Source organism: Streptomyces sp. NPDC001137 (assembly GCF_040298885.1).
In the GTDB taxonomy this organism is placed as follows: domain Bacteria; phylum Actinomycetota; class Actinomycetes; order Streptomycetales; family Streptomycetaceae; genus Streptomyces.
This window is the reverse complement of record NZ_JBEPBA010000029.1, coordinates 55708-112646: the sequence shown is the minus strand read 5'-3', so window position 1 is coordinate 112646 and position 56939 is coordinate 55708. Positions and strand designations below refer to the sequence as shown.

Sequence of the window (56939 nt, the reverse complement as noted above, 5' to 3'; positions counted from 1 at the left end):
GTAGACGACGGTGTGACCGACGTTCTCGGCGGTCAGGGCCGCGTGGAAGAGGCGGGCGCCGTCGGCCGGGCTCAGCCAGATGGACAGCATGCGCACGCTGGTGGGCTCGGGGAAACAGGAGCCGATGCGCACCGAGACCGTCTCCAGGCCGTGCTTGTCCCAGTAGAGCTGTGCGAGGTCCTCGCCGAAGGCCTTGGACAGGCCGTAGAACGTGTCCGGGCGGCGCGGGGTGTCGATGGGGATCAGCGCGCTCGCGTCAAGAGGTGTCTCCCCCTGGGGGCGGGGGGTGAAGCCGACGGCGTGGTTGGAGGAGGCGAAGACGATACGGCCCACACCCTCCTCGCGCGCGGCTTCGTACAGGTTGTACGTGCCCTCGATGTTCGCCGCGAGGATCTTCTCGAAGGGGGCTTCGAGGGAGATGCCGGCCAGGTGGATGATCGCGTCGACGCCCCGCACGGCCTCGCGCAGGGCCTTCCTGTCGGCGAGATCCGCGGTGACGGCGTCCGGGTCGCCGTCGATCGGGCGTACGTCGAGGAGGCGCAGCTCGTAGCCGAAGGCCGGAAGGAGGTTCCGCATCAGGGTGCCGAGCCCGCCGGCGGCGCCGGTGAGCAGAACGGTGCGGGGGGCTGGCATCCTCGCTTCTCCTTCGGTCGGCGGGCGCATGCGTGCACTTTATTCACATCCATGGACACGCTAGGGAGCCGGGCCGGACCCCGTCAAGTGCTCTGCGAAATGCGGAAATCCGCTGATGTGATGGCGGTGGGCGCGCTTGACCGGTCACAAAGAGGCGCCTTAGCGTGGTGGCGTTCAGAAATGTAGACGCAGATCATGAGCGTGGAATCGGTTTCGGAATCGGGAGTGCCCGTGACGCCAGTCCCTCTCGCCGCTCGACTCGGCATCCCCAGCGGGCCGCTGTTCTTCCCGGTCACCGCCTACGGCCCCGACGGCTCGGTCGACCTCGACGTGTACCGCGCCCATGTGCGCCGCGGGGTCGAGGGCGGGGCCGCCGCGGTCTTCGCGTGCTGCGGCACCGGCGAGTTCCATGCGCTCACGCCGGAGGAGTTCGAGGCGTGCGTGCGGGTGGCGGTGGAGGCGGCGGACGGCCGGGTGCCGGTGGTGGCCGGCGTCGGGTACGGCACCGCGCTCGCCGTCCGGTACGCGCGCGTGGCGGAGGCCGCCGGGGCGGACGGGCTGCTCGCCATGCCGCCGTACCTCGTACTCGCCGGTCAGGAGGGGCTGCTGCGGCACTACCGGGAAGTGGCCGCCGCGACCGCGCTGCCCGTGATCGTCTACCAGCGTGACAACGCCGTGTTCACCCCGGAGTCGGTCGTCGAACTGGCCCGCACGGAAGGTGTCATCGGCTTCAAGGACGGCCTCGGGGACCTCGACCTCATGCAGCGCATCGTCAGCGCCGTCCGCACCGAGATCCCCGGCGACTTCCTCTACTTCAACGGCCTGCCGACCGCCGAACAGACCCAGCTCGCCTACCGCGCCATCGGCGTCCCGCTCTACTCCTCCGCCGTGTTCTGCTTCGCCCCGGAGATCGCGCTCGCCTTCCACCGGGCGCTGGAGTCCGGTGACACCGCCACCGCGCACCGGCTCCTCGACGGCTTCTACCGGCCGTTCGTCGAACTGCGCGCACGGGGGCGCGGTTATGCCGTCGCCCTGGTCAAGGCGGGCGTACGGCTGCGCGGGCTCGATGTCGGGGAGGTCCGGCCGCCGTTGCACGAGCCCAGCGAGGAGCATGTCAAGCAGCTCGCCGAGCTGATCGAGCGTGGATATGCGCTGTTGGAAGACAACAAGTGAAGGCGGAGAGCCAGTGAAGACGGAGAGCAAGTGAAGGCGTCGACTTTCGTCTATCCCTGGGACGTCAACGGGGACCCGGAGGCCGCGGGCCGCATCGCCGCGCTCGGTGTGCAGCAGGTGACCCTCGCTTCCGCGTACCACTCCACACGGGCGCTGACGCCCCGCCACCCGCGCCACCGCATCGTGACGGCCGAGCACGCGGCTGTGCTGTATCCCACCGACGGCCGCTGGGAAGGACGCGCGCTGCGCCCGTACCCCGCCGGGGACTGGGCGCCCGGAGACGCCTACGGCGAGGCCGCCACAGCCCTCGCGGACGCCGGCCTGGAGGTGCACACCTGGGTCGTCCTCGCCCACAACTCCCGTCTGGGCGCCGAACATCCGGACACCTCCGTCGTCAACGCCTACGGCGACCGCTACCCGTGGGCCCCGTGCATCGCGCGGCCCGCCACGCGCGCGTACCTGGTCGACCTGGCCGTCGAGGCCGCCGTACGACCGGGAGCGCGCGGCACGGAGCTCGAGTCGCTCGGCTGGTACGGCCTCCAGCATCTGCACGCCCACGACAAGACCGGCGGGGTGGGTCTCGGCGACGCCGGGATGTACCTGATGGCCCTGTGCTTCTGCCCCGCCTGCCGGGCCGGCTACGGCGAACAGGGCCTGGACGCCGACGAGTTGGCGGCCTCCGTACGCGACGTTCTGGAGCCGCTGTGGCGGGGTGCGCCCGATGACGGCGGGTGGGCCGGGGTCGAGAAGCTGCTCGGCGAGACGAAGGCAGCCGCCACGCGCGCGTGGCGCGACGAAACCGCCCGAACGCTCCAGGAGACCGCGGTACGAGCGGTGCGCGCGGCGGCCCCCGACGGCTTCCAGGTCCTGCTGCACGCCGACCCCGTGACGTACCACGTCGGCGCAAACCCGGGCGTGGACCCGGCCCACATCCTGTCCGTGGCGGACGGCGTGGTCGTACCGTGCGCGGGCGGCCCGGACCTGCTGACCCCCTTCGCCGAACAGCGCCGGGAAAACACGGTCATCGCCGCCAACTTCCCCGTGATCGCGGGAATGGGCGGCAGCCCGAGAACACTCCCCACGGACGCGACCCAGGCACAGCGCCGGGGCGCAACCGAACTACGGCTGTACCACGCCGGCTTGGCGTCGAACGGGGACCTTGAGGCCGTGCGCTCGGCACTTGCCGGCCTCTGAGCGAGCCGGGTGGCACCAGGGGCCCGCCGGCTCCCTTCGTCGGGAATGGCGGCTGTCCGGCCTCGCCGGCTGCGGAGGCGGCGCATGAGGGGCGGCAGGGCCCGACCGGACTGCTGTTGTAGCGCGCTGTGTTGGCGTCGGACGACGTCGGCGCTCGCCACGCTGTGAGTGCCGGTCAGCGGTGGCCGAACTGCGCCAGGCGCCTGCCGGCCCCCCTTTTGCCGGAGTGGGCAGCCGGTCTCTCTGGCCGCGGGCGGGGCGCCGGTGGAGCACCAGCCCCCGGCTGCCTCGCGTTCGTTCGGCTGCCGAGGGCGGCGGTCGCAGTGACGGCGGGCGTGGGGTGGGTCGCCCTGTGGCTGTATCACGTCGGGTTGGTGTCGGGCGGGGGCGTGGAGGTGGTGGGCGTCGTGCTTGTCGGGGAGTGGGGGAGGCGGGTGGCTGTGGTCAGTAGGGCTGTGCCGAGGGTGAGGAGCAGGGGGCGGTAGTCGGTCAGTTCGACCAGGGCCGCCCCGGCGGCCAGGCCGAGTACGTTCGGTGCGAAGAGCAGGGTGTTGGCCGTGGCGGCCGTGCTGCCCAGCAAAGCGTTCGGTGTTTCGCGCTGTACGGCGGTCAGCGCGGCGATCAGGACGCAGGGGAGCCCTGCTCCGATCGCTGAGCCGCAGGCCAGGGCCACCGGGTCCGAGGGGATGGCTCGGGCGGCGACCGCGACGCCCGTGAGGGCGATTCCGCAGGCCGCGAACCGGTGTTCGCCCAGGCGGCGCAGGGCCGGGCCGCAGGCCAGACCGATCGCGACCGATCCGGCGCCCTGGACGGCGTACAGGACGCCGGCGTAGGCGGGGGAGTGGCCGAGGCCGTCGATGACGGCGTAGAGCAGCGCCCCGGACATCCCCGCGCAGAACATCGTGGTGCCGCCCGCCAGGACGAGCGGGCGCAGCCCGGGGTGGTTCCAGAGGTATCCGATGCCCTCCGCGGTCCGTCGCCGCCCGCCGGGCGTGGGCGGCTGCGGCTTCTCCTCGTGGACGCGCAACAGTGCGTACACGCCCGTGGCCAGCACGAACGTGACGGCGTCCAGCAGGGCGACGCCCGGCCCGCCGTACGCCGCGAACAGGGCCGCGCCGGCCAACGGGGCCACCAGCTTCATGGCCTCGGTCGCCGTCATGCGCAGCCCGTTGAAGTCGCCCAGCAGGGAGTGGTCGACCGCGGCGGCGACGAGAGCCGACTCGGCCGCGTCGTGTACGACTCCTGCGGCGCCGTACACGAAGAGGACCGTGTAGAGCAGCCACAGGCGGCTCGGGGAGTCGACGGTGAAGAGGGTGAGCAGAAGGGCGGCCAGAAGGAGGTTCGCGCCGAGGAGAAGCGGTTTGCGGCGGAACCGGTCGGCGAGCGTGCCGAGCAGGGGGCCGGCGAGCGTGGGCGCCCACATGGCGAGCAGGCACAGCGCCGCCAGTCCGTCCGAACCGGTCAGCTCCTTGGCCCACACTCCGGACGCCAGCCACAGTGCCGACGTCCCGAAGCCGGAGATCACCACCCCGGCGAGATACAGGCCCGCATTGCGGTCCCGCAGGACCCGCACCACCGCCCATGTCGATGTCGTCATGCCTGGCCATGGTGGGTCTAAGGCCCCCGGCCGGGGATCAGGCAAGTGCCTTATGGGCGGGCCCGGCCGAACCGTACGGATGGAGACCGGGCTGGGATGAGTTTCGGGGGCGCGTGGCGGCCGCGGATGCGGTGACCGGGCGTCTGCGCGGGCCGGGAGCGAGCCCGCCGCGGATCCGGTCGCCGCGCCGGCGGGTTGCCTGCGAGCGGACCTTACGCTTCCCGCATGCCCCTCACCCTCACCGTCCTCGGCACCGCCTCCCCGCACCCGCGGCCCGGCCGGCCCTGCTCCGGGTATCTCCTGCGCGGCGGGGGCGCCGAGGTATGGGTGGACGCCGGGCCCGGCACCTTCGCGGAGTTGCAGCGGCACACGAGCCCGGCCCGTCTGAGCGCCATCTGGATCTCGCATGTGCACGCCGACCACAGTGCCGATCTGCTGTCCGCGGTGTACGCACTGGCGTACGGGGGACTCACCCCGCCCGCGCCCGTCCCGGTCTACGCACCCGGCGACTGCGCCCAGCGCCTCGCCGGGTTCTTCGGACGCCGTGACGCCGGATTCCTGAGCGGCATCCTCGACTTCCGTACCTTGTGCGACGGTCACACCGCCCGCCACGGCGATCTGATCCTCGCCTCCCGTGCCGTCGTCCATGACGTCGAGGCGTACGGGCTGCGGGCCGAGTGCGAGGGGCGTGTGCTCGCGTACTCCGGGGACAGCGGGCCGTGCCCCGCGCTCACCGAACTCGCCCTCGGCGCCGACCTGTTCCTGTGCGAGGCCGACATCGACGCCCATCGCGAAGGCGAACAGGTGCACCTGACCCCCGAGGACGCCGGCGCCACGGCCCTCGCGGCCGACGCGAGCCGGCTGCTCGTCACCCACGTAGGACCCACGCTCACCAGCGAGTCGGCGACGAAACGGGCCGCCGCGGCCTTCAGTGGCCGTACCGCCGCGGCCCGCGAGGGCAAGACCACGACCGTCTGACCGGCCGGACCCCGCGACCCCCACTTCCTTTGTCAGAAGCATTGACGAGGCATGCGCCCCCTCCTACCTTCAACGCGTCGTACTTCGTATGTCATATATGAGACGCGATACGCGAGATCAGACACCCCGGATCTGATACGTGACCTCCGAGAGGCGCGCATGACCTCCGTGCCCACGCCGATCCCGTCCCGCACGCAGTACGTGCTGGACGCGATCAAGCACCGCATCCTCACCGGGCAGTTGACGCCGGGCCAGGCCCTGGTCGAGACCGAGCTCGCCGCACAGTTCGGGGTGTCCAAGACCCCGGTGCGCGAGGCGCTCAAGACCCTGGCGGGCACCGGACTCGTCGTGATGAGCCAGTACAAGGGCGTCACGGTGCGCATGGTGGACGCGGACATGGCGCGCGAGGTCTACGACGTGCGGCTGCTGCTGGAGCCCGAGGCGCTCAGGCGGGCGGTGCGCCGAGGCGCCTTGCTCGACGCCGCACGCACCGCGTTGACCAGAGCCGACGACGCCACCGACACGGCCGAACGGTCCCTCGCCAACCGGGAGTTCCACCGCGCCCTGTACCTGCCCTGCGGCAACCCGCTGCTCGGTCGCATGCTCGACGAGGTCCGCGACCAGGCGGCCCTGGTCTCCGCGGTGGCCTGGGCGGCCTCGCCCTCCTGGGAGCGGGAGGCCGGCGAGCACCGGGAGATCCTGCGGCTCGCCCTGGCGGGCGACGCCGACGGAGCGGCCCGCGCCCTGCACGCCCATATCGCGTCCTTCGTCGAGCGAGCGTTCCCCCAGGCCACCGACCAGGTCACGGAACAGGCAGCGAACCAGGAAGGCACCGCATGAGCAGCGTGACGTTCGAGACCCAACGGGCGGCCCTGGCCGATGTGGTGGCGATCCCGGTGACTCCGTTCGCCGAGGACGGCACCGTCGACCAGGACGCCCACCGGGCCCTGCTGCGCCGGCTGCTCGAAGGCGGGATCCGCATCCTCACCCCCAACGGAAACACCGGCGAGTTCTACGCGCTCTCTCCCGAAGAGCGCCGTCTCGTCACCGAGTCGACCATCGAGGAGGCCGGCGACCGAGCCGCGATCCTCGTCGGCGTCGGCCACGACGTGCCCACCGCCGTCGCCTCCGCCCGGCACGCCCGTGAGCACGGCGCCCAGATGGTGATGGTCCATCAGCCCGTCCACCCGTACGTCTCCCAGGGCGGCTGGGTCGACTACCACCGCGCCATCGCCGAGGCCGTCCCCGAGCTGGGCGTCGTCCCCTACATCCGCAACGCCCAGCTGACCGGCGCCCGCCTCGCCGAACTCGCCGACGCCTGTCCGAACGTCATCGGCGTCAAGTACGCCGTCCCGGACGCAGCCAGGTTCGCCGCCTTCGCGCGGGACGCGGGGCTCGACCGCTTCGTCTGGGTCGCCGGACTCGCCGAGCCCTACGCGCCCTCGTACTTCTCCGCGGGCGCCACCGGCTTCACCTCCGGCCTGGTGAACGTCGCCCCGTCCGTCTCGCTGAACATGATCGAAGCGTTGCGATCCGGCGACTACCCGGCCGCCATGAAGGTCTGGGAGCAGATCCGCCGCTTCGAGGAACTGCGGGCCGCGAACGGCTCCGCCGACAACGTCACCGTCGTCAAGGAGGCCCTCGCCTCCCTCGGTCTGTGCCGCCGCGACGTCCGCCCGCCGAGCAGCACCCTTTCCGAGGAAGTGCGCGCCGAGGTCGCCGCCATGGCCGCCGGATGGTCGACATGACCGACAGAATGCGTCCCGAGGAACTCAGAAGTCACCAGTGGTACGGCACCGAGGGCCGGCTGCGCACCTGGTCGCACAACGCCCGTATGCGCCAGCTCGGCTACGAGGCGGAGGAGTACCGGGGCCGCCCGGTGATCGCCGTCCTCAACACCTGGTCCGACATCAACCCCTGCCACGTCCATCTGCGCGAGCGCGCCGATGCGGTCAAGCGGGGCGTGTGGCAGGCCGGCGGCTTCCCGCTCGAGTTCCCCGTCGCCACGCTCTCGGAGACGTACCAGAAGCCCACCCCGATGCTCTACCGCAACCTGCTCGCGATGGAGACGGAGGAGCTGCTGCGGTCGTACCCGGTCGACGCGGCCGTGCTGCTCGGCGGCTGCGACAAGTCGACACCCGCACTGCTCATGGGCGCCGCCTCGGCCGACGTACCGTCGATCTTCGTACCCGCAGGGCCGATGCTGCCCGGGCACTGGCGCGGTGAGACCCTCGGTTCCGGCACCGACATGTGGAAGTACTGGGACGAGCACCGCGCGGGCAACCTGTCGGACTGCGAACTGCGGGAGCTGCAGGGCGGGTTGGCGCGTTCGCCCGGTCACTGCATGACCATGGGGACCGCGTCCACGATGACCGCGGCCGCGGAGGCCCTCGGCATGACCCTGCCGGGCGCCTCCTCGATCCCGGCCGTCGACTCCGGGCACGAGCGGATGGCGGCAGCCTCCGGCCGGCGCGCCGTGGACCTCGCCTGGACCGGGCTCAAGCCGTCCGGGATCCTCACCCGCGAGGCCTTCGAGGACGCCGTCACCACGGTGCTCGGGCTCGGCGGCTCCACCAACGCGGTCATCCATCTGATCGCGATGGCGGGCCGCTCCCAAGTGCCGCTCACCCTCGACGACTTCGACCGCATCGCACGCACCGTGCCGGTGCTGGCCAACGTCCGTCCCGGCGGGCAGACGTACCTCATGGAGGACTTCTACTTCGCCGGCGGCCTGCCCGCCTTCCTCTCGCGGATCACCGACCTCCTCCACCTGGACCGGCCGACCGTCAACGGCACCCTGGGCGGGCAGATCGAGGGCGCCGTCGTCCACGACGACGACGTCATCCGCACCCGCCAGAACCCGGTCGCCGCCGAGGGCGGAGTCGCCGTCCTGCGCGGCAACCTCTGCCCCGACGGCGCCGTCATCAAGCACATCGCCGCCGAGCCGCACCTGCTCGAGCACACCGGTCCCGCGGTCGTCTTCGACGACTACAGGACCATGCAACGCACCATCAACGAGCCGGAGTTGCACATCACTGCCGACAGCGTGCTGGTGCTGCGGGGCGCCGGACCCAAGGGCGGCCCCGGCATGCCCGAGTACGGCATGCTGCCGATCCCCGACCACCTGCTCCAGCAGGGCGTACGGGACATGGTCCGCATCTCCGACGCCCGGATGAGCGGCACGAGTTACGGCGCCTGCGTACTGCACGTCGCGCCCGAGTCGTACATCGGCGGCCCGCTCGCCCTCGTCCGCACCGGCGACCTCATCACCCTCGACGTCGAGGCACGCACCCTCCATCTCCACGTGGACGACGAGGAGCTGGCACAACGCAAGGCGGCCTGGACACCCCCGCCCACCCGCCACGAGCGCGGCTACGGCGCGCTCTACAACGAGCAGATCACGCAGGCGGACACCGGCTGCGACTTCGCGTTCCTGGCAAGGCCGGGCAAGGTCCCAGACCCTTACGCCGGCTGACCTCGTGAAGAGCCGGCAACGCGACCTCACGGCCGACGTCGGCTGGACGCCTACCCTGCACACAGAGATCGACAGCGCCGAGGCGGCCGACCGAGAGGTGGCGCGCGGCGCGGGCGCAGAGAGGATCCCATGAGCACCGTAGACATCGTCCTGGCGGGCGCGCGCGGTCACGGCCGCTGGCACCTGGACAACATCCGCCGGCTCCAGGACAAGGGGATCGTACGGCTGGCAGGGATCTGCGAGCTGACCCCGCTGACCGCCGACGAGATCCCGGACGGCCTCGGCACGCCCGAGCAGTCCGCCGACTTCGGCGCGCTCCTCGACTCCACCGGCGCGCGGATCGCCGTGATCTGCACACCGATCCCCACCCACACCGAGCTGGCGCTCACGGCCGCACGCAAGGGCGTGCACCTGCTGCTGGAGAAGCCGCCCGCGCCGTCGTACGCCGAGTTCCGGCGGATGGCGGACGGGGTCGCCGAGGCGGGCGTGGTCTGCCAGATCGGCTTCCAGTCGCTGGGCTCGCACGCCGTACCGGCGATCCTCGGGATGGTCGCCGAGGGCGCCGTCGGCGAACTCGCCGGCGTCGGCGGGGCCGGCGCCTGGGTGCGCCCCGAGGCCTACTACCGGCGGGCGCCCTGGGCGGGCAAACGGCGCCTGAACGGCGTCGATGTCATCGACGGCGTGCTCACCAACCCCCTCGCGCACGCCGTGGCCACCGCGCTCGCCGTCAACGGCACCACACGCGCCGAGGACGTCACCGGCATCGAACTCGAACTGCTGCGCGCCAACGACATCGAGTCCGACGACACCTCCTGCGTCCGCGTCACCACCGCACCGGGCCGCAAGGTCACCGTCGCCGCGACCCTGTGCGCCGAGCGGGACGACGAGCCGTATGTCGTCGTGCACGGCACCCGCGGCCGGATCACCTACTGGTACAAGCAGGACCGCATCCTGCTCCAGCGCGCCGACCACGGTCCCGAGGAGTACGAGTACGGCCGCACCGACCTGCTGGAGAACCTGGTCGACCACCTCACCGACGGCGCCGACCTCCTGGTCACCCCCGACGCGACGGGCGCCTTCATGAGGGTCGTTGAAGCGATCCGGCAGGCACCCGACCCGGCCCCGCTGCCCGCCGCGGCCTGGCACCTGATCCCCGACGAGGGCCGCAGGGTCGTGCCCGGCATCGACGGACTCGTCGCGACCGCCGCCGACACCCTCGCCCTCTACTCCGAACTCGGCGCCACCTGGGCCCCACCGAAAGAGGTGAGCACCTGATGACGACCACCGCCTCGCCCGCCCTGCGCGTCGCGGGCCCATCGGGGCGACGATGAACCGAGCGGTACCGATCCGGAACCCTCCCGTCCAGGGCGCTTGACCCGTTTTTTGCCTGTGGAAGAGGTATCGATCAGGCAACGGGTCTCGCGCCCGCGGGGGTGACGCGCGTAGAAACCTGTCATGCATAAGTCACTGCGTATCGCGGCGATCGCCGCAGTGTGTGCCCTCGCCGGCGGCGCCCTCTACGGCGCCGGTGCGGCCACGGCCGGCCAGTCCACGGCCAACTCCACCCATGAGCCGTACAACATCGGTCTCCTGGTGAAGGACATCGACACCTACTACGGCACGGCTGCCGACGCGGGCGGCGTGTACCAGGCGTCCCCGGACAGCCCGTACGCCCAGGATCTGGCGCGGATCGACTCGGCCGCCCGGAGGTACATGGACCAGGCCGCCCGCAAGGCGCACCACCGGGGCGAGAAGCCCGCGGTCGTCTTCGACATCGACGACACGCTGCTGCTCAGCCTCGACTACGAGAAGCGCTACAACTACACGTACAACCCGACCACCTGGGCCGACTACGTGAACAAGGCCGACCGACCGGGCGTGTTCGGCAGCGCCGAGCTGGTCCAGTACGCCGAGTCCAAGGGCGTCGAGGTCTTCTACAACTCGGGTCTGAGCGAGGCGCAGCGCACCGCCGCCGTCGCGAACCTGAAGAAGATCGGCGCCGATGTGAACCTCGACGCCGACCACATGTTCCTCAAGGACAAGGCGAACCCGCCGGCCTATCTGAGCGCCTGCGCCACGCCGGGCGCCTGGACCTGCACGACCGTGCAGTACAAGTCGGGCACCCGCAAGCACATCGAGGACGACCTCGGCTACGAGATCGTCGCCAACTTCGGCGACCAGTACTCGGATCTGGACGGCGGCTACGCCGACCGCACCTACAAGCTCCCGAACCCGACGTACTTCGTGTCCTGACCCGTCCCGTCCGTCCCGCTCAGCCGCACGTCCTGAGCAGCCGCTCGTACTCGGCAGGACGACGGAAACGCCCCGCCGGTCGTCACCGGCGGGGCGTTCTCGTCGCCGACGAGGGGGGGCTCTGTCGGCGGCTGCTGACCGAGGGGGGCTCAGGTCAGCAGGTCCAGGACGTTGTACTGCGAGGTGTCCGTCCTCCCCGCACTACTAGGGACGCTGAAAGTGAAGGTGTGGTTGTTTCCGCGGTACGACCCTGTGGTGAGGGAGCGCGTCGAGGGCCGTGTGGGTGCCGTGGGGAGGGTCGAAACCCAGTTGTCTCTCGGTTGCCGCAGGCGAGGAAAGGGTTGCCGCCGGTTTCAAGATTTTTTACGAGCCGCCTAGTCGCCGGTGCGCGTCGCGAAGTCGCCGCCCACCGCACGCTGCGTGCCGCCCGCCGTGGCCGTGATGGCGTAGACGTCGTCCTTCGCGTCCCGGCCGCCGCGCGCATGGTTGTACTGTCCGGCGAACACCCACTCGCCCTGGGGGACCGTAAGGCCCGCCTTGAGCGTCCAGGTGTAGACGAGGAAGCCGTTCTGCTCGCCGGCCGTGAGGTCGAAGTACTGTTCCGGCAGTGAGCGCCAGGCGCCCGTGTTGCTGACCCCGCCGGTCTGGGCGACTTTCAACTGCACGGTCAGAGCGGTGAGTTGCCGGCTCGTCCTGAGTGTGATGTTGCTCTGCGCCCAGAAGTCGTTGCTGTGCGTGTCCAGCGAGCCGTCCGACCACAGCGGCCCGTCGCTCCGGCCGGAGGCGGGCGCCCCCGCGGAGGCGGAGGGCTTCGCCGCGGGACTGCCGCTCGGCCTGTGGGACCGCGGAGGGCCACTGGGCGTCCGGCCGACCGGCGGAACGGGCGCCCGGCTCGTCGCGTCGGGCGACGGCGTGGGCGTGGGGGAGACCGAGACCGTCTGCTGCGGGGGAGTGTCGTCCTTCACCGCGGACGCCACCGCGTAACCGCCCACCGCGAGCATGCCCGCGACCGCGGCCGTCGCACCCACCACCCGGGCCCAGCCCCACACCGGCGGACGCGTCGCCCGGTGGTCGGGGCGGCTGTGCCCGCTCATGCCCCGCTCGATCCGCGCCAGGATCCTGGCCCGGTCCGGCTGGTGCGCCTCGGCCGTCTCGTGCAGCCGGGCGCGCAGCTCGTCGTGCACGTCCTGCTGCCTCATCGGACGGTTCCTCCACTTTTGCCGCCGCGCGCCATCGCCGCGTGCACCTTCTGCGGTACGCCCTGGGAGCCGAGGATCTTCTGCAGCTCGGCCATCCCCTTGGACGTCTGGGACTTAACCGTACCCACGGAAACACCCAGGGCGAGAGCGGTGTCCTTCTCCGACAGGTCGAACGCGTGCCGGAGCACCACACACGCCCGTTTCCTGAACGGCAGCCTGCGCAGCGCCTCCTGGACGTCGACAACGCCTGCTATGTCGGGATTATCGGTCTTCTCCTCGCGCTGCGACCAGAACAGCGAGATCCGCCGGCGCTCGCGCACGGCGCTGCGGATCCGGGTGCGGGCCAGATTGGCGACGACTCCGCGGGCGTAGGCGGCCGGATGGTCCGCGGCGCGCACCCGGTCCCAGCGGTGCCACAGGGTGAGCAGTGCGTCGGCGGCCAGATCGTCGGCGGCGTCCGCCTCGCCGGTCAACAGATGGGCGAGCCGGGACAGTTCGGCGTAGTGCCGCTCGAAGAAGGCGTGAAACTCCTCGGAGGCTGCATCGTCGACGACAGTGCCCACGGGTGACCTCTCTGCGTGTGGCATGTAGATGACACGTGAGGAATGTGATCATCCGGAGGAGGCCCGGACGAGATCCGGAAGCGTAGCAGTGATGAACACCCGGCTCGTACGGGGCTTCGAACAAAGTCTGGCGGGCCGACCGATTCCGTAACACGGAGAAAACCTGAAACGGGTTCATCGCGGGAACAATCCAGCCAGCATCCGCACACTGATCAATCAGGCACCTAGGAGCACCCGCCATGTCCGACACCGGGAAGACGGCCGACCGGCAAAGTGCCGCACCACCAGCGGCGAACGGAGTCGACCGGTTCTTCAGGATCTCCGAGCGGGGGTCCACCTTCGGCCGGGAGATACGCGGCGGCTTCGCCACGTTCTTCACGATGGCCTACATCCTTGTCCTGAATCCCATCATCCTCGGCAGCGCGAAGGACAAGTTCGGCCACAGCCTCGACACCGGCCAACTCGTCACCGCCACCGCCCTGGTGGCCTGTGTGATGACGATCATCATGGGCGTCGGCGGCAACCTCCCGCTCGCCATCGCCGCGGGCCTCGGCCTCAACGCCGTCGTCGCCTTCCAGCTCGCCCCGCTGATGAGCTGGTCCGACGCGATGGGGCTCGTCGTCCTGGAAGGCATCCTGATCTGCGTCCTGGTCGTGACCGGACTGCGGAAAGCGATCATGGATGCCATTCCGCAGCAGCTCAAGCAGGCGATCGGCGTGGGCATCGGCCTGTTCATCGCCTTCATCGGCTTCGTGGACGCCGGGTTCGTCAGCCGTATCCCGGACGCGGCGCAGACCACCGTGCCCGTGCAGTTGGGGGCCGTGGGCCGGCTGACCGGCTGGCCCGTCCTCGTCTTCTGTCTCGGCGTGCTGCTCACCATCGCGCTGCTCGCACGCAAGGTGAAGGGCGCGATCCTGATCAGCATCGTGACCATGACGATCGTCGCGATCGTCATCGACGCGGTGGCCGACATCAAGAGCTGGGGCCTGACCACCCCGCATGTGCCCGACAAGATCGTCTCCACCCCCGACTTCGGACTCATCGGTCACTTCAGCCTGTTCGGCGGCTTCGCGAAGGCCGGGATCCTCACCGCCGTCCTGCTGGTCTTCACCCTGATCCTGTCGGACTTCTTCGACGCCATGGGCACCATCGTCGGCATCAGCGCGGAGGCCGGACTGCTCGACGAGCAGGGGCAGGTGCCGGGGATCGGCCGCGTCCTGTTCATCGACGGCGCGGCGGCGGTGGCCGGCGGCCTGGGCTCCGCCTCCTCCAACACCGCCTACATCGAGTCGGCGGCGGGTGTGGGCGAGGGGGCGCGTACCGGCTTCGCCAACCTGATCACCGGTGGGTTGTTCGGGCTCGCGCTGTTCCTGACGCCGTTGCTGACCATCGTGCCGCTGCAGGCGGCCGCGCCTGCGCTGATCGCGGTCGGGTTCCTGATGATGACGCACGTCAAGCACATCGACTGGGACAAGTACGAGATCGCCATCCCGGCGTTTTTGACCATCGCCGCGATGCCGTTCACCTACTCGATCACCGACGGTATCGGGGCGGGCTTCCTGGCCTACGTCGTCATCAAGGCGGTGCTCGGCAAGGCGAAGGAGGTGCACTGGCTGCTGTGGGGTGTGTCGGCGCTGTTCCTGGTGTACTTCGCCATCGACCCCGTGGAGCAGATCCTGGGCGTGAAGTAGGCACGGACCGGGACTCAGTTCTTCAGTGCCGCCTCCATCACGGCCTTGGCCACGGGGGCGGCCAGCCCGTTGCCGCTGACCTCCGAGCGGGCCGCGTTCGACTGCTCGACGACCACCGCCACGGCGACCTCCTTGCCGCCCTCCTTGCCGAAGGACGTGAACCAGGCGTACGGCGTCTTGCTGTTGTTCTCGCCGTGCTGGGCCGTGCCGGTCTTGCCGCCCACGGTGGCGCCCGGTATCTGGGCGTTCGTGCCGGTGCCCTTCTCCACCACCGTCTGCATCGCCGACTGGAGTTGCCCGGCGGTCGAGGAGCTGACGATCTCCTTGGTGCTCGTGCTGTCGTCGTAGTTCTTCAGCACGTCACCGCCGCTGTCGGTGATCTGCGAGACCATGTGCGGCGAGACCAGCTTGCCGCCGTTGGCCAGGGCGGCGGACACCATCGCCATCTGGAGCGGGGTCGCGGTCACGTCGTACTGTCCGATGCCCGTCAGGGCCGTGGAGGACCGGTCCATGTCGGAGGGGTAGACACTGGTGTAGGCCCGCACCGGCACGTCCTGCTCCGTGTCGTTGAAGCCGAACTTCTCGGCCATCGCCCTCACCTTGTCCTGGCCCAGGTCGACGGCCATCTTCGCGAAGACGTTGTTGCAGGAGTACTGCAACGCCGTGCGTATCGAGGCGTTCTCACAGGGCGCGTTCGGGTTCTCGTTGGACAGGTCCCGGGTGGTACCCGGCAGGGTGTACGGGTCCGGGCTCTTCGTGTTCTCGTCCACCGACGAGTACAGCCCGTCCTCCAACGCCGCGGCCGCGACGACCAGTTTGAAGGTCGAGCCGGGCGGCAGCGGCTGGCGCAGCGCGCGGTTGGTCAGCGGCTTGTCGGAGTCCGCGTTGAGCTTCTTCCAGGCCGTACCGGCGGTGTTGGCGTCCGTCAGCGACGACGGGTCGTACGACGGCGTCGACACGACCGCCAGGATCCTGCCGGTCTTCGGATCGATCGCGACGGCCGCGCCCTTCTTGTCGCCGAGCGCGTCGTACGCGGCCTTCTGCACGTCCGGGTCGATGGTCGTGACCACGTTGCCCGGGTCGGCCCGCTTGCCGGTGACCGTGTCCATCACGGTCTTGAGGCGGTTGTCCGTCCCGTCCAGGAGGTCCCGGTAGATGCCCTCCAGCTGGGTCGGCGCATAGGCCTGCGAGGCGTAGCCCGTCACCGCCGCGTACAGCTTGCCGTCCTTGTACGTGCGCTTGTACTTGAGGTCGCTGTGCTTCGTCACCGCGGAACCGGTGATCGCATTGCCACCCACGATGATGTTCCCGAGCGGCTCCGCGTACGTCTGGATCGCGTTGCGCCGGTTGTCCTTGTCGTCCGCGAGGGCCTTGCCGTCGTAGAACTGCACCCAGGTCGCCCTGACCAGCAGAGCGATCACAAGCAGCAGTGAGAAGACGGCGGCCCGCCTGATCGTCTTGTTCATCCCACTCGGAAGACGACCAGGAGCGGGTCGATCGTTCCCATGCGTCCGTCTTTCTCATCGGACGCTCATCCACGGCGGTGTCAGGCGTCCAGTGCGAGCACGAACTCGTCGATCTCTTCGCCGCGCGCGTTGGCGAACCCGGAGGCCCGGGCGGTCACCCGGAATCCGCACTTGCCCAGGACCCGCAGGGAGCCGGTGTTGTCGGCGGCCGCACGGGCGTACAGCGGACGCTCGGGCACCTGGGTCACCAGCTCCCGCAGCGCGGCCGTGGCGATGCCCCGGCCCCAGTACGCGCGGTCGATCCAGTAGGTGACCTCGCGCTCGCCCGGCTCGCCGTACACCGCGGCGCTGCCCACCACGTCACCGTCGACCAGAACCGTGCGCAGAACGTCCCCGGAGGCCCGGATCCGTTTCCAGTGGGCGTCGAAGGCGTCCCGGTCGGCCGGGTCCTTCGGGGTGAACGCGGCCATGTGCAGGGCCTCGGGGTCGTTCATCTGCCGGAAGAAGACCGGCAGATCACTGTCGTGCACTTCACGGAGTTCGACGTCCATGACGCCGAAGCCTAGGAGTCAGAGCCTGCGGGTCGCCAGGGTCAGCCGGTCGCGCGCGTCGAACAGGGCGTCCTTGACCATCTGTTCGTGGGCCGGGGTGAGCCGCGCCACCGGCACCGAGCAGCTGATCGCGTCGCGCGCCGGAGTGCGGTAGGGAATGGCGACGCCGAAGCAGCGCAGCCCCAGCGTGTTCTCCTCGCGGTCCACGGCGAAGCCCTGCTCCCGCACCTGGTGCAGCTCCTCGATGAGCTTCTCCCGGTCGGTGATGGTGTTCTCGGTCAGCGCCGGCAGGGTCTCCGGGAGCATCTTGCGGACCTGCTCGTCCGTGTACGTGCTCAGCAGCGCCTTGCCCAGCGAGGTGGAGTGCGCGGGCAGCCTGCGCCCCACCCGCGTGAACGGACGGAGATAGTGCTGCGACTGCCGGGTGGCCAGGTACACCACGTTCGTGCCGTCCAGGCGGGCCAGGTGAATGGTCTCCGTGGTGTCGTCCGACAGCCGGTCCAGGGTCGGCCGGGCCGCGGCCACCACCTCGTCGCCGTCGATGTACGAGGTGCCGACCAGCAGTGCCCGCACCCCGATGCCGTACCGCGTGCCCGTCGCGTCCGTCTCCACCCAGCCCAGCTCCACCAGCGTGCGCAGCAGCATGTAGAGACTGGACTTGGGATACCCGACGGCCTCCTGGACCGATGCGAGGGAGTGCATTCCGGGCCGGCCGGCGAAGTATTCGAGCAGCTCGACCGTCCGCACCGCGGACTTGACCTGCGCCCCGCCGCCTGTCTCGGCTACCGACATCGCCCTTGACCCCTTCGTTCGACGGGAAATAGTCTCCGACAGCATATTCATCATCAGAGACAGCGTTCAGTATATCGAACGACCCTGGTGGATGACCCAGATACTGCGGCAATACAAGCAGGACATACCGCAAGACATACGTGGAGGGACCCGCGGTGGCAGCAGCACCAGTCTGGAGTGTCGACCCCCGTACCGGGAAGCAGCGTGAACAGGTTGCGGTGGAGGCCACAGCCCAGGAGGTGGACGCCGCCGTCCGCGCCGCGCACGCCGCGCGCGGCGCCCTCGCCGACCGCGCGGTCCGCTCGGCCTTCCTGCGCACCGCCGCCGAGCAGCTCGAGGCGGCGAAGGAAGGGCTCGTCGAGACCGCCGACGCCGAGACCGCGCTCGGCCCGGTCCGGCTCACCGGCGAACTCGCCCGCACCTGCTACCAGTTGCGGGCCTTCGCGGACATCGTCGACGAGGGCGCCTTCCTCGACGTGATCATCAACCACCCCGACGACACCGCGACCCCGCCCATCCCTGACCTGCGCCGCTACAAGGTGCCGCTGGGTGTCGTCGCCGTCTACTCGGCCTCCAACTTCCCCTTCGCCTTCTCGGTCGCCGGCGGCGACACCGCGAGCGCGCTGGCCGCGGGCTGCCCGGTCGTCGTCAAGGCGCACCCCGACCACCCGGCCCTGTCCGAGCTGGTCGCCAAGGTGCTGCGCCGGGCCGCCGCCGCGCACGGCATCCCCGACGGCGTCGTCGGCCTGGTCCACGGTTTCGAGGCCGGCGTGGAGCTGGTCAAGCACCCCCTCGTCGCGGCGGCCGGCTTCACCGGTTCCGTACGGGGTGGCCGCGCCCTCTTCGACGCGGCGGCCGCACGTCCGACGCCGATCCCCTTCCACGGCGAGCTGGGCTCCCTGAACCCGGTCGTCATCACCGAGGCCGCGGCCGCCGAGCGCGCCGAGGCCATCGGCGCGGGCCTCGCCGGGTCGATGACGCTGGGCGTCGGCCAGTTCTGCGTGAAGCCGGGCCTGGTGCTCGCACCGAGCGGCGCGGCGGGCGACCGCCTGGTCAAGTCCCTGACGGACGCGGTCAGCGACACGGACGCCGGAGTCCTGCTGGACCACCGGATGCGTGACAACTTCATCGCCGGGGTCGCCGAGCGTGCGGAGCTTCCCGAGGTCGAGTCCCCGGTGACGCCGGGCGCGGGCGGCGAGCACACGGTGAGCGCCGGGTTCCTGACGGTCTCGGCGGACAAGCTGGCCGAGGAGGGCCAGTACGACCTGCTCCTGGAGGAGTGCTTCGGGCCGGTCACCGTGGTGGCCCGCTACGAGGACGAGGCGCAGGTGCAGGGCGTGCTGTCGCGACTGCCGGGCAATCTCACGGCGACGGTTCATCTGTCGGCGGAGGAGGCGGCCGGGGAGGGCCGCGGCGCGGAGCTGCTGGCCGAGCTGACGCCGCTCGCGGGCCGGGTGCTGGTGAACGGCTGGCCGACGGGTGTCGCGGTGGCCCCCGCCCAGCACCACGGCGGCCCGTACCCGGCGACCACGTCCACGTCGACGTCGGTCGGCGGCACGGCCATCGAGCGCTGGATGCGGCCGGTGACGTACCAGACGGCACCGGAGGCGATCCTTCCGCCGGAGCTCCGGGACGACAACCCGCTGGGACTGCCCCGACGGTTCAACGGGCGCCTGGAGCGCTAGGCGCCGAGGCGGCTCACCGGGCCTGCGACAATCGCCTGATGGACGTGGAACTTCCCGAACTGCCTTTCGCTCTTCGCACCTACGGCCCCGACGGGCACTGGTTGTACGAGGACGGGATCCTCAGCGGATGGGCGGGCCCCCGGCAGGACCGGTTCGTCCCGCCCACCGGGGAGGCGCTGGAGCCCGCCTCCGACGCGCCCCGGTTGCTAGGGGCGCCCGAGGGGGACTTCCAGCTGATCGCGCGCGTCACGGTCGGGTTCGCCTCGGCCTTCGACGCGGGGGTCCTGTACGTCCATGTCGGCGAGCGGGCCTGGGCCAAGCTCTGCCTGGAGTACTCCCCGGACGTGCCCACCGTCTGCACGGTGGTCACCCGGGGACACTCCGACGACGCCAACTCCTTCACCGTGGACGGCAGTTCGGTCTGGCTCCGGGTGAGCCGCACCGGCCGCGCCTTCGCCTTCCACGCCTCCCGGGACGGCAAGCGCTGGACCTTCATCCGCCTCTTCACCCTGGGCAACGAGAAGGAGACCGGCGACGCCCTCGTCGGCTTCATGTCCCAGTCACCCATGGGAGAGGGCTGCGTGGTCACCTACGACCACATAGAGTTCCGCCCCAACTGGCCGGCGGATCTGAGAGACGGCAACTGACAAACCAGCGCCTACCGCAACCGAGACGTAGCCGCACAAGTCAGCGCGAGCGCCCCCGCACTGATCGCCAGGCTCAGCCGCATTCCCCCAGTAAACCCGTGGGCCACCAACGTCCCGAACACGGCGATCCCCAAACCCCCCGCCACCTGCCGCGCAGCGTTGAGCACACCCGCCGCGAGCCCGGCCCGCTCCGCCGGTACCGCGTCCATCATCGCGGCCGTCAGCGGCGGCACCGTCAGCGCGCACCCCAGGGCCAGCGGTACGAGCAGCGCGGCCGTCAGGACGGAAGACGTGCCGGCGTCGACGTACAGCAGGACCAGCAGTCCCACGACCGCCAGCGCCTGCCCCACCAGCATCGGCAGCCGCGGCCCGTACCGCCCCGCCAGCTTGCCCGCCACCACGTTCGTCACCGCGATCAGGCCCGTCATGGGCAGGAACGCCAGCCCGGCGTGCAGCGCGGACAGGCCCTGGACCTGCTGGAAGAAGAGGGAGAAGACGAACACCACGCTGTAGAAGGCCACACTCACCGCCGCGCCCGCCGCGACCGCCACGGCCACCGTCCGGTTGCGGAAGAGCCCGAGGGGGACGACCGGATGCGGGCTGCGCGACTCCACGCGGAGGAAGACCACGGCCGCCAGGACGGTGACCGCGAGGGCCGCCCATCCCGCCGTACCGCCCTCGATCACCGCGAACGTCAGGCCCGTGAGCGCCACCACCGCCGTGGCCTGCCCCGGCAGGTCCAGCGGTGCGGGGCGGCGTTCGGAGCGCGGGGCCCGTACGAGCAGGGCCACGATCAGCGCCCCCACCGGCAGATTCACGAAGAAGATGCCGCGCCAGTCCCACGCCGTGGTCAGCAGACCGCCCGCCACCGGACCGAGCGCCACCGCCACCGAACCGCCGGCGGCCCACGCCGCCACCGCACGCGCACGCCGCTTCGGCTCCGGATAGGCCTGCCGCACCAGCGCCAGCGAGGCCGGGAGCACGACGGCCGCCGCCCCGCCCTGCACCACGCGCGCGCCGATCAGGGACGGTAGGTTCGGCGCCAGTCCACAGGCCGCCGAGGCGAGTGTGAAGACCGCGGTACCGAGCGCGAACGCACGGCTCGCCCCGGTCCGGTCCGCGAAGGCCCCGGTGGACAGCATCAGCGCGGCGAAGGGAAGGGTGTAGGCGTCCACCACCCATTGCAGACCGGACATCCCCGCGCCGAGGGAGGAGCCGATCGCGGGCAGCGCCACGTTCACCACGGACGCGTCGAGGCAGATCAGCGCGAAGCCGAGGAGTGCGGCGGTGAGGGTGAGCCCGGGGGAGGGCCGCTTGGGCGTCAACTCCCGTTCGGCGCGGATGGGTTGTACGGCGTTGAGGATCCGGTCGGTCGACATGACTCCATGCTGGGGATCCGGGCCGTCGTACAGTAGTGGCCCGAATGCCATGCACCCGGAGGTTCTGGCCATGCCCGACCGGCTCGCCCCGCACCGCATCGCCGTGATCGCGCCCTCGCCCGTCTCGATGTTCAACCTGGCCATCCCCGAGCTGCTGTTCGGCAAGGTCGAGGTGGCCGGGCGGCCGGGCTACACCGTGGTCATCTGCGCCGCCGAGCCCGGGCCCGTACCCACCAGCGGAGGGCTCGACCTCTATGTGCGCGAGGGGCTGGAGGCCGTGCGGGAGGCGGACACGGTGGTCGTGGCCGGCACGGGCGCGCCCTACGAGCCGGACCCGCGGATCGTGGCCGCGGTCCGCGAGGCGGCCGACGCCGGCAAGCGGATCGCCTCCCTGTGCACCGGCGCCTTCCAGCTCGCCGAGGCGGGGCTGCTGGAGGGGCGCAGGGCCACGACGTACTGGGCGCACGCCGACGAACTGCGGCGGCGCTACCCGCAGGTCGACCTCCAGGGAGACGTGCTGTACGTCCAGGACGGCCCGTACGTCACGGCGTCCGGCTACGCCGCCGGCATCGACCTCTGCCTGCACGTCATCCGCACCGACTACGGCGCCGCCGTCGCCAACGAGGTCGCCCGGCTCGCCCTCGTCGCCCCCGTACGGCCGGGCGGCCAGACCCAGTTCACCCACACCCCGCTGCCGCCCGAGCGCGGCACCGTCTGCGCCGACACCCGCGGCTGGGCCATGCGCAACCTCGACAAGCCCCTCACCCTGACCGACCTGGCCCGCCACGCGGGCGTCTCGGTCCGCACCCTCACCCGCCGCTTCCACGCCGAGAGCGGCGTCAGCCCCCTGCAATGGCTGCTGCACCAGCGCATCGAGCGCGCCAAGGAGCTCCTGGAGACCACCACCCTCCCCATGGACCAGGTGGCCCGCGCCTGCGGCCTTGGCACGGCGGACTCCCTGCGGGCCCATGTGGTCAGGCGCACCGGCCTGACCCCGAGCGCCTACCGGGCACAGTTCACCCGCCTGGGAACCGAGCCCGCCGCGGCCACGTCCTCCGCTGCATGATCAGAGCGAACCGGACCGTCGACTCCCTGGTGATCAGAACCGCGCTGCCGGCCGAGGCCGCGACCGTCGCCGCCCTGCATGCGCGCGCCCGGGCCACCTACTACCCGGACGACGGCTTCGACTGGCAGGCCGCCTGGACCCGGGCCATCGAGCGCCCCGACGGCCAGGTGCTGTGCGCGGTCCGCGACGCCCGCCTGGTCGGCATCGCCTCCTTCCGCACCCCGGAGGGCGCCCCGGCGGAAACGGTCAAGCTCTTCCAGTTCCACGCCGACCCCGACCACTGGCGCTCCGGCATCGGTACCGCCCTGCACACCGCCTGCGTCGAGCAGTGGCGGGCCGACGGCACGCGCACGGCCGTCCTCGACGTGCATGTCGACAACCGGCGCGCCCAGGCCTTCTACGCCCGCCAGGGCTGGGTCCCGGACCGTCAGAACCCGCCCGCCGAGGGCGACCATCACCTCCCGCTGCGGTTCGCGGTGACCGGGGAATGATCGCTGCTGCTTGAACGTTCATCTACTCGGCGGAGGGTGTCTCCGTCTCCGTACCCGTACGAGCTGGAGAGCCGAGAACATGAAGGTCGAGATCTGGTCGGACATCGCGTGCCCCTGGTGCTATGTCGGCAAGGCCCGATTCGAGAAGGCACTCGAGGCCTTCCCGCACCGCGACCAGGTCGAGGTCGTGCACCGCTCCTTCGAGCTGGACCCCGGGCGGGCCAAGGGCGACGTCCAGCCGGTGATCAGGATGCTCACCAAGAAGTACGGCATGAGCGAGGCGCAGGCGCAGGCCGGCGAGGAGAACCTGGGCGCGCAGGCCGCGGCCGAGGGTCTTGAGTACCGCACCCGGGACCGTGACCACGGCAACACCTTCGACATGCACCGCCTGCTGCACTTCGCCAAGGAGCAGGGCAGGCAGGACGAGCTGATCCAGATCCTCTACAGGGCGAACTTCGCCGAGGAGCGGTCCGTCTTCAGCGAGGGCGACGAGCGGCTGGTGGAGCTGGCCGTCGCCGCCGGTCTGGAGGCCGAGGACGCCCGCAAGGTGCTCGCCGACCCGGCCGCGTACGCCGACGAGGTGCGCGCCGACGAGCGCGAGGCGGCGCAACTCGGTGCCAACGGTGTGCCGTTCTTCGTGCTCGACCGCAAGTTCGGCGTCTCCGGCGCCCAGCCCGCCGAGGTCTTCACCCAGGCGCTGACCCAGGCGTGGGGCGAGCGCTCGCCGCTGCAACTGATCGACCAGGGTGACGCGGACGCCTGCGGTCCCGACGGGTGCGCCGTGCCGCAGCACTGACAAAGCGTGCAGGTCGGGGCGGACCTATAAGCGTTGCTTAGTGAAATCACGCAAAAATCGGCAATGGACTATGGGTTCCCGGGGGCTCACAGTGGATCCATGGAAACCTTCGAGAGCCTCGTCCGTGCCGAGTTCGCCCCGAAGAACACCTATCTGAACACCGCGAGCACCGGGCTGCTGCCCGCCCGCACCGTGACCGCCATGCACACCGCCGTGGAGGCGGCCGCCGCCGGTGATCCGACCGACATGTTCGCGGACGTCGAGGCGAGCCGCGCCTGTTTCGCGCGGCTCGTCGGGGTGCCCGGGCACCGGGTGGCGGCCGGGGCCTCGGTCGCCGTCTACAGCGGGCTGATCGCGGCCTCGCTGCCGGAGGGCGCCGAAGTCCTCACCGCCGAGGGCGACTTCAGTTCCGTGGTGAACCCCTTCCATGTCCGCTCCGACCTCAAGGTGCGCAGCGTGCCCCTGGAGCGCATCGCGGAGTCCGTGCGGCCCGGCACCGCCCTGGTCGCGGTCAGCGCCGCGCAGTCCGCCGACGGACGCGTGGCCGACCTGCCCGCGATCCGGCAGGCGGCGCGTGAGCACGGAGCACGTACGTACATCGACGCGTCCCAGGCCGCCGGCTGGCTGGACTTCGACGCGGACGCGTACGACTACTGCGCCTCCGTCGCCTTCAAGTGGCTCGTCTGCCCGCGGGGCGTGGCCTTCCTGGTCGTACCGGAGGACCTCGGCGGGCTCACCCCGCTGTTCGCCGGCTGGGTGGCGGGGGAGCACCCCTGGGACGCCTGCTACGGCCCCGTCGCTGAACTCGCCCACTCCGCAAGGCGGTTCGACGAGAGCCCCGCCCTCTTCTCCTACGCCGGCGCCCGCCGCTCCCTCGAACTCCTGGAGGAACTCGGCACGGACGCCGTACGCGCCCACGACCTCGCCCTCGCCGACCGCTTCCGTGCGGGCCTGGCCTCCCTCGGCCACGAACCCGTCCCCTCGCCCGGTTCCCCGATCGTCTCGGTCCCCGGACTCGGCCGCCGCCAGGGCGAGTTGAGCAGCGCAGGGGTCGAGGTCTCCGACCGCGCCGGCAACCTGCGGGCCGCCTTCCATCTGTACAACACCGCGGCCGATGTCGATCGGCTCCTGGACGTCCTGGCCGGGTGAACCCCGGTGGGGACACCGGAGCGGGCGGCGTCACTGTCGTGGCTGTGAAGCCTGTGACGCCGCCCGCTCCAGAAGGAATCACCCAGATCATCGGACGGGCGTGAAGTCCCTTGCGCCGATGCTGTGTCCGATTGCCGCTGCGCGGCGGGCAGGCCGCCGGGCGGCTGCGCTCATCGGACGGGCGTGAAGTCCCTTGCGCCGATGCTGTGTCCGATTGCTGCTGCGCGGCGGGCAGGCCGCCGGGCGGCTGCGCTCATCGGACGGGCGTGAAGTCCCTTGCGCCGATGAACTCAGGGCGCCGGATCGGCGCCGCGAACGGCTCGACCGCCGTGTTCTCCACGCTGTTGAACACGATGAACACGTTGCTGCGCGGGAACGGCGTGATGTTGTCGCCCGAGCCGTGCATGCAGTTGCAGTCGAACCAGGTCGCGGAGCCGGCCCTGCCCGTGAACAGCTTGATGCCGTACTCGCTGGCCATCGCGGTCAGTGCCTCGTCCGAGGGCGTGCCCGCGTCCTGCATCTGCAGCGACTGCTTGTAGTTGTCCTTGGGCGTGGCTCCCGCGCACCCGAGGAACGTCTTGTGCGACCCCGGCATGATCATGAGGCCGCCGTTGGTGTCGTAGTTCTCGGTCAGCGCGATCGAGACGGACACCGTCCGCATGTTCGGCAGACCGTCCTCGGCGTGCCAGGTCTCGAAGTCCGAGTGCCAGTAGAAGCCGCTGGCCCCGAAACCCGGCTTGACGTTGATCCGCGACTGGTGGACGTACACGTCCGAGCCGAGGATCTGCCGGGCCCGGCCCACGACCCGCTCGTCGCGCACGAGATTCGCGAACACCTCGCTGATCTTGTGCACCTCGAAGACGGAGCGGATCTCCTTGGACTTCGGCTCGATGATCGAGCGCTCGTCGGCCCGGATCGCCGGGTCCGTGACGAGGCGCTCCAACTCCTGCCGGTAGACGGCGACTTCGTCGTCGGTGATGAGCTGGTCGATGGCCAGGAAGCCGTCACGCTCGAACGACTGGAGGTCGCCGGTCGTGATCGGGCCCGGTGTGTCGGGGGAGCCCCATACGACGGGGTCCTGGCGCGGGGTCGACACCTCCGTGGTGCCGCGGCTGGGATAGAGATCGGTGACGGTGGTCATGGTGATGTCACACCTCCTCGGGCTCGGGCTCGGTGAGCAGCGGGTAGACGCCGTTCTCGTCGTGGTCCTCCCGGCCGGTCACGGGCGGGTTGAAGACACAGACGCAGCGGAAGTCCTCCTTGATCCGCATCGTGTGCCGCTCGTGGCCGTCGAGGAGGTACATGGTGCCGGGCGTGATCGTGTATTTCTGCCCGGTCTCGTCGTCGGTGAGCTCGGCCTCGCCCTCGACGCACACGACGGCCTCGATGTGGTTCGCGTACCACATCGACGTCTCCGTACCCGCGTACAGAATCGTCTCGTGCAGGGAGAAGCCGACCCTCTCCTTGGCGAGGACGATGCGTTTGCTCTCCCAGGTACCGGACGCGGCCTTCACATGCCGGTCGGTGCCTTCGATGTCCTTGAACGAACGGACGATCACGGTGCTTGCACTACTCCTTGCTGGTCGTTGCTAGAGGGTTTCGCGTACGGCGCGGGCGAGGACGCTGAGTCCCTCGTCCATCTCGTCGGCCGTGACGGTGAGCGCCGGGAGGAGCTTGACGACCTCGCTCTCGGGGCCCGACGTCTCGATGAGCAGCCCGAGTTCGAAGGCGCGCTTGGCGACCCGGCCGGCCCGGTCCTTGTCGTGGAACTCCAGGCCCCACACGAGTCCGCGTCCGCGGTACTCCTTGACGTCGGCGCGGTTCTCCTCGGTGATGGCGGCGAGGGCCTGCTCGACCTGCTCGCCGCGCGCCCGGGTCTGCTTCTCCATCGCGGACCCGTCCGCCCAGTACGCCTCCAGGGCGGCGGTGGCCGTGACGAAGGCCGGATTGTTGCCGCGGAAGGTGCCGTTGTGCTCGCCCGGCTCCCAGATGTCCAGCTCGGGCTTGAACAGGCACAGCGACATGGGCAGTCCGTAGCCGCTGATGGATTTGGAGACGGTGACGATGTCCGGGGTGATCCCGGCCTCCTCGAACGAGAAGAAGGCACCGGTGCGCCCGCAGCCCATCTGGATGTCGTCGACGATGAGCAGCATGTCCTGGCGCTCGCACAGCTCGGACAGGGCCCGCAGCCACTCGGGCCGCGCGACGTTGATGCCGCCCTCGCCCTGCACGGTCTCGACGATCACGGCCGCGGGCTTGTTGAGACCGGACCCCTGGTCCTCCAGGAGCCGCTCGAACCACAGGAAGTCCGGCACCTTGCCGTCGAAGTAGTTGTCGAACGGCATGGGCGTGCCGTGGACGAGCGGGATGCCGGCCCCGGCCCGCTTGAAGGCGTTGCCGGTCACGGCGAGGGAGCCGAGGGACATGCCGTGGAAGGCGTTGGTGAACGAGACGATGGCCTCGCGCCCCTTGACCTTGCGCGCCAGCTTCAGGGCCGACTCCACGGCATTCGTACCCGTCGGGCCCGGGAACATGACCTTGTACGGCAGGTCACGGGGCCGCAGCACCAGGTCCTGGAAGGTCTGCAGGAAGGAACGCTTGGCGGTGGTCGACATGTCGAGCCCGTGCGTGACGCCGTCCCGCTCCAGGTAGTCGATCAACGCCCGTTTCAGGACGGGGTTGTTGTGGCCGTAGTTCAGCGAGCCCGCTCCGGCGAAGAAGTCCAGGTACTCATGGCCGTCCTCGTCGTACATGCGGCTGCCGTGCGCACGGTCGAAGACGGTGGGCCAGCCGCGGCAGTAGCTGCGCACCTCGGACTCGAGTGTCTCGAAGACGCTGAGGTCGGGCTGGGTGATGGTCACGACGAATCGCTCCTCGTTGCGTGGGGGGAGTGCGTGTGGGTCGTCAGTGGGGTGGGGCATGGGTGCCGTCATCGGTGTCGGTCAGAGGGAGAGGGGGCCGATGCGGTACAGGACTTCGGGGTCGTGCGGCCCGTCGGGGAACAGGCCCTCGTCGAACAGCACCTCGCGCTCCACGAGCGCGCCGTGCCGCTCGGCGAACGAGGTGAACAGGCGCTCGGAGCCGATGTTGCCGGGCGTGATGGTGGTCTCGACGGCGGTGATCCGGTGCGCGGCACCGGCCCGCGCGACGAGCCCGTCGAGCAGCGCGCCGGCGAGCCCGCGCCCGCGGTACGCCTCGTCCACGGCCACCTGCCACACCAGCAGGGTGCGCGGGCGGTCCGGCCGTACGTACGCGGTGACGAAGCCGACCGGCTCCCCGCGCTCGTCGCGCGCCACGGCCGTGGTGTCCGCGAAGTCGCGACACCACAGCAGATAGCTGTACGACGAGTTCAGGTCGAGGGCCTTCGAGTCCTTGGCAATCCGCCACAACGCTGCTCCGTCCGCGACCTGCGGACGGTCGATGTGCAGATCTGCTTGAGCGGCAGTCATGCGGATTGAATTTACCGAGGGAAATTCAAAATTGCATCGCTGGTGAGGGTTACGCACAGCGGTCTTGTGTGTTATCACGCGGGCGCGGGCGGTCGCACGAGGTGGGGGTGTTATCGGGAGTATTGTCCGGAAAATACCGGGCAAATCGACCGCGATGTGTAACGCGTCACAAGCGTGTAACCCCCACGAGATCTGCCCGAATTCCCCCGCTTGGTGTTCGCGAAATCTTTGCGTTTAGCCTCTGGAAAAGCGGGCAGAAGAATACGGGAAGCTGTGCAGAAGTGAATTCCTGAATTACATCCTGAGTTGACCCCGGAATTAGGCGCCGGTTACTCGGCCGAGCGTTCCCGCAAGATATCCGCATGGCTGAGTCGGATGCGCCGAATACGGCCCGGGCGAGGAAGGCCGGTGGTCACCCCCAGCTCTGCTCCACAGCCCGCCGGGCCCCTGCCAGGTCGACCGTCACCCCGTGCTCCGCCAGCGCAGCGCCCAGTGCCGCCAGGCACCCCTGCACCACGCCGACCGAGGCGTCCACCCCATAGTGATTGACCCGCACCATCTCCTTGGCCAACGCACCCCCGCCCGCCGCCAACGGCAGCGAAGGGTCGCCCTCGAGCGCCCGGGCCACCAGCTCCGAGGCCACCACCCCGGCAGGGACCCTCAGCGTCGTGGCCACCGGCGCGGCCTCCCGCGCCTCGTGCACATACGGCTCCAGCCCTCCGCCCAGAGCCACCGCCCCCGCGCGGGCCGCCGCGGCGGCCGCCGCATGCCGGGCCATGACGGCATCCAGCCCCACCGTCTCGATCCGCTCGACACACGCCTGAAGCGCCAGCATCTCCAGCTGCGCCGGCGCGTGCAGCAGCGCCTTCCGCCCGCCGTCGACCCACCGCTCCTTCCAGTCGAGGAGTGACAGATACGAGCGACGCGGCGCCCCCGGGTTGGCCGCCATGCGCGCCCACGCCCGCTCGCTCACCGAGACCGCCGACACCCCCGCCGGCCCGCCCATCGCCTTCTGCGCCCCGATGACACACAGATCCACACCCCAGGCGTCCGGCAGCACGGGCTCGGCCCCGATGGAGGCGACGGCGTCCAGATAGAACAGCGCCCCCTGTTCCCGTACGACCTCCCCGATCTCCGCGACGGGGTTGGTGTTGCCGGTCGCCGCCTCCGCATGCACCAGCGACACGAAGTCGATCTCGGGACGCCCGGCGAACGCGGCCCGGATCTGCTCGGCGGTGACCGCAGTGTGGAAGGGCACCGTGAGGTCGATGACGGTCGCCCCGCAGTCCCGCAGCCAGTTCCCGAAGGTCTGCCCGTACGGACCCGTGATGACGTTCAGCGCCACCGTCCCCGGCCCCGCGGCCGCGCGGATCGCCCCCTCCAGCGGCAGCAGCGCCTCGCCCTGCATGATCACGACGTCCTGCTCGGTGCCGAGGAGTCGCGCCACCCGGTCCTCGATCGACGCGAAGTGCGCGGCGCTCATCGGGGGCAGATCGAGGAAAGGGTGCGTCACGACGGTGCTCTCTTCGCTCACGAGTGGTCGGCTCGGTCGAGGGTATCCACCACCCGTGACCCCACTCCTGCCCCTCCCGCCACTTATGACTTCTTAGGCCGGACAGCCCCGCAGCCATCGGTTTGATTTGAGAGACCCAAACATCTCCTTATAATCGGAACCCACAGTTCCCACACAGGAGGCCACCCGTGAAGATGTTCTCCGGGCGCCGGACCCGCATTCTGGCCGCCACCACCGCGACGGCCGGGCTGGTGCTCGTGGCCGCCTGTACCTCGACGGGCAACGGCGGCAGCGGCAGCAAGACCGCCGCAGGCGGCGTCGAGCTCGTCAAGGCCGGACAGCTCACCACCTGCACCCACCTGCCCTATCCGCCCTTCCAGTCGGAGATCAACGGCAAGGTGCAGGGCTTCGACGTGTCCTTGATCGACCTCGTGGCCGAGGACCTGGGCGTGAAGCAGCAGATCCTCGACACACCGTTCGAGAACTTCAAGACCGGCGCCTTCCTCAACTCCGGTGAGTGCGACGTGGCCGCGGCCGGCATGACCATCACCGCCGAGCGCAAGAAGAACGTGGACTTCTCCGACCCGTACTTCGACGCCACCCAGGCCCTCCTGGTCGACAAGAGCAGCGGCATCACCTCCCTCGCCGACGCGAAGGCCAAGAAGGTCAAGCTGGGTGCCCAGGCGCAGACCACCGGCGAGGACTACGCCAAGAAGCAGGGCTTCGACCCGGTCTCCTTCGAGTCCTCCGACGCCGTCCTCAACGGCCTGCGCACCGGCCAGGTCAAGGCCGTCATCATCGACTACCCGGTGGTCCAGGGCTGGCTCAAGGACAAGGCCAACGCGGACAAGTTCCAGGTCGCCGACAACCTCAACACCGGTGAGCAGTACGGCTTCACGGTGAAGAAGGGCAACACCAAGCTCCTCGCCGCCATCAACAAGGCGATCAAGGACGCCAAGGCGGACGGCACGTACAAGAAGCTGTACGAGAAGTGGATCGGCCCGTACAACCCCTCCGCCGCCTCCCCGTCCCCCGCTGCGTCCTGACCCATGACCTCTGACACGGACGTACAACTCCCGCCCAGGAAAAAGGGTCTGACGCGCAGTCAGAAGCGCAGCCTGTCACGCGGCGCGCAGTACGTCGTCTTCGTCGCCGCCGTGATCGCCTTCGCGGTCTCGGCGGACTGGGGGCGGCTGAGGAACCAGTTCGCGCAGGGCAGCATCGCCAAGCAGATGTTCCCGGACGTCATCACGATGGCGCTGAAGAACACCGTGCTGTACACGCTGTCCGGGTTCGTCGTCGGCCTGGCGCTCGGCATGGTGATCGCGCTGATGCGGCTGTCCTCCGTCGGCCCGTACCGCTGGCTGGCCGGCATCTACATCGAGATCTTCCGCGGCCTGCCCGCGCTGCTGATCTTCATCTTCATCGGGGTCGCCGTCCCGCTGGCCTTCCCCGGCACGGAGATCGTCGGCGGCACCTACGGCAAGGTGGCCCTGGCGCTCGGCCTGGTCGCCGCCGCCTACATGGCCGAGACGATCCGCGCGGGCATCCAGGCGGTGCCCAAGGGCCAGATGGAGGCGGCCCGTTCACTGGGCTTCTCGCCGGGCCGCGCCATGGTCTCGATCATCATCCCGCAGGCCTTCCGCATCATCCTCCCGCCGCTGACCAACGAGCTCGTCCTGCTCTTCAAGGACTCCTCGCTCGTCCTGTTCCTCGGTGTCACCCTGGAGGAGCGCGAACTGTCCAAGTACGGCCGTGACCTGGCCAGTACGACCGCCAACTCCACGCCGATCCTGGTCGCGGGCCTGTGCTACCTGCTGATCACGATCCCGCTCGGCTTCGTCGTACGCCGTATGGAGGCGAAGGCCCAGGAGGCCGTGAAATGACCGAGAAGCCGCCGACCGGGCGCCCGGAAATCGAAGTACGCGGCCTGCACAAGTCCTTCGGCGACAACGAGGTGCTGCGCGGCATCGACCTGGAGATCGGCCAGGGCGAGGTCGTCTGCGTCATCGGCCCCTCCGGCTCGGGCAAGTCGACCCTGCTGCGCTGTGTGAACCTGCTGGAGGAGCCCACCAAGGGCCAGGTCTTCGTGGGCGGCACCGAGCTCACCGACCCCGATGTCGACATCGACGCCGTACGCCGCCGTATCGGCATGGTCTTCCAGCAGTTCAACCTCTTCCCGCACCTCACGGTGACCGAGAACCTCACCCTGCCGCAGCGCCGGGTGCTTCGGCGGGACAAGGCGAAGGCCGCGCGGGTGGCCGCCGAGAACCTGGAGCGCGTGGGCCTGTCGGAGAAGGCGGACGCCTACCCCGCATCCCTCTCCGGCGGCCAGCAGCAGCGCGTGGCGATCGCCCGCTCGCTGTCCATGGGCCCCGAGGTGATGCTGTTCGACGAGCCGACCTCGGCGCTCGACCCCGAGCTGGTGGGGGACGTACTGGCCGTGATGCGCATGCTCGCCGACGAGGGCATGACCATGATGGTCGTCACCCACGAGATGACCTTCGCCCGCGAGGTCGCCGACCGGGTCGTCTTCATGGACGGCGGCACGATCGTCGAGGACGGCACCCCCGACCAGGTCATCGGCGCCCCCGTCCACGAACGCACCCGCCACTTCCTGTCCCGGCTCCTCGACCCGGCCATGGCCCAGGTGGAGGAGGAGACCTCGGACCAGGTGGGCAGGGCCGACTAGCCGGTCACTAAGGTGCGGTACATGAGCGATCGCGCGGTGCTGCACGTGAAAGGGCGGGTGCTCGTCGGACCCGAGGACGTCCGGGACGAGCTGTGGGTGGTCGACGGCCGCATCTCCTACGACCGTCCCGGCGGCGCGGACGACGTCCGTACCGTCGAGGGCTGGGTGCTCCCCGGGCTCGTCGACGCCCACTGTCACGTGGGCCTCGGCCCGCACGGGCCGGTCGAGCAGGACGTCGCCGAGAAGCAGGCGCTGACCGACCGCGACGCGGGCACCCTCCTCATCCGTGACGCGGGCTCGCCCTCGGACACCCGCTGGGTCGACGACCGCGAGGACCTCCCGAAGATCATCCGTGCCGGACGCCACATCGCCCGCACCCGCCGGTACCTGCGCAACTACGCCTGGGAGATCGAGCCGGACGAACTGACCGCCTACGTCGCCCAGGAGGCCCGCCGCGGCGACGGCTGGGTGAAGCTGGTCGGCGACTGGATCGACCGCGACCTCGGCGACCTCGCCCCCAGCTGGCCGCGGGAGGCCGCGCAGGCGGCCATCGCCGAGGCCCACCGGCTCGGTGCCCGCGTCACCGCGCACTGCTTCGCGGAGAACTCCCTCCGGGACCTGGTCGAGGCCGGCATCGACTGCATCGAGCACGCGACGGGCCTGACCGAGGACCTGATCCCCCTCTTCGCCTCGCGGGGCGTCGCGATCGTCCCGACCCTCGTCAACATCGCGACCTTCCCGCAGCTCGCCGACGGCGGCGAGGCGAGGTTCCCCGCGTGGTCGGCCCATATGCGGCGGCTGCACGAACGCCGTTACGAGACCGTGCGGGGCGCCTACGACGCGGGCATCCCCGTCTACGTCGGCACCGATGCCGGCGGCCACCTCGCGCACGGCCTGGTGGCGGGCGAGGTGGCGGAGCTGGTCACCGCCGGCATCCCGCCCGTCGAGGCGCTGTCGGCGACCACCTGGGGCGCGCGGCAGTGGCTCGGCCGCCCCGGCCTCGAGGAGGGGGCCCCGGCCGACCTCGTGGTGTACGAGAGCGATCCACGGGCCGACGTGCGTGTACTGGGGGCTCCTCGGCGGGTAGTGGTGAACGGACTCGTCGTCGGCTGACCGACGCGGGCACAAGGCGATACGGCGGTGAAACAGTGGAACGCCTGTGCCTGGAGATTCGAAAACGTTCACGGCGAACACACGGTGGGGTGAAGTGGCGCCGGAATGCCGTCAGGGCACCCCTGGTGCGCAATTCTTGACGGGTCCCGAGCAAGAATCCTCTGAGGGGTCCCCACCTTGAACGGCAAGAACTTCCGCATGCCCGCACGCCGTCTCGCCACCGTCGCGACGGCCACGGCCCTCGCCGCGGGTCCCGCGGCGCTGGCCGGCGCGGGCGCTGCGCACGCGACCGGCGACCAGGGCCGTGCGAGCGCCGTCGTCCTGCGCACCGGGCTCTACGTCTCCCTGCTCAACAAGACCGTGAACGTCCCCCTCACGGTCTCGCTCAACCAGGTCGAGGCGCCCGAGAGCGCCGAGAAGACGGCGCTGAGCGCCGAGCTGGACGGCGTCAACGGCGGCAGGCCCTTCAGCGTGCTGGACGCGAAGACGGCGAAGTCCGCGGCGAGCGTCACCTCCGACCGCGCCGAGGGCTCCACCAGCCTCGCCCACGCCAGTGTCCATGTGCCGGGTCTGCCGCTGCTGTCCCTCATCGAGCTGGAGCAGGTCACCTCGAAGGCGGTCTGCGAGGCCGGGAAGAAGCCCGTCGCCTCCTCGAACCTGGGCGGCTCGGTGACCGTCCTGGGCAAGAAGGTCACCCTGACGACCGGCGGTACCACGGAGGTCAAGGCGGCCGGCATCGGTGAGGTGCGCCTCGACCTGTCGAGGACGGAGACGACCTCGCGTACCGCGGCCGCCACCGCCCTCGAACTCAAGGTGTCCGTCAACCCGTTGAAGCTGAACGTGGCCGAGGTGGGGGGCACGGTGACGCTGGCGAAGGCGACCTGTGAGGCGCCTCCGGCGGGTGCGCAGGGGGCGGCGCCGGACGCCGCGAGTTCCGGTGGCTCCGGTGGAGCCAAGGCGCAGGGCGGGGAGGTCGGGCTTGCCGAGACCGGCAGCAACTCCATGACGCCGTATGTCGCGGGTGGCGCGATCGCCCTGGTCTTGGCGGGTGGGGGAGCGGTGGCGCTGGCGCGGCGGGGTCGTAGCTGAGCGCTCCGCTCCGCGGGGTGTGCGGGGATGGGTCGTCGTTTGTCTGCGGCGCAGTGGGGGCTGGTCGCGCCCACGCGGCGGAGCCGCATATCGATACAGCCCCGCGCCCCTAATGGGGCGCTGCCCCCGCCCGCGGCCATCAGCGACCCGGCGACGACGCCAGCCTCAGTGCGCGGTCCAGTGCCTGGAGGAAGGTGTTGACCGTCCCACGGTCGCGCACGGCCAGCCGTAGCCACTCCTCGCCCAACCCCGGGAACGTGTCGCCGCGCCGTACCGCGAAGCCCAGGTCCCGCAGGTGCCTGCGTACCGCGGTCGCCCTGGGCAGTCGTATGAGGACGAAGGGGCCCTCGGCGGGCTGTGTCACGCGCAGTCCGGCCGAGGCGAACTTGGCGAGGCCGGTGATGAGATGGGCCCGGTCGGCGGCGATGCGGTGTGCCGCGTGGGCCGCCTCCGCGAGGGCCTGCGGGTCCATGCAGGCCTCGGCGGCGGCCAGCGCGGGTGTGGACACCGGCCACAGGGGCTGGGCGCGCTCCAGTTCGGCGATCGTCTCGGGAGCGGAAAGGACGTAGCCGATCCGGAGGCCGGCCAGCCCCCAGGTCTTGGTGAGGCTGCGCAGGACCACCAGCCCCGGCACGTCCGTCCGCTCCGCCAGCGCCTCCCGCTCACCCGGCACCGCGTCCATGAACGCCTCGTCCACGACCAACGTCCGCCCGGGACGGGCGAGTTGAGCGATGGACGCGGCCGGGTGCAGGACGGACGTCGGGTTCGTCGGGTTGCCGATCACCACCAGGTCCGCGTCCTCGGGGACCGCCGCCGGGTCGAGGCGGAAGCCGTCCTCCTCGCGCAGCAGCACCCGGTCCACCGTGTGGCCCGCGTCCCGCAGGGCCGCCTCCGGCTCCGTGAACTGCGGGTGGACGACGGCCGGCCGCCGTACCTTCAGGGCGCGGGCGAGCAGCACGAAGGCCTCGGCGGCACCGGACGTCAGCAGCACCCGCTCCACCGGCAGGCCGTGCCGTGCCGCCACCGCCGCCCGCGCGGCCCGGCCGTCCGGGTAGGCCGCGAGGGAGCCGAGCGAGCCCGCGATGCGCTCGCGCAGCCAGGCGGGCGGGGTGTCCGCCCGGACGTTCACCGCCAGGTCGACCAGGGCCGAGCCGTCGTCGCGCACCTCGGCGTCACCGTGGTGACGGAGATCGTGCTCAGTGCGCATGGGCGTGTCCGCCGTGGTGGTGGTGACCGTGGTGATGGTGTCCGTCGTCGTCCGGGTGGAAGTGCGGCTGCTGCGGCAGCCCCACCTTGTCCTCGAAGCCCGGCAGCGCGATCCGGTACACGCACGAGTCGCAGTTCATGCGCAGATCGCCCTTGACGGCCTCCTCGTAGCGCTCCATCACCAGATCGAGCAGCTCCGGCTCCGGGCCGATGACGTCCGCGGAGCGCACCTCGACGTCCGGGTGCGCGGCCGCCCAGCCCTCCGTCTGCTGCCGCACCCGGTCCGGCAGGATGCCGGTGAACAGGAAGTAGGGGAGGACGACGATCCGGCGCGCGCCCAGCTTCGCGCACCGGTCCAGGCCGCTCGGCACGTCCGGCGCCGCCAGCGACACGAACGCCGTCTCCACGCCCGCGTACCCGCGCCCCTCCCACAGCAGCCGCGCCGCCTTGTACACCTCGGCGTTGGCGTCGGGGTCCGTTGAGCCGCGTCCGACCAGCAGCACGGTCACGTCGGCCCGGTCCTGAGGCGTCCGCGCGGTTCCGCCGAGCGCCTCGTCCAGCCGCCGCTCCAGGACCTTCAGCAGCGAGGGGTGCGGGCCCAGCGGACGCCCGTACGTGTAGGAGATCCCCGGGTGGCGCTCCTTCTCGCGGGACAGGGCCGCGGGGATGTCGCCCTTGGCGTGCCCGGCGGAGACCAGCATCAGCGGTACGGCGGCGAAACGCCGTACTCCCCGCTCCACCAGTTCGGCGACCGCCTCGCCGAGCGGGGGCGGCGAGAGCTCGATGAAGCCGCCCGCGACGGGCAGGTCGGGGTGGCGGTCGCCCAGCTGCCGTACGAAGTCGCGGAACGCCTCGGCTCCGGCCTCGTCCCGGGTGCCATGACCGGCGATGAGCAGGGCGGGCGGCGGGGTGGTCACGATTGCTCCTCGGAGTACGAAGTGGGGTGGTACAGCAGGGCGTTCAGGGCGGCCGACGCGACCGCCGAGCCGCCCTTCTCGGACACGTTGCTCACGGCGGGCAGCCCGCTCTCGCGCAACGCGGCCTTGGACTCGACCGCGCCGACGAAGCCGACGGGCAGGCCGATGACGAGGGCGGGGGAGGCGTCCAGGGTCAGCAGCTCCTCCAGGGCGGTCGGCGCGTTGCCGATCACCCAGAGGGCGCCAGGGCCGACCTGTTCGTAGGCGAGCCGTATCGCGTGCGCCGAGCGGGTCAGTCCGGGACCGGCGACGGCGTCCCTGAGCCGGCACACCGTCTCGCGCCGGGTGATCCCGGCCGCGACCATCTCCACGTCCACGACGACGGGCGCCCCGCCGTGCAGGGCGGCATACGCCTTTTCGAGGGCGGCCTCGTCCATGACGAGATCCGTCGCGTAGTCGAGGTCGGCGGCGGAGTGGACGACCCGCTCCACCACCGCCCGCGTCAGCGGCGGGAAGTGCGAGGTGTCCAGGCGGGCCCGCAGCCGCCGGTAGGACTCCTCCTCGATGGGATGGACCACACGGTTCACCGGTCGGCCTCCTGCCAGCGGTAGCCGCGCGGCGTCACCATGCGCCCCGCGATCTCACGGGTCGCCGTGTTGCCCACGGTCACGACCGTCATCATGTCGACCGTCGCCGGGTCCAGGGAGCCCAGGTCGGTCACCCGGCTGGATTCGTCCGGCCGGGACGCGTTGCGTACGACACCGACCGGCGTCGTCGGCTCGCGGTGCTCGGCGAGGATCGCGAGCGCCTTCGGCAGCTGCCAGTCCCGGCCGCGGGAACGGGGGTTGTAGAACGTCACCACGAGGTCCGCCTCGGCCGCGGCCCGCACCCGCCGCTCGATGACCTCCCAGGGCGTGTGCAGGTCGGAGAGGCTGATGGACACGTGGTCGTGGCCGAGCGGCGCGCCCAGGATCGCCCCGGCCGCGAGCGCCGCGGTGACGCCCGGTACACCGATCACGTCGATGTCGTCGGACGCCTCGGCGAGCGCGGGCGAGGCCATCGCGTACACGCCTGCGTCGCCGCTGCCGATCAGCGCCACCGCCTGCCCCTTCCGGGCCTCGGCCACCGCGGTCCGGGCCCGCTCTTCCTCGGCGCCGAGCCCGGACTCCAGGATCCGGGTGCCGGGCCGCAGCAGATCGCGGATCTGGTCGACGTACTGGTCGAGCCCGACGAGCACGCTGGCGCGCCGCAGTTCGGCCGTGGCGCGCGGGGTGAGCAGATCGCGGGCGCCGGGACCGAGCCCGACGACTGCCAGCCGGCCGCGGGCAGGGCGTCGTACGACGGCGCAGGTCGCCATCGAGGCGTGCCCGTCCGCACGGGCCGACTTCCGCTTGGGGACGAGGAGTTCACCGCCGCGGACGAGGGCGGAGGCCTCGGCGACCGACGGAGTGCCCACGGCGGCGAGCGGCGCGTCGGAGGGGTTGGGCACCTCGACCTTCGCCAACTCCTCTGCGGAGTACGTCACCAGAGGCACCCCGAGCCGCGCGGCCGCCTCGACGATGCCGGGCTCCTCCCGCTTGGCGTCCACGGTCGCGATCTCGGCGAGGCTACGAGGAGACAGCCCCGCGTCCCGCAGCGCGCCCTCGACCAGCCCGAGCACTTCCTCGGCCGGGGCGCCCTTGGACGCGCCGACGCCGACGACGAGAGACGGCGGACGCAGCAGCACCTCACCGTCGGCGGGTTCGGCCGCACGGTCCGTCAGCCGGACGGTTCGCGTACCCTCCGCCGCGAACGGCAGCGGCGGCAGCGGCCACGCCACTTCGGCGTCCAGCGCGACCGGCTCGCCGTCCAGCAGCGCCCGCGTCACACCGGCCACGTCGCCCTCCACCGGGAGACCGAGCGTGTCCAGACCGGGGATGCCGACCGCGTCCGTCGCCGTGGTCACCACCGGCTCGGCACCCAGCGCCTCGCCCACCCGCTCGGCGAGTTCATTGGCGCCCCCGCCGTGCCCGCCCAGCAGCGACACGGCGAACCGCCCGCCCTCGTCGACGCACACCACACCCGGGTCGGACGCCTTGTCACCGAGCAGCGGCGCCACGAGCCGTACGACGGCCCCCGTCGCCAGGAAACACACGAGCTGCTCGCACTCCGCGAACGCGGACCGTACGGCGTCCCCGACGGGACCCTCGTACACCCGCGTGCGGTCCGGCCACGCCGCGGCCAGCCGGTCGCGCGCCGCCGCCCCCGCCGCGGTGGCGGAAATGAGGCCGATCACAGGGCAACTCCTTCACGAGATCCGGGGGTTGTGGCCCCCCACAGCAGGAAAACCGGATTGGTCGCCGCCAGCCGGGTCACGTCACCCGGCAGCGGCGCGAGCCGCGAGGACTGCAACAGCACCCCGTCGCAGTCGAACCCGGCCTCGGTGAGCGCCGTGCGCACCGCGGGCACCCGGTCCAGTGCGGCCATGGCGACCGCGACCGTCCGCCGGGCCCGCCGCGCGCACGCACGCACGATGTCGGGCAGCTCGCGCCCCCCGCCGCCGACGAACACGGCGTCGGGATCGTCGAGTTGATCCAGAGCTTTCGGTGCCGTCCCGTGCACCACGTGCACGTCGACGCCGTGCGCACCGGCGTTGGCGCGGATCCGCTCCACCCCGTCCGGGGCCTTCTCGACGGCGCTGACCGCGGCGCCCAGCCGCGCGCACTCCACGGCCACGGAACCGGAGCCGGAGCCGACGTCCCAGACCAGGTCGCCGGGGCGGGGCCCGAGCCGGGCCAGGGCCAGGGCCCGCACCTCGAACTTGGTGATCATCGAGTCGCGGTGCGCGAACCCGCCCTCGTCCAGGGCCCATCCGGAGGGGCGTACGGCCGCTCCCGCCAGCGTCCGTACGGGACCGAGCACGCGCGTCTCGTCGAGGCACAGGACGACACTCACCGCCGTACCCCAGTCGCGGCCCGCGGCCTCGGCGGGGGAGACCCGCTCCAGGCGCTCCTCGTCGGAGCCCAGCGCGGAGGCGACGACGAGGACCCGGCCGGGAGCGGTACGGGCGAGTGAGGCGCCCAACTCGGCCGGACCGGCGCCGGGCCCGGTCAGCACGGCCACCTTCGGATGCGCCCGGCACACGTTGACGGCCGTGCGCGGCTCCCGCCCGTGCGCGCTGACGACGACCGCGTCGTCCCAGGTCAGCCCCAGCCGGGCGAAGGCGGTGGCGACGGACGAGACACCCGGGCGGACATCCAGACGCTCCGCGCCGAACCGCTCGGCCAGCGCCCGTACGATCCCGAAGAACCCGGGGTCGCCGGAGGCCAGCACGACCACCCGCCGGTCCTTGCCGACGTACTCCTCCATGGCGTCCAGGGCGGGCGCCAACGGCCCGAGCACGATCCGCTCGGCACTCTGGGGCAGCCGTACGGCGTCCAGGTGCCGTCGCCCGCCCACGACGAGCTCGGCCCCCGCCACCGCTTCGAGGGGAACGGGCGCGCCCGTCCCCGTACCGACGACCGTGATCACGTACTGGCACCCCGCGCGCGCAGGGCCCTGCGGGCCTCCGGGTCGGCCTTGCGGTAGCCGTGGAAGTGGCCGGGGTGGTACAGGTGCGAGCGGGTGCCCTCGGCGTCCAGGGCCGGGCCGACCAGGAAGAGGGTGTGCTTCCAGAGCTTGTGCTCCTTGACCGTCTCCTCCAGCGTCCCGATCGTGCACCGCACGACCAGCTCCTCCGGCCAGGTCGCCTGGTACGCCACGACGACCGGCGTGGACGTCGGATAGCCGCCCTCCAGCAGCTCCCGCACCAGCTGCCCGCTGCGCGCGGCGGACAGGAAGATCGCCATGGTGGTGCCGTGCTTGGCGAACTCCCGCACCTCCTCACCGGGCGGCATCGGCGTCTTGCCGCCGCCGAGCCGGGTCAGCACCACGGACTGCGCGACCTCCGGAATGGTCAACTCGCGCTGCGCGAGCGCGGCGACGGCCGAGAACGCGGACACACCGGGCACGACCTCCGTCTCGATGCCGATCCGCGCACACCGGTCGAGCTGCTCCTGCGTACCGCCCCACAGGGCGGGATCACCGGAGTGGATACGGGCGACCTTCAGACCGGTGCGGTGCGCGCGCTCGTAGACGGCGACGACGTCCTCGAGGGACATCGTCGCCGAGTCGAGGATCTCCGCGTCCTCACGCGCGTGCTCGAGGACCTCCGCCTGCACCAGGCTCGCGGCCCAGATCACGACGTCGGCCTCGGCGATGGCGCGCGCGGCACGGAACGTCAGCAGGTCGGCGGCGCCGGGGCCGGCACCGACGAAGGTCACCTTGCCGGTGGGGGCATCGGCCATGGGAACGGTCCTCTCTAGCAAAGCGCTGGGGTCTGGATCTTGGTGTCGTGTCACGAGTGCGGTGTGGTTATTGCCGTCGGACGTGCGTGAACGGGGGTTGATCGGATAGCAAGGGCGTATGGCGGTCTTCGTCGCGCTCGGCGCGTTCCTGATGACGCTGGCCGGCGGCTGGACGGCACAGCGTGTGACCGACCGCCGCCACCTGGTTCTGGGCCTGGCCGGCGGACTGATGCTGGGTGTCGTCGGCCTGGACCTGCTGCCCGAGGCGCTCAAGGCGGCGGGCGAAGAGATCTTCGGCGTACCGGCGGCCCTGCTGCTGTTCGTGGCCGGCTTTCTGCTGGCCCATCTGGTGGAACGACTGCTGGCCGCCCGCCAGGCCTCGCACGGCGGGGAGGAGAGCAACGGTCGCGCGCCCGAGGTGGGCCTCACGGCGGCCGCGGCGATGGTCGGCCACAGCTACATGGACGGCGTGGCGATCGGCGCGGCCTTCCAGGTCGGCGGCGGCATGGGCACGGCGGTCACGCTGGCGGTGGTCGCCCACGACTTCGCGGACGGCTTCAACACGTACACGATCACCAGCCTGTACGGAAACGCCCGCCGCAAGGCCCTGACCATGCTGTTCGCGGACGCGGTGGCCCCGGTGGCCGGCGCGGCCTCGGCGGCGTTCGCCACCATCCCGGAGGGCCTGCTCGGCGGCTATCTCGGCCTGTTCGGCGGTGTACTCCTCTACCTCGCCGCCGCCGAGATCCTCCCCGAGGCGCACCACGAGCACCCCGCCCGCTCGACGCTGCTGTGCACGGTGGCGGGGGCGGCGTTCATCTGGCTGGTGGTGGGCCTGGCCGGGTGAGCCGGCGCGGGTCACAGCTTGCCGCCGCGCCCGCCGTCGCGCGGCGCGGGCGCGATCAGCGTGGAGAGGTAGGGGAGGGGCTCGCCGCCCAGCTGGGACGCCGGCCGGATGGACTGCGACTCCAGCCCGAGCGCGGAGCCCCACACGGCATCGTCGATCCGGCCGGTCTCGCGCAACGCCTCGGCGACCTCGCCGGCCTGCCGCCCGAACTTGTAGGCGACGACGGTGCCGGGCCCGCTGAGGGCGTCCTTCAGTACGGCGGCCCCGGCGGTGACGGGCACCAGGGTGAGCGGCTCGGTGCCTTCGGTGAGCACGGCACCCGAGCGCGCCGCGAGATCCTGCATGGCCGTGATCCCCGGGACGGTCTCGATACCGGCCCCCGGCACCAGCTCGGCGATGGTCTGCGCGAGATAGGTGAAGGTCGAATAGACATTGGGATCGCCGATGGTGGCGAACGCGACGACGCCCCGCTCCCGCAGCAACTGCGCCACCCGCTCCCCGGCCGCGTCCCAGGCAGCCTCCCGCCGCCCGCGGTCACTGCGCTCGTTCAGCGCGAACACCACGCGGACGACTTTCTCCTCGGGCACGTAGTGCAGCACGGTGGCCTCCGCCCGCCCCCGCTCCAAGGTGTCCATGACGGGCACGACGACAACATCGGCGGCCCGCAGGGCATTGACCCCCTTGACGGTCACGAGCTCGGGGTCACCGGGACCCACCCCGACCCCGATCAACCTGCTGCTGCTGTTGCTGCTGCTCATGACGTCCGGCACCTCTCCACGAACCGACGGGCGACACCGGGCTCGGACGCCCAGTGCGTGTGCAGATAACTGGCGTGCACACCTTGTTGTACGAAGCCTTCGACCCGCGGCACAGGGGCGCGCACGCCCCAGGCGGGAGCCGCCCCCGCCCCCGGCTCGACGACCGTCCGGTGAAACTCGTGCCCCCGCATCCTGGTCCCGGCGGGCGCCAGCACACTGTCACCGACGGCCACGGCGTCCCGATACCCGAGGGTCAGCCGCCCGCTCATCCGCGCCCTCGCATCGAGCACCCCGCACATGGGCTGCCCGTCGAGCTCCCGGCACAGATACAGCAGCCCGGCACACTCGGCAGCAACGGGAGCCCCGCCCTCCGCAAGCGCGGCGACGGCTTTGCGCAGCGGTTCGTTGGCCGACAGCTCGCTCGCGTACACTTCGGGAAACCCGCCGCCGATGACCAACCCCCGCGTCCCGTCGGGCAGTTGCTCATCCCGGAGCGGATCGAAGACAACCACTTCGGCCCCCGCGGCAGCGAGCAGCTCACTGTGCTCGGCGTAGGAGAACGTGAAGGCGGCCCCACCGGCAAGGGCGACCACCAGCCTGTCACCCACCCGCTGGGGGGCACCCAGCCCGTCCGGCGTTTGAGGACGAGGCCGTTCAGGCCGAAAGCGGGGGTCTGGGGGCGCAGCCCCCGGGGTCGGGACGGGAAGGGGCGGCGGGGGCGAAGAAGCAAGCGCCTCAGCCGCATCCCAGGCCGCACACGACAACGCACCAGCACTCCGCGCCAGCCCCGCCAACGCCTCGAGATCGCACCCCGCGGAGACCTGCGCCGCCATGGCGGCAACCGCCTCCACCGCCGCGGCCCGCCGCTCGGCAACCGGCACCAACCCAAGATGCCGAGACGGTGTATCCACCTGAGCCACCCGCCGCAACACCCCGAGCACAGGCACCCCGGCCGACTCCAACGCCTCCCGCAACAGCTCCTCATGCCGATCCGAAGCGACCTTGTTCAAAATCACGCCCCCGACCCGAACCTCCGGATCCCAGGACGCAAACCCGTGCACCAACGCCGCCACGGACCGGGACTGCGACGACGCGTCGACCACCAGCACCACGGGCGCCCCGAGCAGCTTCGCCACATGAGCGGTGGACGCCAGTTCACCCTCCCCCGCGGCCCCGTCGAACATCCCCATCACGCCCTCGACGACGGCGATGTCACACCCACGAGCCCCGTGCAGGAACAACGGCCCGACCAGCTCCGGCCCGCACAGATACGCGTCGAGGTTCCGCCCCACCCGCCCGGTGGCGAGCGCGTGATACCCGGGGTCGATGTAGTCCGGTCCCACCTTGTGCGGGGACACGGCAAGCCCCCGCGCGGCGAACGCGGCCATCAACCCCGTGGCGACGGTGGTCTTCCCGCTGCCCGAGGAAGGCGCGGCGATGACCAGCCGGGGGACGGGGGACAGGGAGGAACTCACGACGACATCACCACTCGATGCCCCTCTGCCCCTTCTGCCCCGCGTCCATCGGATGCTTGACCTTGGACATGTCGGTCACGAGATCGGCGAACTCGACCAGCTTCTCGGGCGCGTTCCGCCCGGTGATCACCACATGCTGGGTCCCCGGCCGGTTTTGCAGCACGTCCACGACCTCGTCGGTGTCCACCCACCCCCAGTGCATGGGGTAGGCGAACTCGTCCAGCACATACAGCTTGTACGTCTCCGCGGCGAGGTCCCGCTTGACCTGCTCCCAGCCCTCCCGGGCCTTCTCCTCGTTGTCCATCTGGGAGTCCCGCTGGACCCAGGACCAGCCCTCGCCCATCTTGTGCCAGTCGACGGTCCCGCCCTCGCCCGAGGCGCCGAGCACCCGCAGCGCGTTCTCCTCGCCGACCTTCCACTTCGCCGACTTGACGAACTGGAACACCCCGATCGGCCAGCCCTGGTTCCAGGCCCGCAGCGCCAGCCCGAAGGCGGCCGTGGACTTGCCCTTCCCGATGCCCGTGTGCACGACGACCAGCGGCCGGTTACGACGCTGACGAGTCGTCAGCCCGTCGTCCGGCACCACACTCGGCTGCCCCTGCGGCATTACGCGGCCCTCCTCTTCGTCCCACCCTGTACATCCCTGACCAGCCCGGCGATCGAGTCCGCCCGCAACTCGTCGAGCGTCACCGCCGTACCGCCCAGCTCACCCGCGAGCTGCCCGGCGAGCCCGAGCCGCACGGGCCCGGACTCGCAGTCGACGACCACGGAGGCGACCCCGTCGGCCGCGAACAGCCGAGCGGCCCGACCGGCCAGCGCGACCGGCTCGGGGCCACCGGTGGCCCGCCCGTCGGTCACCACCACGACCAGCGCCCGCCGCGCCGGATCCCGCAACCGCTCCACCCGCAGCACGTCGTGCGCGCGCAGCAGCCCGGCCGCGAGCGGCGTCCGCCCACCGGTCGGCAACGACTCCAGCCGCACCGCCGCCGCGTCGACCGACGAGGTCGGCGGCAGCGCGACCTCGGCGGCCGCGCCCCGGAAGGTCACCAGCCCCACCTTGTCCCGCCGCTGATACGCGTCCAGCAGCAGCGACAGCACGGCGCCCTTCACGGCGCTCATCCGCTGCCGGGCCGCCATCGACCCCGAGGCGTCGACCACGAACAGCACGAGGTTCCCCTCACGCCCCTCCCGGGTCGCCTGCCGCAGATCGTCCCGCCGCACGACCAGCCCCGGCCCCGACCGCCCCCGCGCCCGCTGATGCGGCGCGGCGGCCTGCACGGTCGCCGCCAGGTGCAGCTTGGTGAGCGCCCCCTGAGGCCGCCTGGCCCCCGTCGTCCGCCCGTGCTCCGTCCGCGCCCGCGAACGCCGCCCGGCGGCACCCTCACCGATCCCGGGCACGCTCAGCACCTTGGTACGGAAGGGCTCCGAGGCCCGTACGGCGGACTGCTCGGCAGCCCCCGAGGCCTGCGGCTGTCCGCCCTCCCCGGCCTCGGGCCGCGCGTCGGTGTCACCGCCCTGCGGACCGTCGGAGTCCCCGGAGGGCGGCTGCCCGCCGCCGTCCGGTCCGCCGCCGTCGGGGTCCGGGTCGGGATCGTCGTCGCCGGAGAACTCCTCCAGCGTCTCGTCGAGCTTGTCCTCGTCGAGCCCCGGCGCGTCGAAGGGGTTACGACGGCGCCGGTGCGGCAGCGCGAGCAGGGCTGCCTGCCGTACGTCCTCGGCGAGCACCTCGGTCCGCCCGGCCCAGGCGGCGAGCGCGGTGGCCGTGCGCGCCATGACGATGTCGGCCCGCATGCCGTCCACCTCGAAGGCGGCACAGGTCGCCGCGATCTGCCGGAGCGCCGCGTCGCCCAGCCGCACCGAGGGCAGCAACTCCCGTGCGGCGACGATCCGTTGACGTACGGAAGCCTCCTCGTCCGCCCAGCGGGCCACGAAACCGGCGGGATCGTCGTCGTAGGCGAGCCTGCGCCGTACGACCTCCACCCGCTGGTCCGGCTCCCGGGAAGCGGCGACCTCGACGGTCAGTCCGAACCGGTCGAGCAGCTGCGGCCGCAGTTCGCCCTCTTCGGGGTTCATCGTGCCGACGAGCAGGAAACGCGCGGCGTGCCGCACCGAGACGCCCTCGCGCTCGACGTACGACGCACCCATCGCGGCCGCGTCCAGCAGCAGGTCGACGAGATGGTCGTGGAGGAGGTTGACCTCGTCGACGTAGAGGATCCCGCGGTGCGCGTCCGCGAGCAGGCCGGGCTCGAAGGCCTTCACGCCTTCGGACAGTGCCCGCTCGATGTCGAGGGCGCCGACCAGGCGGTCCTCCGAGGCGCCGACCGGCAACTCGACCATGCGGGAGGGACGGCCCGTGCCCGGCCCCGGCTCGTGCGGGCCGTCCGGGCAGGACGGGTCCGGTGCCGCGGGGTCGCAGGAGAAACGGCACCCGGGGACCACGGCCACCTCCGGCAGCAGCGCCGAGAGCGCGCGCACGGCCGTCGACTTGGCGGTGCCTTTCTCACCGCGCACCAGCACACCGCCGACCGCCGGGGAGACGGCGTTCAGCAGCAGTGCGAGCCGCAGGTCGTCCTGGCCGACGACGGCCGTAAAGGGGAAGGGGGTGGTCACTGGTCGCCCTCCAAGTCGCCTTCCAGCTCCAGGTACGTGGCGCGCAGCCGCTCCAGCGTCTCCGCGTCCGGCTCCGCCCACAGGCCGCGGTCGGCGGCCTCCAGCAGGCGCTCGGTGATGCCGCGCAGCGCCCACGGGTTGGACTGCTTCATGAACTCCCGGTTCTCCGGGGCGAAGACGTACTCGGCGCTGAGCTTCTCGTACATCCAGTCGTCGACGACGCCGGCCGTGGCGTCGTAGCCGAAGAGGTAGTCGACGGTCGCCGCCATCTCGAAGGCGCCCTTGTAGCCGTGCCGTCGCATGGCCGCCATCCAGCGCGGGTTGACGACACGCGCGCGGAACACGCGGTGCGTCTCCTCGCCCAGCGTCCGCGTCTTCACCTGGTCGGGGGTGGCGGAGTCGCCGACGTACGCCTCGGGGCTCTCGCCCGTCAGATGCCGCACCATGGCGACCATGCCGCCGTGGTACTGGAAGTAGTCGTCGGCGTCGACGAGGTCGTGCTCGCGGGTGTCGACGTTCTTCGCGGCGACGTTGATCCGCTTGAACGCGGTCTCCATGTCCCCGCGCGCCGCCCGCCCGTCGAGCCCGCGCCCGTACGCGTAGCCGCCCCAGACGGCGTACACCTCGGCCAGGTCGGCGTCGGAGCGCCAGTTGCGGGCGTCGATCAGCGGCAGCAGCCCGGCACCGTAGGCGCCCGGCTTGGAGCCGAAGATCCGGGAGGTCGCGCGCCGCCGGTCGCCGTGCTGTGCGGTGTCCTCGTCGGCGTGGGCGCGCACGAAGTTCTGCTCGGCCGGCTCGTCCAGCTCGGCGACCTTGCGGACGGCGTCGTCGATCAGCCCGACGACGTGCGGGAACGCGTCCCGGAAGAAGCCGGAGATACGGACGGTGACGTCGATGCGCGGGCGGCCCAGCTCCGCCAGGCCGATCACCTCGAACCCGGTCACCCGGCGGGAGGCGTCGTCCCAGACGGGACGGCAGCCCAGCAGGGCGAGGATCTCGGCGATGTCGTCGCCCTGGGTGCGCATCGCGGACGTGCCCCAGACCGTCAGGCCGACGGACTTCGGGTACTCGCCGGTGTCCTGCAGATACCGCTGCACGAGGGAGTCGGCGAGGGACTGCCCTACCTCCCAACTCAGTCTGGAGGGAATGGCTTTGGGGTCGACCGAGTAGAAGTTCCGGCCCGTCGGCAGGACGTTGACCAGACCGCGCGTCGGCGAACCGGACGGACCCGCCGGGACGTAACCGCCGTCGAGCGCCTTGAGGATGTGGCCGATCTCGTTCGTCGTACGGGCCAGCCGCGGCACCACCTCGGTGCAGGCGAACTCCAACACCGCTACGGCCTCGGGGAGTTCGGCGCCGAGGACCCCGCGGACGAGAGCCGGGGCGAGCGTGACGTCCCAGTCCCGTGCCTCCATGCCCTCCGCGATCCGCCGGCACAGCTGCTCCAGCAGGTCGATGGCGTCGGCGGCGGTACGGGAAGGACCCTCGACGAGATCGCTCAGCTCCACCGGCACCTTCACCGGCGCGCCCGGCTCGGCGAGCAGCTCCTTCTCCACCAGCCCGAAATGAGCGGCCAGCGAGGCCCTGAGCCCCGGCAGCGCGTTGGCCTGCCCGCCCCACACCTGCGAGGCGCGCAGTACGGCCAGCACGAGGTTCACCCGCGGCTCGCCGACCGGCCCGCCGCCCAGGATGTGCAGTCCGTCGCGGATCTGCACATCCTTGATCTCGCACAGATAGCCGTCGATGTGCATGACGAACTCGTCGAACTCGTCCTCGTCCGGCTGCTCGTCCACATGCAGGTCGTGGTGGAGCTCGGCCGCCTTGACCAGCGTCCAGATCTGGGCCCGGACGGCCGGCGCCTTCGTCGGGTCGAGGTCGGAGACCAGTGCGTACTCGTCGAGCAGCTGCTCCAGCTTGGCCAGGTCGCCGTAGGTGTCGGCACGGGCCATCGGCGGTACGAGGTGGTCGACGACCGTGGCATGCCCGCGCCGCTTGGCCTGGGTGCCCTCACCGGGGTCGTTGACGATGAACGGGTAGATCAGCGGCAGTTCACCGAGCACGGCGTCCGGCGCGCATCCGCCGCTGAGCCCGAGCCCCTTGCCGGGCAGCCACTCCATCGTGCCGTGCTTGCCCATGTGGACGATCGCGTCGGCGCCGAAAGTGTTGTCGAGCCAGCGGTAGGCCGCCATGTAGTGGTGCGAGGGCGGCATGTCGGGGTCGTGGTAGATCGCGATGGGGTTCTCGCCGAAGCCGCGCGGCGGCTGGATCATCACGACGACGTTCCCGAACTGGAGCGAGGCGAGGACGATGTCCTCCCCGTCGACGTACAGGCTGCCCGGCGGCTCGCCCCACGCCTCCAGCATCCCGTCCCTGAGCTCCGGGTCCAGCTTGTCGAACCACGCCCGGTAGTCGGCCAGCGGCACGCGCGCGGGCGCGGCGGCCAGCTGCTCCTCGGTCAGCCACTCCACGTCGTGACCGCCGGCCGCGATGAGCCGGTGGATCAACTCGTCGCCGCCGGAGGGGTATTCGGTGAGCGAGTACCCGGCGGCCTTCAGCGCGTCCAGGACCTGTACGGCCGACGCGGGCGTGTCCAGGCCGACCGCGTTGCCGACCCGGGAGTGCTTCGTCGGGTACGCGGTGAAGACGAGCGCCAGCTTCTTGTCGGCGTTCGCCTTGTGCTTCAACAGCGCATGCCGTACGGCGATCCCGGCGACCCGCGCGGCCCGCTCCGGGTCGGCGACGTACACGGGCACGTCGTCGGGACCCTGCTCCTTGAAGGAGAACGGCACGGTGATCAGCCGCCCGTCGAACTCGGGGATCGCGACCTGCATCGCCGCGTCCATGGGGGACAGGGCGGCATCCGACTCGTCCCAGGCCTCACGGGACGAGGTCAGGCAAAGACCTTGCAGGACGGGCACGTCGAGGTCGGCGAGCGCCCCGATGTCCCAGGCCTCCTCGTCACCGCCGGCCGAGGCCTGCGAGGCATGGGTGCCACCGGCGGCGAGGACGGTGGCGACCAGGGCGTCGGTCTGCCCGAGGATCTCGTACAGCCCGGCGTCCGCGCCGCGCAGTGAACCGCAGTACACGGGAAGGGCGTTGGCGCCCTTGGCCTCGATCGCATCGCACAGGGTGTCCACGAAGGCGGTGTTGCCGCTCAGCTCATGGGCCCGGTAGAAGAGCACACCGACGGTCGGGCGGCCGTCCACGAACGGGCGCTCGCCGTGGATGCCGTACTCGGGCATCTTCTGCGGCTCGACGAACCCCTCGCCGGTCAGCAGCACGGTGTCGGACAGGAACCGGGCCAGCTCGGTGAGGTTGGCGGGGCCGCCCTCGACGAGGTACCTGAGCGCCTCCGCCACGACACCGGCGGGCACGGACGACTCGGCCATCAACTCGGCGTCGGGGACGGCCTCCCCGCCGAGCAGCACGGTCGGGATCCCGGACGCCCTGAGCGCGGCGAGCCCGTCCTCCCAGGCCCGCTTCCCGCCCAGCAGCCGTACGACGGCGATGTCGGCGCCGTCGAGGAGGCCGGGCAGCTCCTCGGTCACATCCACCCGGGTCGGGTTGCCGATCCGGTAGTCGGCACCGGACGCGGCCCGAGCGGCCAACAGATCCGTGTCGGCGGTCGACAACAACAACACTGTGCTCATGCGGGCGCTCCCGGTGGAATGAAAGGCAGTCCTTGCGGCGCGCCGGACTCGATGAGCCGCCACAGCGCGTCCGTGTCCGCGTGCTGTTCGATCAGGTCGCCGAGCCGGTCGAGCTGCTCCTCGCGCAGCGCGGCGAAAGAGGTGTCGGGCGCCGGCACGAAACGACGGCCCGCGGCGGCCGCCACCTCGCGCAGAAAGGCCCGCCGGAACCCGTCCGACTCCAGCGAACCGTGCCAGTGCGTGCCCCAGGTCTGCCCGACCCGGATGCCGTCCAGGAAGGCTTCCCCGCCGCCTATGTCGGCGACCCCGTGATGGATCTCGTATCCCTCGACATGCTCGCCGAGGGCTTCCCCCACGGGACGGGTGAGGGTCTTCTCGCGGGCGAACCGCACCCGTACGGGCAGCACTCCGAGCGCTTCGACATGCCCGCGCCGGCTCTCGACCTCGTCCTCGATGTGCTCGCCGAGCACCTGGAAGCCACCACAGATGCCGAGGACGGGCCGCTGTTCGGCGGCCCTGCGGACCAGAGCGTCCGCGAGTCCCCGCTCGCGCAGCCACTCCAGGGCCTTCACCGTTCCCCGGGTCCCCGGTACGACGACGAGGTCGGCGTCGGCGAGTTCCTCGGGCCGGTCCACGAACCGCACCACGACGCCCGGTTCGGCGGCCAGGGCGTCCACGTCGGTGAAGTTGGACATCAGCGGGATCGCGCACACGGCGACCCGCAGCACGTCCTCGCCGACGGGCGGCGCGACGTTCGACTCCCGCACCGTCCCCCGAAGGGAGACCCGCAGTCCGTCCTCCTCGTCGATGCCGAGGCCGTGCTGAAAGGGGAGCACGCCATACGTCCGCCGCCCGGTGAGCCCGTGCAGCATGTCGAGCCCCGGCTCCAGGAGGCTGACGTCCCCCCGGAACTTGTTGACGAGGAACCCGGCGACGAGTTCCTGGTCCTCGGGCGAGAGCAGGGCGACGGTCCCGAAGAAGGAGGCGAAGACCCCGCCGCGGTCGATGTCACCGACCACGAGCACGGGAAGCCGCGCGTTACGGGCGATGCCCATGTTCACGATGTCGGTCCGCCGCAGGTTGATCTCGGCGGGAGAACCCGCCCCCTCACAGATCACGGCGTCATACGTGCCCCGCAACTCGGCCAGGCAGTCGAGCACGGTCCCCAGAAGCTGCTGCTGCCGCCCCCCGTGATACCCGCGCGCACTCAACTCGCCGACGGGCTTGCCCATCAGCACGACCTGGCTGCTCTGCTCGCCACCGGGCTTGAGCAGCACGGGGTTCATCAGCGCGGTCGGCTCGACCCGGCAGGCCTGCGCCTGCATGGCCTGAGCCCGCCCGATCTCGGCACCCTCACGCGTCACGAACGAATTGAGGGACATGTTCTGCGCCTTGAAGGGCGCCACCTTGACCCCCTGCCGCACCAGCCAACGACAGATCCCGGCAGTGACGACACTCTTCCCGGCATCGGAGGTGGTACCGGCAACGAGAAGCCCCCCGCCGCTCATGACACACCACCCTGCTGTCGCCCAACCGCTGTGGGCAGTCGTTCCGCCAGGGCGGAACGGGGCACAGCCCCCACCGCATCCGCTGTGGGCAGTCGTTCCGCTGGGGCGGAACGGGTGGGCACAGCCCCCACCGCCGGGCGCCGTGCGACCCGGCCCCGCAGCACCGCCCCAGCCGCACTGACCCCCAACGCCAGCCATCCGACCCGCCGCGACAACCGCACGGCACGCTCGATGTCGCCGACTTCCACGGCACGCCCCTCCCCGTTCAGCACAGGCCGATGCTCAACACGCCCCCCATACGACAAGGTCCCCCCGAGCCGCACCCCCAGCGCCCCCGCGAACGAAGCCTCCACGGGCCCGGCATTGGGGCTCGGATGCTTCGCGGCGTCAGAACGCCAGGCGCGTACGGCCCCCCGGCCGTCACCCCCGGCAGCGGCGGCCAGCACGGCGGTCAGACGGGCCCCCGGCCACCCCGCCACATCGTCCAGCCGCGCCGAAGCCCAGCCGTACCGCCGGTACCTGGCCGACTTGTGCCCCACCATGGCGTCGAGCGTGTTCACGGCCCGGAACCCGAGCAGCCCGGGCACTCCGCCCACGGCCCCCCACACCAGCGCCCCCACGACGGCATCGGAGGTGTTCTCGGCGACGGACTCCACCACCGCCCGCGCGATCCCGTCGGCGTCCAGGGCCTGCGGATCCCGCCCGCACAGATGCGGCAGCCTGGCCCGGGCGGCCTCGACGTCCCCGGCCTCCAGCGCCCGCCCGATGCCACGGGCCTCGCGCGCGAGCGAGGTCCCCCCGACAACGGCCCACGTGGCGGCCGCGGTCAGAGCGAGGGAGGCGGTACGGGACGGACGTACGGACCGCTGCGCGAGGGCACCCAGCGCAATGGCGCTCCCGGCGCACACGGCGGTGTGCAGCGCGCCCCACCCGCGATGGTCCCGCCACAACACCTGCTCCACGGCACCCGCGGCCCGCCCGAACACGGCGACCGGATGCCCACGGCGCGGATCGCCGAGCAGATGGTCACCGAGGAGGCCGGCGGCGGCGCCGTACGCGAAGACGCGATCGGCACGCATCGGCTCAGCCGGCCGTGGGATCGAGCAGGGACCTGGTCCTGAACCTCAAACGGCAGGCTGGCATGGCGACATGTCCTCACTCAGGGTGTCCACGCCCTGGTTCGACGAGACCGGCGGTGAGAGTTCCTGGCTCCCGGGGCTTACTACCCCGGTGACAGTGGCGGGACCGCGCCGGACTCGCACCGGCTTCCTCTCGCGCCGCCGTATATGGCTTCGGCAGTCCACCACGCCCCCGAACGGCAGTCAACTTGCCGTTGACCTGCGGCGGGGGAGTGTGCTGAGGCCCACACCCGGCGCTCGGACCCGCGCATGAAAAACCCGCGGGGCGAGGAAGCACGAAAGGGTGCTTCCTCGCCCCGCGGGACGGTGGGGAGGCGGTCCGGCCGCCTCAGGACTTGGCGATCACCAGATGGATCCCGTAGGCCACCGCCGCCGCGACCCCCGCGAAGGCCACGTACGCGCCGGCCACCGCGAGGGACGCCGAGTTGCCCTGCGCCACGGCCCGCTCGCGGCGCGACAGGCCCATGATGCCGAGGGTGAACAGGGCCACGAGGCCCACCGTGACCGCGAGGCTGACGCCGAAGACGGAGCCCAGGGCTGCCCAGTCGATCTTCATGCTGCTTCTCTTCCTTAAGTGCCGGGTGGGCGGGCTCAGACGGCCGCGGCCGGCGGGGTCGCCGGGTCGGGGGCGGCGGCCACGGGGGCCGGGGCGGGGATCGTGGCCGTCAGGCCCTCGGTCACCGTGCCCGTGGGGGGCGGGGTCACGGCGGCGATCGCCGTGGTCACCACGCCCGCGGGTTCGTCGGTCGCGTTGACGTTCGACGCGTCGACGACCTCGCGCCGGGAGACCTTCCAGATGGCCGCGCTGGCGACGACCAGGAAGACGGCGACGACGGCGGTGCCCCAGTCGCCGAGATCCGTCACGGACTCCGCGCCCGCACCGACCAGGGCCGCGGCCGGCAGCGTCAGGCACCAGGCCACGAGCATGCGGGTCGCCGTCGACCAGCGGACCACGCCGCCCTTGCGGCCGAGGCCCGCACCCATCACCGAACCGGAGACCGAGTGGGTGGTGGAGAGCGAGAAGCCGAGGTGCGAGGAGGCCAGGATGACCGTGGCCGCGCTGGTCTGGGCGGCGAAGCCCTGCTGCGGCTGGAGCTCGGTCAGTCCCTTGCCCATGGTGCGGATGATGCGCCAGCCACCGAGCCAGGTGCCGAGCGCGATGGCGAGGCCCGCGGAGAGGATGACCCAGGTGGGCGGGTCGGAGTCGGGGGCGACGGCGCCGCCGGCGACCAGGGCGAGGGTGATGATGCCCATCGTCTTCTGTGCGTCGTTGGTGCCGTGGGCCAGCGAGACCAGGCCCGCGGAGGCGATCTGGCCGACGCGGTAGCCCTTTTCGGCGGCCTTGCCGTCGGCCTTCTTGCCGAGGGTGTACGACAGCCGGGTCGCGAGCAGGGCTGCCAGGCCCGCGACGATCGGGGCGGCGAGCGCCGGGATGAGCACCTTGGTGACGAGCACGTCGCCGTGCACCGCGCCCATGCCGGCCGAGGCGATGGTGGCGCCGATCAGACCGCCCATCAGGGCGTGCGAGGAACTGGAGGGAAGGCCGACGAGCCAGGTCAGCAGGTTCCAGAGGATCGCGCCGACCAGCGCCGCGAAGATGACCTCGGGACGTATGCCGGTCTCGTCGACGAGACCCTTGGAGATCGTGTTGGCGACCTCCACGGAGAGGAAGGCACCCGCAAGGTTCAGCACGGCGGACATGGCCACCGCGACCTTGGGCTTGAGCGCACCGGTCGAGATGGTGGTGGCCATCGCGTTGGCGGTGTCGTGGAAACCGTTCGTGAAATCAAACGCGAGTGCGGTTACGACCACAATCGCGAGGATCAGCGAGAAGTTTTCCATTTACCCAGGCAATCGTTCGAAGTCAACGGTCGGTTGACCGTAGGCAACCTGGGTGAACGGAAGATGAACTGAGGGCGGCTGCACGATGTCTGAATGAGGGGGTCGCCGCTCCGCCCCGTCCCGGCGACCCCCGGTCTCTCGGCGCCCCTTGGTCAGTAGCCCCGGGCGAACTTCCTCAGCTGGGTCTGCGACCCGTTGAAGAGATTCTGGTCACCCGGCAGGTCGCCGCCGTTGTCGTACTGCCAGAAGGTCCAGAACGACCAGCCGGCCGGGAGAGAACCCGTGGCCCCGGAGCCGTGACGGGCTATCCACAGCGCGTGGTCGGAGGCGAACGCGCCGCTTCCGCCCGTGCAGGTGTTCCACCAGTGGGTGGTCGTGTAGATCACGGGATGGCGGCCGGTGAGCCGCTTCACCTCGCCGCTGAACGACTTGATCCAGCCGACCATGCGCGCCTTGCTCAGTCCGTAGCACCTGTGCTTGGCGCTGTACGGGTTGTATTCGATGTCGAGCGCGGGCGGCAGCGTCCAGCCGTCCGAACTCCACCTGCCGCCGTGGTTCACGAAGTACGCCGCCTGCGCCCTGCCCGACGACTTGTCCGGCAGTGCGAAGTGGTACGCGCCGCGGATGATGCCGGCGCTGCGGGCGCCGTTGTACTGCTGGCCGAAGTACGGATTGCTGTAGTTCGTGGACTCGGTCGCCTTGACGTAGACGAACCTTGCGCCCTTGGCCTTCGCGCTCGACCAGTTGACGTTCTTCTGGTGCGAAGAGACGTCGTGCCCCTTCGGCAGACTCGCCGCCGAGGCCGGAAGCCCGGCGAGAGCCGCCCCTGTGACGGTGAGCGCCGCCACGGAGACCGCGAGAACGCGGGTGCGGCGGCGCAGCGGTTTGCGATCACGAGCCATGTTTCCCCCCGGAATGGCGACGTGCACGACAAAACAACGGGAGATTACTGGAAGGTCGTCGAATGCCCGATGATCTCCGGCCAAGCATGGAGAGAGAAGGATATGTCCCTATAAGGGGTCTTTCGGAGGCGTGGCTTCCGCCCTAAAGTGCCTCCGCCCCGCAGCGGGCCGGGGAGGTGCCTGGCAGGATCGCGGCATGGCTGAGCAGCGGCGGGACCAGCGAGGCGAACGGGATGCGCTAGAAGGTGTGCGGGGCGTGCCGGAGCGGTGGGGGAGGGGCCTGAGCGCCGAGGTGGCGCACGCCTGGGAGGCGCTCGTCGCGACCGCCCGCCGCACGGTCGCCGATGGGCTCGTCGTCGGCACCTCGGGCAACGTCTCGGTGCGCGTCGGGGACACCGTGCTGGTCACACCCTCGGGCGTGCCCTACGACCGGCTCACGCCCGAGGACGTGACCGGCGTCGACCTCGAGGGCCGCCAGGTGCTCGGCACGCTCGTCCCGACGAGCGAACTCCCCATGCACCTGGCGATCCACCGGACCACCGACGCCCGCGCCGTGGTCCACACCCACGCCGTGCACGCGACGGCCGTCTCGACACTCGTCCCCGAGCTCCCGGCGATCCACTACATGACCGGCGCCCTCGGTGGACCCGTCCGAGTTGCCCCCTATGCGACATACGGCAGCGACGAGTTGGCCGAGAACATGCTCCACGCCCTCGCCGACCGCACCGCCTGCCTCCTGCAGAACCACGGCACGATGGCCTACGGCACCACCCTCGACCAGGCCTACGACCGCACCGCCCAACTGGAATGGATGTGCCGGCTGTGGCTGACGGCCTCCTCGGTACCGGGCATGTCCCCGACGCTGCTGTCCCGCGAGCAGGTGGCGGAGGCGGGCGAGAAACTGCGGGGCTACGGCCAACGGAAGTGAGGCCCGGGAAACCGCACCCGGGCCGAGCCGGCACACCCCGCCGCATTCCGCATCACCCCGCCCCGTCCTCCCGCTGGCCGGTGGCCGGGTCCGCCAGGACACTGGACGGGTGCGCACAGTCAAAGCGACGGCCGCAGCCGTCACCGTAGCCCTGGCGGCCGGCGCGGCAAGCGTGGCCGCCGGCCGGTTCGCGAGCGA

General features: G+C 71.2%; 52 protein-coding genes and 1 riboswitch (2 of these 53 only partly in view). Of the genes, 23 read left to right on the top strand and 29 right to left on the bottom strand.

The genetic code is table 11. The annotated features are described in order from the left end of the window. Window positions 1-633, bottom strand: partial view of an NAD-dependent epimerase/dehydratase family protein gene (locus ABT254_RS39860; RefSeq protein WP_351481811.1) — the 5' portion only. The gene continues 192 nt to the left of window position 1, outside the view; the window shows 633 of its 825 coding nt (coding positions 1-633); its start codon is at window positions 631-633; its stop codon lies beyond the left edge, outside the window. A gap of 231 nt (window positions 634-864) precedes the next feature. Here ABT254_RS39860 and ABT254_RS39855 point away from each other — a divergent pair, with 231 nt between their 5' ends. Further along, a complete protein-coding gene (locus ABT254_RS39855) occupies window positions 865-1806 on the top strand; it encodes a 5-dehydro-4-deoxyglucarate dehydratase (protein WP_351481808.1) in 942 nt (313 codons plus the stop codon). Window positions 1807-1836: 30 nt separating this feature from the next. Then, on the top strand, window positions 1837-3000 hold the full coding sequence (locus ABT254_RS39850) for a hypothetical protein (RefSeq protein WP_351481805.1): 1164 nt from the start codon (window positions 1837-1839) through the stop codon (window positions 2998-3000). Window positions 3001-3361: 361 nt separating this feature from the next. On the opposite strand, the gene ABT254_RS39845 is transcribed toward ABT254_RS39850, so the two are convergent. Then, window positions 3362-4597 carry an MFS transporter gene (locus tag ABT254_RS39845; protein ID WP_351481802.1) on the bottom strand — a complete coding sequence of 412 codons (1236 nt, stop codon included), beginning with the start codon at window positions 4595-4597 and terminating at the stop codon, window positions 3362-3364. A 225-nt stretch (window positions 4598-4822) separates the two neighbouring features. Between ABT254_RS39845 and ABT254_RS39840 the strand changes: the two genes are divergently transcribed. From ABT254_RS39840 to ABT254_RS39815, 6 genes are all read left to right on the top strand, one after another. Beyond that, complete coding sequence (locus tag ABT254_RS39840; RefSeq protein ID WP_351481800.1) at window positions 4823-5575, top strand: MBL fold metallo-hydrolase; 753 nt, start codon at window positions 4823-4825, stop codon at window positions 5573-5575. 159 nt (window positions 5576-5734) lie between these two features. Then, window positions 5735-6415 (top strand): GntR family transcriptional regulator, encoded by a 681-nt coding sequence (locus ABT254_RS39835; RefSeq protein WP_351481797.1) that lies wholly within the window; start codon window positions 5735-5737, stop codon window positions 6413-6415. Next, window positions 6412-7323 carry a dihydrodipicolinate synthase family protein gene (locus tag ABT254_RS39830; RefSeq protein WP_351481795.1) on the top strand — a complete coding sequence of 304 codons (912 nt, stop codon included), beginning with the start codon at window positions 6412-6414 and terminating at the stop codon, window positions 7321-7323. Before ABT254_RS39835 ends, ABT254_RS39830 begins: the two co-directional genes overlap by 4 nt. Beyond that, window positions 7320-9050: an L-arabinonate dehydratase gene (gene araD, locus ABT254_RS39825; RefSeq protein WP_351481792.1), complete on the top strand. Its 1731-nt coding sequence runs from the start codon at window positions 7320-7322 to the stop codon at window positions 9048-9050. Before ABT254_RS39830 ends, araD begins: the two co-directional genes overlap by 4 nt. Window positions 9051-9179: 129 nt before the next feature. Beyond that, window positions 9180-10325: a Gfo/Idh/MocA family protein gene (locus ABT254_RS39820; RefSeq protein WP_351481791.1), complete on the top strand. Its 1146-nt coding sequence runs from the start codon at window positions 9180-9182 to the stop codon at window positions 10323-10325. A 180-nt stretch (window positions 10326-10505) separates the two neighbouring features. Further along, the gene (locus ABT254_RS39815; RefSeq protein WP_351481788.1) at window positions 10506-11303 is read left to right on the top strand and encodes an HAD family acid phosphatase; all 798 of its coding nucleotides are present in this window, start codon (window positions 10506-10508) and stop codon (window positions 11301-11303) included. 374 nt (window positions 11304-11677) lie between these two features. Here the strand turns inward: ABT254_RS39815 and ABT254_RS39810 are convergent, their stop codons facing one another. Continuing rightward, the gene (locus ABT254_RS39810; RefSeq protein ID WP_351481785.1) at window positions 11678-12502 is read right to left on the bottom strand and encodes a hypothetical protein; all 825 of its coding nucleotides are present in this window, start codon (window positions 12500-12502) and stop codon (window positions 11678-11680) included. Beyond that, window positions 12499-13065: a SigE family RNA polymerase sigma factor gene (locus tag ABT254_RS39805; RefSeq protein WP_351481782.1), complete on the bottom strand. Its 567-nt coding sequence runs from the start codon at window positions 13063-13065 to the stop codon at window positions 12499-12501. The genes ABT254_RS39810 and ABT254_RS39805 overlap by 4 nt, the downstream gene beginning before the upstream one ends. Before the next feature lie 239 nt (window positions 13066-13304). Between ABT254_RS39805 and ABT254_RS39800 the strand changes: the two genes are divergently transcribed. After that, on the top strand, window positions 13305-14756 hold the full coding sequence (locus ABT254_RS39800) for an NCS2 family permease (RefSeq protein ID WP_351481779.1): 1452 nt from the start codon (window positions 13305-13307) through the stop codon (window positions 14754-14756). A gap of 14 nt (window positions 14757-14770) precedes the next feature. Here the strand turns inward: ABT254_RS39800 and ABT254_RS39795 are convergent, their stop codons facing one another. The 3 genes from ABT254_RS39795 to ABT254_RS39785 all read right to left on the bottom strand — a co-directional run bounded on the left by ABT254_RS39795 (window position 14771) and on the right by ABT254_RS39785 (window position 17565). Then, entirely contained in the window at window positions 14771-16222 is a 1452-nt protein-coding gene (locus ABT254_RS39795) for a peptidoglycan D,D-transpeptidase FtsI family protein (RefSeq protein ID WP_351481776.1), read from the bottom strand. A gap of 80 nt (window positions 16223-16302) precedes the next feature. Continuing rightward, on the bottom strand, window positions 16303-16773 hold the full coding sequence (locus ABT254_RS39790; RefSeq protein ID WP_351481773.1) for a GNAT family N-acetyltransferase: 471 nt from the start codon (window positions 16771-16773) through the stop codon (window positions 16303-16305). A gap of 18 nt (window positions 16774-16791) precedes the next feature. Further along, window positions 16792-17565, bottom strand: a complete 774-nt coding sequence (locus tag ABT254_RS39785) for an IclR family transcriptional regulator domain-containing protein (protein ID WP_115908899.1) — start codon at window positions 17563-17565, stop codon at window positions 16792-16794. A gap of 155 nt (window positions 17566-17720) precedes the next feature. On the opposite strand from ABT254_RS39785, the gene ABT254_RS39780 reads away from it, so the two are divergent. Together ABT254_RS39780 and ABT254_RS39775 are read left to right on the top strand one after the other, a co-directional pair. Then, complete coding sequence (locus ABT254_RS39780) at window positions 17721-19250, top strand: aldehyde dehydrogenase (NADP(+)) (protein ID WP_351481770.1); 1530 nt, start codon at window positions 17721-17723, stop codon at window positions 19248-19250. 38 nt (window positions 19251-19288) lie between these two features. Then, window positions 19289-19897, top strand: coding sequence for a DUF1349 domain-containing protein (locus ABT254_RS39775; protein WP_351481767.1), 609 nt, complete (start codon window positions 19289-19291; stop codon window positions 19895-19897). 11 nt (window positions 19898-19908) lie between these two features. Here ABT254_RS39775 and ABT254_RS39770 read toward each other — a convergent pair whose 3' ends face one another. Beyond that, entirely contained in the window at window positions 19909-21276 is a 1368-nt protein-coding gene (locus ABT254_RS39770; RefSeq protein ID WP_351481764.1) for an MFS transporter, read from the bottom strand. Between the two features lie 70 nt (window positions 21277-21346). On the opposite strand from ABT254_RS39770, the gene ABT254_RS39765 reads away from it, so the two are divergent. The 4 genes from ABT254_RS39765 to ABT254_RS39750 all read left to right on the top strand — a co-directional run bounded on the left by ABT254_RS39765 (window position 21347) and on the right by ABT254_RS39750 (window position 24778). Then, window positions 21347-22342: a GlxA family transcriptional regulator gene (locus ABT254_RS39765; protein WP_351481761.1), complete on the top strand. Its 996-nt coding sequence runs from the start codon at window positions 21347-21349 to the stop codon at window positions 22340-22342. Beyond that, window positions 22339-22833: a GNAT family N-acetyltransferase gene (locus tag ABT254_RS39760; RefSeq protein WP_351481758.1), complete on the top strand. Its 495-nt coding sequence runs from the start codon at window positions 22339-22341 to the stop codon at window positions 22831-22833. The genes ABT254_RS39765 and ABT254_RS39760 overlap by 4 nt, the downstream gene beginning before the upstream one ends. Window positions 22834-22912: 79 nt before the next feature. Then, window positions 22913-23629 (top strand): DsbA family oxidoreductase, encoded by a 717-nt coding sequence (locus tag ABT254_RS39755; RefSeq protein WP_351481755.1) that lies wholly within the window; start codon window positions 22913-22915, stop codon window positions 23627-23629. Window positions 23630-23728: 99 nt separating this feature from the next. Further along, entirely contained in the window at window positions 23729-24778 is a 1050-nt protein-coding gene (locus ABT254_RS39750; RefSeq protein ID WP_450752562.1) for an aminotransferase class V-fold PLP-dependent enzyme, read from the top strand. Window positions 24779-25031: 253 nt separating this feature from the next. On the opposite strand, the gene thpD is transcribed toward ABT254_RS39750, so the two are convergent. The 5 genes from thpD to ABT254_RS39725 all read right to left on the bottom strand — a co-directional run bounded on the left by thpD (window position 25032) and on the right by ABT254_RS39725 (window position 29740). Further along, complete coding sequence (gene thpD / locus ABT254_RS39745) at window positions 25032-25919, bottom strand: ectoine hydroxylase (protein ID WP_351481750.1); 888 nt, start codon at window positions 25917-25919, stop codon at window positions 25032-25034. A 7-nt stretch (window positions 25920-25926) separates the two neighbouring features. Next, the gene (locus tag ABT254_RS39740; protein ID WP_351481747.1) at window positions 25927-26337 is read right to left on the bottom strand and encodes an ectoine synthase; all 411 of its coding nucleotides are present in this window, start codon (window positions 26335-26337) and stop codon (window positions 25927-25929) included. A gap of 30 nt (window positions 26338-26367) precedes the next feature. Continuing rightward, window positions 26368-27639: a diaminobutyrate--2-oxoglutarate transaminase gene (gene ectB, locus ABT254_RS39735; protein WP_351481744.1), complete on the bottom strand. Its 1272-nt coding sequence runs from the start codon at window positions 27637-27639 to the stop codon at window positions 26368-26370. 81 nt (window positions 27640-27720) lie between these two features. After that, window positions 27721-28227 carry a diaminobutyrate acetyltransferase gene (gene ectA, locus ABT254_RS39730; protein ID WP_351481741.1) on the bottom strand — a complete coding sequence of 169 codons (507 nt, stop codon included), beginning with the start codon at window positions 28225-28227 and terminating at the stop codon, window positions 27721-27723. 412 nt (window positions 28228-28639) lie between these two features. Beyond that, window positions 28640-29740, bottom strand: a complete 1101-nt coding sequence (locus tag ABT254_RS39725; protein WP_351481739.1) for an aminotransferase class V-fold PLP-dependent enzyme — start codon at window positions 29738-29740, stop codon at window positions 28640-28642. A 188-nt stretch (window positions 29741-29928) separates the two neighbouring features. Between ABT254_RS39725 and ABT254_RS39720 the strand changes: the two genes are divergently transcribed. From ABT254_RS39720 to ABT254_RS39700, 5 genes are all read left to right on the top strand, one after another. Continuing rightward, on the top strand, window positions 29929-30786 hold the full coding sequence (locus tag ABT254_RS39720) for a transporter substrate-binding domain-containing protein (protein WP_351481736.1): 858 nt from the start codon (window positions 29929-29931) through the stop codon (window positions 30784-30786). A 3-nt stretch (window positions 30787-30789) separates the two neighbouring features. Then, window positions 30790-31626 (top strand): amino acid ABC transporter permease, encoded by an 837-nt coding sequence (locus ABT254_RS39715; protein WP_351481733.1) that lies wholly within the window; start codon window positions 30790-30792, stop codon window positions 31624-31626. Then, window positions 31623-32432 carry an amino acid ABC transporter ATP-binding protein gene (locus ABT254_RS39710; protein WP_351481730.1) on the top strand — a complete coding sequence of 270 codons (810 nt, stop codon included), beginning with the start codon at window positions 31623-31625 and terminating at the stop codon, window positions 32430-32432. The genes ABT254_RS39715 and ABT254_RS39710 overlap by 4 nt, the downstream gene beginning before the upstream one ends. A 21-nt stretch (window positions 32433-32453) precedes the next feature. Further along, window positions 32454-33545: an amidohydrolase family protein gene (locus tag ABT254_RS39705; protein ID WP_351481727.1), complete on the top strand. Its 1092-nt coding sequence runs from the start codon at window positions 32454-32456 to the stop codon at window positions 33543-33545. Window positions 33546-33722: 177 nt separating this feature from the next. Further along, a complete protein-coding gene (locus ABT254_RS39700) occupies window positions 33723-34634 on the top strand; it encodes an SCO1860 family LAETG-anchored protein (protein ID WP_351481724.1) in 912 nt (303 codons plus the stop codon). A gap of 139 nt (window positions 34635-34773) precedes the next feature. On the opposite strand, the gene cobC is transcribed toward ABT254_RS39700, so the two are convergent. The 6 genes from cobC to cobM are packed head-to-tail and all read right to left on the bottom strand — an operon-like array spanning window position 34774 to window position 41082. Continuing rightward, window positions 34774-35841, bottom strand: a complete 1068-nt coding sequence (gene cobC, locus ABT254_RS39695) for an Rv2231c family histidinol phosphate aminotransferase CobC (RefSeq protein ID WP_351481721.1) — start codon at window positions 35839-35841, stop codon at window positions 34774-34776. Continuing rightward, window positions 35831-36757, bottom strand: a complete 927-nt coding sequence (locus tag ABT254_RS39690; RefSeq protein WP_351481718.1) for a sirohydrochlorin chelatase — start codon at window positions 36755-36757, stop codon at window positions 35831-35833. Before ABT254_RS39690 ends, cobC begins: the two co-directional genes overlap by 11 nt. Then, window positions 36754-37344 carry a precorrin-8X methylmutase gene (locus tag ABT254_RS39685; RefSeq protein WP_351481716.1) on the bottom strand — a complete coding sequence of 197 codons (591 nt, stop codon included), beginning with the start codon at window positions 37342-37344 and terminating at the stop codon, window positions 36754-36756. The genes ABT254_RS39690 and ABT254_RS39685 overlap by 4 nt, the downstream gene beginning before the upstream one ends. Further along, window positions 37341-39032, bottom strand: a complete 1692-nt coding sequence (gene cobJ, locus ABT254_RS39680; RefSeq protein ID WP_351481713.1) for a precorrin-3B C(17)-methyltransferase — start codon at window positions 39030-39032, stop codon at window positions 37341-37343. Before cobJ ends, ABT254_RS39685 begins: the two co-directional genes overlap by 4 nt. Continuing rightward, on the bottom strand, window positions 39029-40267 hold the full coding sequence (gene cbiE / locus ABT254_RS39675) for a precorrin-6y C5,15-methyltransferase (decarboxylating) subunit CbiE (RefSeq protein WP_351481711.1): 1239 nt from the start codon (window positions 40265-40267) through the stop codon (window positions 39029-39031). Before cbiE ends, cobJ begins: the two co-directional genes overlap by 4 nt. Beyond that, window positions 40264-41082: a precorrin-4 C(11)-methyltransferase gene (cobM, locus tag ABT254_RS39670; RefSeq protein ID WP_351481708.1), complete on the bottom strand. Its 819-nt coding sequence runs from the start codon at window positions 41080-41082 to the stop codon at window positions 40264-40266. Before cobM ends, cbiE begins: the two co-directional genes overlap by 4 nt. Before the next feature lie 118 nt (window positions 41083-41200). On the opposite strand from cobM, the gene ABT254_RS39665 reads away from it, so the two are divergent. Continuing rightward, a complete protein-coding gene (locus tag ABT254_RS39665; RefSeq protein WP_351481705.1) occupies window positions 41201-41929 on the top strand; it encodes a ZIP family metal transporter in 729 nt (242 codons plus the stop codon). Window positions 41930-41940: 11 nt separating this feature from the next. Here the strand turns inward: ABT254_RS39665 and cobI are convergent, their stop codons facing one another. The 10 genes from cobI to ABT254_RS39615 all read right to left on the bottom strand — a co-directional run bounded on the left by cobI (window position 41941) and on the right by ABT254_RS39615 (window position 55813). Continuing rightward, a complete protein-coding gene (gene cobI, locus ABT254_RS39660; RefSeq protein ID WP_351481702.1) occupies window positions 41941-42699 on the bottom strand; it encodes a precorrin-2 C(20)-methyltransferase in 759 nt (252 codons plus the stop codon). Then, window positions 42684-44162 carry a cobyrinic acid a,c-diamide synthase CobB gene (locus ABT254_RS39655; protein WP_351481700.1) on the bottom strand — a complete coding sequence of 493 codons (1479 nt, stop codon included), beginning with the start codon at window positions 44160-44162 and terminating at the stop codon, window positions 42684-42686. Before ABT254_RS39655 ends, cobI begins: the two co-directional genes overlap by 16 nt. 7 nt (window positions 44163-44169) lie before the next feature. Next, window positions 44170-44769 (bottom strand): cob(I)yrinic acid a,c-diamide adenosyltransferase, encoded by a 600-nt coding sequence (gene cobO / locus ABT254_RS39650; protein ID WP_351481697.1) that lies wholly within the window; start codon window positions 44767-44769, stop codon window positions 44170-44172. Further along, window positions 44769-46772, bottom strand: a complete 2004-nt coding sequence (locus ABT254_RS39645) for a putative cobaltochelatase (RefSeq protein ID WP_351481696.1) — start codon at window positions 46770-46772, stop codon at window positions 44769-44771. Before ABT254_RS39645 ends, cobO begins: the two co-directional genes overlap by 1 nt. Then, window positions 46769-50422: a cobaltochelatase subunit CobN gene (gene cobN, locus ABT254_RS39640; protein WP_351481694.1), complete on the bottom strand. Its 3654-nt coding sequence runs from the start codon at window positions 50420-50422 to the stop codon at window positions 46769-46771. The genes ABT254_RS39645 and cobN overlap by 4 nt, the downstream gene beginning before the upstream one ends. Next, complete coding sequence (locus ABT254_RS39635) at window positions 50419-51930, bottom strand: cobyric acid synthase (protein WP_351481692.1); 1512 nt, start codon at window positions 51928-51930, stop codon at window positions 50419-50421. Before ABT254_RS39635 ends, cobN begins: the two co-directional genes overlap by 4 nt. Beyond that, window positions 51927-53009, bottom strand: a complete 1083-nt coding sequence (locus tag ABT254_RS39630; RefSeq protein ID WP_351481691.1) for a cobalamin biosynthesis protein — start codon at window positions 53007-53009, stop codon at window positions 51927-51929. Before ABT254_RS39630 ends, ABT254_RS39635 begins: the two co-directional genes overlap by 4 nt. A 100-nt stretch (window positions 53010-53109) precedes the next feature. Continuing rightward, a riboswitch (cobalamin riboswitch) is annotated at window positions 53110-53251 on the bottom strand. A gap of 146 nt (window positions 53252-53397) precedes the next feature. Beyond that, window positions 53398-53625, bottom strand: coding sequence for a hypothetical protein (locus tag ABT254_RS39625; RefSeq protein ID WP_351481689.1), 228 nt, complete (start codon window positions 53623-53625; stop codon window positions 53398-53400). Window positions 53626-53660: 35 nt separating this feature from the next. Next, window positions 53661-54911, bottom strand: a complete 1251-nt coding sequence (locus ABT254_RS39620) for an inorganic phosphate transporter (protein WP_351481686.1) — start codon at window positions 54909-54911, stop codon at window positions 53661-53663. A gap of 152 nt (window positions 54912-55063) precedes the next feature. Beyond that, window positions 55064-55813, bottom strand: a complete 750-nt coding sequence (locus tag ABT254_RS39615) for a lysozyme (RefSeq protein ID WP_351481684.1) — start codon at window positions 55811-55813, stop codon at window positions 55064-55066. A gap of 196 nt (window positions 55814-56009) precedes the next feature. Here ABT254_RS39615 and ABT254_RS39610 point away from each other — a divergent pair, with 196 nt between their 5' ends. Both ABT254_RS39610 and ABT254_RS39605 read left to right on the top strand, forming a co-directional pair. Beyond that, on the top strand, window positions 56010-56741 hold the full coding sequence (locus ABT254_RS39610) for a class II aldolase/adducin family protein (RefSeq protein WP_351481681.1): 732 nt from the start codon (window positions 56010-56012) through the stop codon (window positions 56739-56741). Between the two features lie 109 nt (window positions 56742-56850). Beyond that, on the top strand, window positions 56851-56939 hold the 5' end (the start) of the coding sequence (locus ABT254_RS39605) for an alpha/beta hydrolase family protein (protein ID WP_351481678.1). The gene runs 1030 nt beyond the window's last position; the window shows 89 of its 1119 coding nt (coding positions 1-89); the start codon lies at window positions 56851-56853; its stop codon lies off the right edge, out of view.

What these genes read in the sequence shown, in the direction of transcription:
- araD (WP_351481792.1), top strand. Translation starts at nt 7,320, where the DNA reads ATGACCGACAGAATGCGTCCCGAGGAACTCAGAAGTCACCAGTGGTAC.
- ABT254_RS39765 (WP_351481761.1), top strand. Translation starts at nt 21,347, where the DNA reads ATGCCCGACCGGCTCGCCCCGCACCGCATCGCCGTGATCGCGCCCTCG.
- ABT254_RS39635 (WP_351481692.1), bottom strand. Translation starts at nt 51,930, where the DNA reads ATGAGCGGCGGGGGGCTTCTCGTTGCCGGTACCACCTCCGATGCCGGG.
- ABT254_RS39785 (WP_115908899.1), bottom strand. Translation starts at nt 17,565, where the DNA reads ATGTCGGTAGCCGAGACAGGCGGCGGGGCGCAGGTCAAGTCCGCGGTG.
- ABT254_RS39820 (WP_351481791.1), top strand. Translation starts at nt 9,180, where the DNA reads ATGAGCACCGTAGACATCGTCCTGGCGGGCGCGCGCGGTCACGGCCGC.
- ABT254_RS39845 (WP_351481802.1), bottom strand. Translation starts at nt 4,597, where the DNA reads ATGACGACATCGACATGGGCGGTGGTGCGGGTCCTGCGGGACCGCAAT.
- cobC (WP_351481721.1), bottom strand. Translation starts at nt 35,841, where the DNA reads ATGCGCACTGAGCACGATCTCCGTCACCACGGTGACGCCGAGGTGCGC.
- ABT254_RS39755 (WP_351481755.1), top strand. Translation starts at nt 22,913, where the DNA reads ATGAAGGTCGAGATCTGGTCGGACATCGCGTGCCCCTGGTGCTATGTC.
- ABT254_RS39750 (WP_450752562.1), top strand. Translation starts at nt 23,729, where the DNA reads ATGGAAACCTTCGAGAGCCTCGTCCGTGCCGAGTTCGCCCCGAAGAAC.
- ABT254_RS39760 (WP_351481758.1), top strand. Translation starts at nt 22,339, where the DNA reads ATGATCAGAGCGAACCGGACCGTCGACTCCCTGGTGATCAGAACCGCG.
- ABT254_RS39790 (WP_351481773.1), bottom strand. Translation starts at nt 16,773, where the DNA reads ATGGACGTCGAACTCCGTGAAGTGCACGACAGTGATCTGCCGGTCTTC.
- ABT254_RS39775 (WP_351481767.1), top strand. Translation starts at nt 19,289, where the DNA reads ATGGACGTGGAACTTCCCGAACTGCCTTTCGCTCTTCGCACCTACGGC.
- ABT254_RS39815 (WP_351481788.1), top strand. Translation starts at nt 10,506, where the DNA reads ATGCATAAGTCACTGCGTATCGCGGCGATCGCCGCAGTGTGTGCCCTC.
- ABT254_RS39705 (WP_351481727.1), top strand. Translation starts at nt 32,454, where the DNA reads ATGAGCGATCGCGCGGTGCTGCACGTGAAAGGGCGGGTGCTCGTCGGA.
- ABT254_RS39835 (WP_351481797.1), top strand. Translation starts at nt 5,735, where the DNA reads ATGACCTCCGTGCCCACGCCGATCCCGTCCCGCACGCAGTACGTGCTG.
- ABT254_RS39770 (WP_351481764.1), bottom strand. Translation starts at nt 21,276, where the DNA reads ATGTCGACCGACCGGATCCTCAACGCCGTACAACCCATCCGCGCCGAA.
- ABT254_RS39620 (WP_351481686.1), bottom strand. Translation starts at nt 54,911, where the DNA reads ATGGAAAACTTCTCGCTGATCCTCGCGATTGTGGTCGTAACCGCACTC.
- ABT254_RS39810 (WP_351481785.1), bottom strand. Translation starts at nt 12,502, where the DNA reads ATGAGGCAGCAGGACGTGCACGACGAGCTGCGCGCCCGGCTGCACGAG.
- ABT254_RS39830 (WP_351481795.1), top strand. Translation starts at nt 6,412, where the DNA reads ATGAGCAGCGTGACGTTCGAGACCCAACGGGCGGCCCTGGCCGATGTG.
- ABT254_RS39840 (WP_351481800.1), top strand. Translation starts at nt 4,823, where the DNA reads ATGCCCCTCACCCTCACCGTCCTCGGCACCGCCTCCCCGCACCCGCGG.
- ABT254_RS39615 (WP_351481684.1), bottom strand. Translation starts at nt 55,813, where the DNA reads ATGGCTCGTGATCGCAAACCGCTGCGCCGCCGCACCCGCGTTCTCGCG.
- ABT254_RS39800 (WP_351481779.1), top strand. Translation starts at nt 13,305, where the DNA reads ATGTCCGACACCGGGAAGACGGCCGACCGGCAAAGTGCCGCACCACCA.
- ABT254_RS39795 (WP_351481776.1), bottom strand. Translation starts at nt 16,222, where the DNA reads ATGAACAAGACGATCAGGCGGGCCGCCGTCTTCTCACTGCTGCTTGTG.
- ABT254_RS39610 (WP_351481681.1), top strand. Translation starts at nt 56,010, where the DNA reads ATGGCTGAGCAGCGGCGGGACCAGCGAGGCGAACGGGATGCGCTAGAA.
- cobM (WP_351481708.1), bottom strand. Translation starts at nt 41,082, where the DNA reads ATGGCCGATGCCCCCACCGGCAAGGTGACCTTCGTCGGTGCCGGCCCC.
- ABT254_RS39665 (WP_351481705.1), top strand. Translation starts at nt 41,201, where the DNA reads ATGGCGGTCTTCGTCGCGCTCGGCGCGTTCCTGATGACGCTGGCCGGC.
- ABT254_RS39625 (WP_351481689.1), bottom strand. Translation starts at nt 53,625, where the DNA reads ATGAAGATCGACTGGGCAGCCCTGGGCTCCGTCTTCGGCGTCAGCCTC.
- ABT254_RS39715 (WP_351481733.1), top strand. Translation starts at nt 30,790, where the DNA reads ATGACCTCTGACACGGACGTACAACTCCCGCCCAGGAAAAAGGGTCTG.
- ectA (WP_351481741.1), bottom strand. Translation starts at nt 28,227, where the DNA reads ATGACTGCCGCTCAAGCAGATCTGCACATCGACCGTCCGCAGGTCGCG.
- cobO (WP_351481697.1), bottom strand. Translation starts at nt 44,769, where the DNA reads ATGCCGCAGGGGCAGCCGAGTGTGGTGCCGGACGACGGGCTGACGACT.
- thpD (WP_351481750.1), bottom strand. Translation starts at nt 25,919, where the DNA reads ATGACCACCGTCACCGATCTCTATCCCAGCCGCGGCACCACGGAGGTG.
- cobN (WP_351481694.1), bottom strand. Translation starts at nt 50,422, where the DNA reads ATGAGCACAGTGTTGTTGTTGTCGACCGCCGACACGGATCTGTTGGCC.
- ABT254_RS39710 (WP_351481730.1), top strand. Translation starts at nt 31,623, where the DNA reads ATGACCGAGAAGCCGCCGACCGGGCGCCCGGAAATCGAAGTACGCGGC.
- ABT254_RS39630 (WP_351481691.1), bottom strand. Translation starts at nt 53,009, where the DNA reads ATGCGTGCCGATCGCGTCTTCGCGTACGGCGCCGCCGCCGGCCTCCTC.